The organism is Rhodovulum sp. HP10 (genome assembly GCF_047553435.1).
Taxonomy (GTDB): Bacteria; Pseudomonadota; Alphaproteobacteria; order Rhodobacterales; family Rhodobacteraceae; genus Rhodovulum.
Genome location: NZ_CP180201.1, coordinates 2,889,050 through 2,946,720 on the forward strand (window position 1 = coordinate 2,889,050; position 57,671 = coordinate 2,946,720).

A 57,671-nucleotide genomic window follows, 5' to 3' on the forward strand; every position below is an offset into this window, starting at 1 on the left:
CGCCTCGGTCGATGTCGTCACCTATGAATTCGAGAACATCCCCACCGCCGCGCTCGATGCGATCGAGGCCGTGGTGCCGATCCGTCCGGGCCGGAAGGCGCTGGCCGTCAGCCAGGACAGGCTGGTCGAGAAATCCTTCCTGAACGGTCTGGGGCTCGCGACTGCGCCCTTCGCCGCGGTCGATGACGAGGTCGATCTGGCCGAGGCGCTGGCCGAGATCGGGGCGCCCGCGATCCTCAAGACCCGGCGCTTCGGCTATGACGGCAAGGGCCAGGCCCGCATCATGGCGCCCGAGGACGGCCCCGAGGCGCTGGCCGGGATGACCGGCGCCCCCGCGATCCTCGAGGGGTTCGTGGAGTTTTCGTCCGAGATTTCGGTGATTGCGGCGCGCGGCGTCTCGGGCGAGGTCGCCTGTTTCGACCCGGGGGCCAATATCCATAGCGATGGCATCCTGCGGACGACGACCGTGCCCGCGCCGCTGAGCGTGGCGCAACGCACCGATGCGGTGCTGCTGGCAGGGCGGATCCTGAACGCGCTCGATTATGTCGGGGTGATGGGGGTCGAGCTTTTCGTGACGAAGGCCGGTCTGATCGTCAACGAGATCGCGCCCCGGGTGCATAATTCCGGTCACTGGACCCAGAACGGCTGTGTCATCGACCAGTTTGAGCAGCATATCCGTGCCGTGGCGGGTTGGCCCCTTGGCGACGGGGCGCGCCATTCCGATATCGTGATGGAGAACCTGATCGGCGAGGACATGGACCGTGTGCCCGATCTGGCCGCCGATCCGAAGGTGGCGCTGCATCTCTACGGCAAGTCCGAGACGCGCGCGGGCCGCAAGATGGGCCATGCGAACCGCTGGACCGGCCCGGCCGGCGCGTGACCGCCTGACCGGGTCCGGGTCCGGGTCCGGGGCCGGGGGCAAGCGGTCAGTCGCGCGCCCGGCCCTTTCTGCCGGGGCTGCGGGCGGCGCGCCCGGCCTCGAGCCCCGCGGCGAAGCCCTCGGCCATGTGGATGAAGGGGCCATAGGGATCGGCCGGCGCCTCGACCCGTCTGGGCTGGCGGGGGCGCAGGCTCAGGCCCCAGAGGATCAGCCCCGCCCCGAGATAGACCGCGCCGATCACGGTGGCGGCAAAGACCGCCCCGTGACCGGCGCTGAGCACGAGCCAGGCCGCCACCGTGAGGAAGGCGCATCCGACGCCCGCGCACAAGCTGCCTGCGGTGCCGAGCGCCAGCCGGTGCGAGAAGGCCCGCGCCCGGCGTTCGGCCTCGTCGAGCGGCAGCGAGAACATCAGCGGCGGCCCGTCATCAGCCCGACCAGAAAGCCCAGCCCGACGGCGATGCCCATCGCGGCGGCGGGCTGACGGCGCACCGCATCGGCCGCCTGTTCACCCAGCTCGGCGCCGCGGTCCTGGACCCCGGCGACCGTCGCTTCCCCGCGTTCGCGCAGCTCGGCGGCCCGGCGCTGCACCGTATCGCGCATGTCGTTCTTCTTGGCCTCGCTCAGATCGCCCAGGGTACGGGCGATCTGGGCGATGTCATCCTTCAGGGCCTCGATCTGGACCTCGAGATCCTGAACGCTGGCGTTGCTGTCGTTCCGTTTCTCTGCCGATTGTGCCATCACTGGCCTCCTTATTGCTGATGCGTCTGCTGCATCTCAGCGCAGGAAACGTCCGGCTGCGGGGCGGGGTTCCGTCCGCACCGGAATGATCGTGCCGCTCTCGGAACGATCACGGTTGCGAGAGGCCCCCTGCATCGGTCGGGAACCACTCTGCCCGTTCGACGTTGGGTCAACACAACCGGACATGAAAGGAACCAAGAGATGCTTTACTGGGCACTGGTATTTCTCGTCGTCGCGCTGATCGCCGCCGCCTTCGGGTTCGGGGGTATCGCCTCGGCCTCGGCCGGCATCGCGCAGATCCTGTTCTTCGTCTTCCTCGTCCTCTTCGTCGTCGCGCTGGTCGCGCGGGCACTCAGGGGCCGTACGCCGTAACATGAGAAGGACGAAGGCTGCACGCCGTCCGCAGGCTCGCGCGGACGGCACCAAAGACCCCGCCGGGGAACCCGGCGGGGTCGACTGTTTCAGAGCTGTCCGCTGACGCCCGCCCCAGGGGACGGCGTTCAGGCGCCGAGCGTCTCGGTACTCGAGAAGAACATCGCCTGGCTCACCGCCGAGCGCACCTGGTCCTCTGTATAGGGTTTCGAGATCAGGAAGGCGGGTTCCGGCCGTTCGCCGGTCAGCAGGCGTTCGGGGAAGGCGGTGATGAAGACCACCGGCCGGTCGCCGAGTTCGGCCAGAATGTCGTTGACTGCGTCGATCCCGGAGGATTTGTCGGCCAGCTGGATGTCGGCAAGGATCAGATCCGGCGGGGTCTTCTTCGCCAGATCGACGGCACCGCGCCGGGTGCGGCCGATCCCTGTCACTTCATGGCCCAGACCCTGGACGATGGCCGAGATGTCGATGGCGATGATCGCCTCGTCCTCGATGATCAGCACCCGCCCGGAAATGCTGCGGGCCATTTCGTCGCGGGCGATCCGGATCAGCTGTTCGGCCTCGCTGCCCGGCAGGCCCATGATCGCGCCGACCTCCTCGGTCGTGAACGCCTCGATCGAATGCAGGAGCAGGGCCTCGCGGGTGTTGCGGGTCAGGCCCGCAAGCCGGGACTGCGCCTGCGCCTCGATGCCCGAAGCGGGCTGCGACTCGCTCAGGGGCGCGCCCGACGACCCCCAGATGCGGTTGAATGCCTTGAACAGCGCGACCTTTGGCGGCAGCCCCTGTTCGAAGACCTCCCGATCTGAAAGGATCGCCTCGAGTGTTGCGATCGCATAGGCGTCGCCGCTGGTCTGGCTGCCGGTCAGCGCCCGCGCGTAGCGTCTGAGATAGGGCAGTTCCGACCCGATCACCCGGGAAAGATCGTCAGAATGTGGTGCATGCGTCATGCGCGACCTCGAAAAAACAATGTCTCATGGGAACCGAACGCAATCACCCGCGTTTGGTTCCGCAGTCTGAAAGTTAGGGCGGGCCGACCGGAATGGAACACAAGGACCGTAGGGGTCGCATGGAAGAGCAAATCGACGACAATTTGCGGCGCGTCTACGCGCAAGCCGTGGAGGAACAGGTCCCGGACCGCTTCCTCAAGCTGCTCGAGCAGCTGCGCGGCACTGGCAGCGAGGCGTCCAATGGCAGCAATGGCAAGGGTGGCGATACGTGAGCGTGGCTTCGGACCCCCGGGAAGACTTGGTGACGCATCTTCCGGCGATGCGGGCCTTTGCTCTAAGCCTGACGCGCAATTCGGCGACGGCCGATGACCTGGTGCAGGATGCGATCGTCAAGGCCTGGAGCAATTTCGACAAGTTCGAGCCCGGTACGAACCTGAGGGCCTGGCTGTTCACGATCCTGCGCAACACCTATTATTCGATGCATCGCAAGCGGCGTCGCGAGGTCGAAGACCCGGATGGCGCGCTTGCCGCGCATCTGTCGGAAAAACCGCATCACGACGGCCGGCTTGCGCTGGAGGACTTCAAGGTCGCCTTCGTCAAGCTGCCCGACGAGCAGCGCGAGGCGCTGATCCTGGTCGGCGCCGAAGGCTTCTCTTACGAGGAGGCCGCCGCGACCTGTGGCTGTGCCGTGGGCACCATCAAGAGCCGGGTCAACAGGGCCCGGGTGCGGCTGGCCGAGCTGATGCATCTGAACGATGACGATGATCTGGCGATGACCGATGCGGTGACGCTGGCCGGTCTTTCCTCCAAGCGACCTGCATGACCGATACTCTCAAGGCGCGCATTTCGACGCGCCGTCTGACCAAGAGCCTGGCGCTCTGGCTGATCGGTGCCCTGACCGTCGCCATGCTGCCGCTGGGGCTGATCTCGGTGTCGCAGACCTCGAAGGTCCTGCACGAGACAGAACGGCTTTCGGGCGTGGCGCTCATGGACCGGACCCAGCGCGCCGCGGTGCGGACCCAGGCGCTGATCCAGGAGGCCTTCGGCGCGGCCCGCTCGGTTGCCGCGGCCAATGTGGTGTTCGAAGGCGGCGGCATTTCCTGCGACGCGGTGATGGCGCGGCTGGTCAAGGACAACCCGACCTATCTCTTCGCCGGTTTCGTCGAGCCCGATGGCAGCATCACCTGCTCGTCGAGCGGCGAACGTCTCAGCATCGTCGATCAGGCCTACTTCCTCAATCTGCTGCGCGATCCGGAGCCCCGGGTCGATACCCGGTTCAGCGTCCCGCTGCAGGGCGCCCGGGTCGTGCGGGTGAGCGTGCCGGTCTACGAGGAGACGGTCCTGCAGGGCTTCGTGGTGATCTCGATGCCCTATGCCGCGGCCTATTACACGCTCGATGACGGCGGGGCCGAGGTCGATCTTCTGGTGTTCGACCGCGATGGCGAATTCCTCACCGCCGAGGCGGCCGCGCGCGAGGAGGGCGGGCCGCCCGACAATTTCGAAGAGGTGCTGCCGCGCCAGCATAGCCTCGAGGCGCTCGCCGAGGCGGGACGGCAGTCCTTCCGCGGCACCAACCGGCTTGGCGAGACCCGCGATTTCGCCGTGGTTCCGGTCATCGACGACCGCATTTTCGTGATGGGAAGCTGGGCGCCCGACCGCAACAACTCGATGCCGATGACAGGCCGGGCATTGGCGCTCTATTTTCCGATCCTGATGTGGGTGGCGGGTATCGTCGTTGCCTATTTCGCCGTGCACCGGCTGGTGATCCGTCACATCCAGCGGCTGCAGAGCTGGATGCGGCTCTATGCCAGCGGACATACCGATTTCGGTCAGGCCCGGCTCGATCACGCCCCGCATGAGCTCGAAGTCGTCGCCGAGGCCTTCCGCAGCATGACCCGGCGCCTGGCCGAACAGGACCGCGCGCTCGAGGAGGATCTGGCCGAGAAGACGATCCTGCTGAAAGAGGTTCATCACCGGGTCAAGAACAACCTCCAGCTTATCACCTCGCTGATGAACATGCAGATCCGCAATGCCCGCAGCGCCGAGGCGCGGCGCCTTCTGAAGCGGGTGCAGGACCGGGTGATGGCGCTTGCCGCGATCCACCGCTATCTCTACATGGCCCGTAAGCTGTCGATGGTTCGCGCCGACAGGCTGCTCGACGACATCATCCGCCAGCTGGTCGTGGTCAGCGATATCGGTGGCGCCGAGAAGAGCGTCAAGATCGCCACCCAGTTCAGCCCCGTCGAGGTCAATCCCGATCAGTCGGTCCCGCTGTCGCTTCTTGCGACCGAGGCCGCGATCAATGCCGTCAAGTATTGCGGGACGCCGCCCGACGGCGAGCCGGCATGGATCACCATGGCGCTGCAGACGCTCGAGGACGGGCGGATCTGCCTCAGCGTGGTCAATTCCCGCAGCGAGGAGTCCGATCCCGGCCCGGTGGATGGCAGCGTCGCGGACAGTTCGGGCATGGGCCGGCAGCTCATCTCCTCCTTCGCGGCTCAGCTCGATGCCGAATTCGAGGTGCATTCCGAACCCGACCGCTACGAGCTTCATGTGACCTTTGCCCCGATGGGGGCCTCGCCCGAGGAGGACGACGCCGAGGCGGAGGAAGAAGCCGCATCCGGCGGCGTTTCCGAGGGAACCTGAACGCGGCCGGGGCGTTGAGCTGCCATGATTGACACAGGAGGTTCCATGACCCGTATCGTTGTTTTCTGCCTGTCCGCCGCCGCCCTTCTCGGTGTTGCTGCCTGCGAGACCGTAGAGGGCGCAGGCAAGGATATCCAATCGGCCGGTGGCGCGATTTCGCAAGAGGCGCGCGAGGCTCAGAACTGACCGACGAAAGGCGGGCCCAGGCCCGCCTTTCGTTTCTGCCAGAGGCGTCCGGTCTGCTCCGGACGCCTTTTTACTGCGGGCAGGGCAGCCATCCCCGGTTCGGGGCGTCCGGTCCTCATCCCCATTCCAGCACCCCGACGATCACGGCGAGCGCGCTTGCGAACGGCGCCATGCCGATCAGGGCCAGAAGTCCGTCGCGTGCCAGCATCGCCACCGACAGGATGACCACGGCCATGCCCAGCAGCGACGAGCTGAACGGCACCAGTTCCAGAAACGGCATTGCCAGGCCGGCGAAGAGGCAAAGCAGCTGGAGCAGGACCACCAGCGGCGGCGTGACCAGAAATTTCAGCCGCGGCCGCGCCGCCCATTCCAGCCAGCCCGCCGGGCGGCGCAGCCAGCCGACGGCCGAACGGGCGCGGTCGGCACGGATCTCGCGCCGCATCAGCCAGCCGGGCGCCCAGAGATGGCGGCGCCGGACAAGCATCTGTCCGGCGATCAGCGCGATGCTGATCCCGCAGAGGCTCGAAAACCCGGGAATGCCGCTCAGCGGCGAGACCACGGCAAGCGCCGGGGCCAGCAGCAGCGGCAGGAACGAGACCGATCCCAGCGCTTCGAACATGCGCCTGACGGACAGCCGGTCGCCCTGCGCCGCCTGATCGACGGCGTCGAGAACCGCCGAAACCGGCGTCTCCTGCATCGCGCCTGCACTGTCTTGCGAAAACTCTTCGGGTTGGGCCATGGGGTCCTCTTGGCTGCCGCGGTGAAGGGGCGGTTTCCGGCCGGCGCTGCGTGCCCGGTCTTCCCCCGCCCTCAACGTGCGAGCCGCGGTTTCGTTCGCGCTCGCCGAAGCGGGGTGAGCCTGCCCGTCGCGGCGCGACAGATGTTTTCGATTCGTTCACGGTCATTCGATAGCTCTCTTTTGAACGAAAACCGCAATATTGGCCGGGCTTGGCCACAGGCAGGACACCGTTTCCCTTAAGGACGCTTTCAGTCCTGATGCCCAAATTCGAGCCGTTGTTGACCCTGCGTCAGGAAAGGGACGACATGTCTGGAGAGAGCGATGCCCAACCCCCTTCCGCCAGTCCCGATGCCCTTGCGACCGGTGCTGTCAGCCCTGTGCGCTCTGGGTCTGCTGCTCGGGGCGGTGCTGGCGCCCGGTCCGGCCGGGGCGCAGCCGACCGGCGCGGTGTCGGGCGACCTGCAAGGCGGCATGCCCGGGCCGGTGCATCTCCGGATCGGCTCGTTCTTTCCCGTCAACATGCCGGTGCTCGGCCGTACGGCGCTGGATCTGGCCGAACATGTCGAGAGGATGTCGGGGGATACATTGCTGCTGTCGATCACCTCGCCGAGTGCGGCCGCTCCGGCGCTCGATACCATCGCCGCGATGAACCGTGGTGCCCTGGACGGCGCCCTCGCGGCCGCCGAATGGTATACGGAACGCGACAGTGCCTTCGGTCTGCTCGCAAGCATGCCCTTCGGTCCCACGATCGACGAGTATCTGGCCTGGTATTTCTACGGTGGTGGGCGCGAAATCGCGCGCGAATTGTACCGCGCCTATGACGTTCACAACATCCTCTGCGGCGTCATTCCGTCCGAAGCATCGGGATGGTTCCCGCACGAGATGACGTCGGTGGACGATCTCGCCGGAATGCGGATGCGGTTCTTCGGTCTCGGGGCCAAGGTAATGCAGCGCTTCGGCGCCGAGGTTGTCGCTGTCGGACCCGAGCAGCTTTTCGAGGCGCTCGAAACCGGCAGGATAGATGCGGCGGAATTCTCGCTTCCGGCGATAGATGCGCGGCTCGGATTGCATAAACTTCTGAAATATTATTATTTTCCCGGCTGGCACCAGCCTCTGGCCACGGTCAATCTCTATATCCCGCAATCGGTCTGGTCCGAGCTTCCGGACCATCACAAGGCAATCCTTGAGGCGGGCTGCGGCGATATGGTCATGCAAAGCCTCGCCGAGGGGGAGGCGTTGCAGGCGCAGGCATTGCGGGCAATCGCGGCCGAAGGGGTCGAGCTGCGTCGCTGGCCGGCCGCGATGCTGGTGGCCTTCGAATCCGCCTGGTGGGCGGTCGTGGCCGAGGAATCCCGGCTCAATCCGAATTTTGCCCGGGTCTACGCGTCGCTCGCGAAGTTTCGCGCCGACCGCCGGACGTGGCGCCATCTGAGCTTCCTGCAATAGATGGAGAACGACCTGGAACAGTCCGCGACGCAGCGGTCACGCGACAGCGACGCAGGAGGCGGCGGGCCGGCATCCGTCCTGCGCGGCGGTGAAAGCAGCATCCTGAACGGGCTCGGGCTTGCTGCGGCCGCCTTCCTGACGCTGATCCTCGCGCTCGGGGCCCTCAGCCTCGGCCAGATCGGGGCGGTGACCGCGGTCTCGCTCAAGATGCGCGATGTGGCCCTTCCAGAACTGCTGGCGGTCAACGAGATAGAGATCGCGCTCGACGCCCATGCGCTTCTGGCGCGTCGTCGGGTGCAGGTCACGGATTTCAGGCAGGCCGCAGAGATCGACCGTGAAATGCGCCGCGCCGCCGCGCGGTTTCTGGCCGGCATCGAAGGGCTCGACCGGCTCCGGATCGGGCCGCGCGCCCAAGCGATCGAACAATCGCTGAAGGCGGCCTGGCTGGAATATCTGGCCGCACTCGACGGGGTCGGTCTGCTTTACGAACGCGGCGCCCTGGCCGAGGCCGAGGCCGCGATGCAGACCGGTGTCCGCGTGGCCGAGGCCGATGCCCGGCGCAGTGTGAACGACCTGATCGAGGTCGTCCGGGCGGAAGCGGCCGAGATCTCGGCCGCGGTCGAGCGCGGCTGGCAACGCGCCCGTGCCCTGACCCTCGGGGCGCTTCTGGCCGGGCTCGGGGCGGCGCTTCTGGCGATGCGCTGGGTGACGTGCAGGGTCAGTCGGCCACTCCTCGCGATCAGCGCGGCGATGCGGCGGCTGACCCGGGGAGAAGACACCGCCATTCTGCCGGTTCTGCCGGGCCGGACCGATGAAATCGGCATTCTCGCCGAGGCTGCTGCGGCGTTTCACGACAGTGTGCTGGCGACCCGCGCCCTTGCCGCCGATCTCGAATTGCAGCGTGAGATCCTCGCGGCATCGGTGCGCAACATGCCGCTCGGTCTGTGCATGATCGACAAGCTGGGCCGGGTCGCCGTCTCGAACCGGGCCCTGGCCGAGATCTTCGACCTCTCCCCCGGCGATTGCGTCCCCGGCATTGCCCAGCGCGATCTGCTCGACCGGCTGGCCGCACGGGTCGATACGGGGCGGCAGGGGGCCGGCGCGTTCGCCGCCGGCATCGCCGCCAAGGTGGCCCGGGGCGATCAGACGACCGGCACCTGGCAATTGCGGGCGGGCGGGAGCGTCTCGGTCATCATCCAACCCACGCCCGATGGCTGGATGATGATCGCCGAGGACATCACCGAACGGGTCAGCCACGAAGCCAATATCCGTCACCTGGCGCGCCATGACCCGTTGACCGGCTTGCCCAACCGGCGCGCCTTCAGCGAAGAGATCGATCGCGCGATCGCCGAGGCCGGGGCCGAGTGTCCGGCTGCGGTCCTGTTCATCGACCTCGACCGGTTCAAGAATGTCAACGACACGCTGGGCCACAGCATCGGTGACGCTTTGCTGCGGCAGGTGGCGGCGCGGCTCAGCTGGGCCGTGCGCGATGCCGATACCGTGGCCCGTTTCGGCGGCGACGAATTCGCGGTGATCCAGCGTGGCTGTGTGCAGCCGGAGGGCGCGCGCGGGCTTGGCGAGCGGATCATCGCGCTGCTGTCCTCGCCCTTCGAGATCGAGGGAAACACCGTGCGCATCGGTGGCAGCGTCGGCATTGCGCTTGCTCCGGGCGATGGCGCCTGCACTGCCGATGTCCTGAAAAGTGCCGATCTCGCGCTTTACGCGGTGAAGGCGGCGGGCCGGGGCCGGTGCCAGTTCTTCGATCCCGACATGAGCGAGCGGCAGCGCGCCTTGCACAAGCTCGAACAGGACCTGCGAAAGGCCGTGCTGAGCGACGCGTTCGTGATGGAATACCAGCCGCTCTTCGACATCGCCTCGGGCGAGCTGGTCGGGGCCGAGGCGCTGATGCGCTGGATCGATCCGGTGCGTGGCCGGGTGCCGCCCGCCGAATTCGTGCCGATGGCCGAAGAACTGGGCCTGATCGTTCCGCTCGGGGCCCGCGCGCTGGAAATGGCCTGCGCCGATGCCGCGACCTGGCCTTCCCATCTGAGGGTCGCGGTCAACCTTTCGCCGGTCCAGGTCCATCGTGTCGGGGTGATCGAGGATGTGCGTGCCGCGCTGGCGGCGTCGGGGCTCGACCCGCGCAGGCTTGAGGTCGAGATCACCGAGGGCGTGCTGCTCAATCAGGGGCCAGAGACGCTCGGGACCCTCGACGCGCTGCACAAGATGGGGGTGCGGATCGCGCTCGACGATTTCGGGACCGGCTATTCCTCGTTGCGCTACCTGCGGGTGCTGCCGCTGGACAAGGTCAAGATCGATGCCTCCTTCGTGCGCGAACTGGAGAACGATCCAAGCGCGGCGGCCATTGTGCGCGCGGTCTGTTCGCTTTGTGCGAGCCTTGATATCGGCGTCACGGCCGAGGGGATCGAAACGGCCGAACAGCTGGCTTCGGTCACGGCGGAGGGCTGCGTCGAGGCGCAGGGCTTCTATCTCGGCCGTCCGGGGCAGGCCGAGGTCATCGCCGGGCTGGCGAAAGCCAGTCTGCGACGCGGGCGGGGGGTGGCATGAGCCGACGCGCCCGGGGCAAGCCGAAGGAGGCGTCTGCGCCTTTCTCCGGTGATCTGGCTGATCTGGCCGATCTGGTCGCGCTGATGGCAGCCCCCGCCTGGGCAACCGCGCGCGACGGCACCGTGCTGGCGGCGAACGCTGCCGCTGCCGCGCTGCTCGAGCGCCCGGTCGGGGACTGGGCCGGGCTTGGCGACACGGCCTTGCTGGCCGCGCGCCAGGTCGGGCGGCTTCGTCGCGCCCGCGCCGGGATCGGGCGCGACGGCGCGGCCCGGCTCCGCTTCCGCGGCTGTTTCGTGACCGGAGGCGGAGCGCTGCGCCTGCTCGATTGCAGTCTCACCGCGCTGGCAGGAAAGCAGGGCGAGGCGGTGCTGGTGCAGGTCGACCCGGTCATGGCCTCGAAGCCCGGCGCCGCCTGGTCGGCTGACCTCGCAGGGCAGCGGCCCTGTCTGTCGCGCCACCGGGCGGTGTTGCAGCGCGCGGCCGAGGCTGCCGGCCTGGCCGAATGGTCTTTCGATCCGGATTGCGGCCGGTTCTGGGTCGCCGACGGCCTGCTGGCGATGCTGGGGCATACCCCTGACGGGGGCGAGATCTCTTCTGCCTGGCTTCGGGCGCGGGTTCATCCCGAGGACCGTCCGGCCATGCGCGCCGTGGTCACGCAGCTGATCCGGGGCCAGGAAGCGAGTATCCGGATCGACTGCCGTCTGCGGCACCGCGATGGCCGCTATCTCTGGGTGGAGGCGACCAGCAGCCGGGTCGAGCCGGGGCCGGGGCTGCGGCCGGTCTTCTGCGGCGTGCTCTCGGATGTGACCCATCACAAGGCCCATGAGGCGCAACTGCAGCACGCGCTTTTCGAGGCGCGGCTTGTCCGCACGGAGGCGGCGAAGACCGAAGGCATCATACGGATCGCCGCCGAAGGTGCGGGGTTCGGGCACTGGACTTTCGATCCGGTCGTCGGGACCTATTGGCTGGACGAGGCCTGCCTGAGGACGCTGGGATACGCGCCCGGCGCCCTCGATACCAGCCGCAGCGGGTTTCGCGATCTGGTCCATCCCGAGGATGCCGAGGCGGCCCGCCTTGCGATGGATGCGCTGGTCTCGGGCGCGTCCGAGCTGATGCATATCGATTGCCGCCTGCGCGCCGCAGACGGGACCTGGCGCTGGTTCGAGACCACCGCCCGGATGGTATCGATGACCGAGGTCGGCCTGCCGCCGCTGGTCTGCGGCATCAGCCGCGACATCACCCCCCGCAAGACCCATGAACAGGATCTTGCCCATGCCCTGGAGGTCGCGCGTCAGGCCCGCGACGAGGCCGAGGCGGCGCGGGTCAAGCAGCAGTTGCAGGCCACGATCCTCCGGGTGTCGACCGAATACAGCAATGTCGTTCCTTGGCACGCGGTTCCCTCGCACGGGCTGTTTCGGGCCGACGATCACCTGGCCGCGATGCTGGGCTATCCCCCCGGCCGCCGCTTCACCGCCGCCGAGTTCCGTGAATTGATCCATTCCGAGGACGCCCCCGAGGCGCTGGGCCGGGTCGATGCGCTTTACCGGCACCAGCTCGAGTCGATCTCGGTCGAGTTCAGGGTTCGGCGCGGCGACGGCGGATGGTGCTGGGTCTCCTCGAAGGCGCGCTGGCTCGACCGGGACGCTTCGGGGCTGCCCGCCATGATCTGCGGCACGCTGACCGAGGTTACCGCGCTCAAGGCGAACGAGGCGCGGCTGGCCGAGGCTCTGGCCGCCGCCGAAACGGCGCGGAACGAGGCGCGGGCGAGCGAGCAGATGCTGCGCACGGCCGCGATTTGCGGCGAGATGGGCGCCTGGTCGATCTGCGCCGCGCGGGGCGAGGCCTGGATGACAGACGAGGGGTTTCAGCTTCTCGGCTATGCGCCGGCCGAATTCGTGCCCGACGATGCCGGCTGGCGCGCGCTGTGCCATCCCGACGACCTTCCGGCGGCGACTGCGGCCATGCGGGCGGTGACGGAAGGCCGGGCCGAGGTCTATGACCGCGATCAGCGGCTTCGCCACAAGGACGGGTCGTATCACTGGTATCGCACCGTCGCCCGGATGATCGACCGGTCCGGCGAGGGATTGCCGCCGCTGGTCGCGGGCGCCCATACCTGCATCGACCGGCAGAAGCAGAACGAGACGCGGCTTTCCGAGGCGCTGGTTGCCGCCGAAACCGCCCGGATCGAGTCCCAGACCCGCGAGGAGATGCTGCGCACATCGGCGCTGTGCAGCGGGATTGCGCATTGGGTGGTCTGTCCGGCCACCGGCGAGGGCTGGATCCCCGATGGCACCTATGGCCTTCTGGGCTATGCGCCGGGGGCCTTTCCGCACCGGAACGGCTGCTGGCGCGGCCTCATCCACGCCGAGGACTGCGCCGAGGCGGTGGCCCTGATGCACGACCTGCTGGACGGGCGCTCCGAGACCTATGCCCATGAACACCGGCTTTTGCATGCGGATGGCTCGTATCACTGGTACCGCGCGGTTGCGCGGCGGGTCCGCCGGTCGGCTGCGGGGCAACCCGACCTGATCGCCGGCGCGCTGGTCAGCATCGACCACGTCAAGGAGAACGAACGCCGCCTGGCCGAGGCGGCCGAGGTCGCCCGGCTTGCCAGCGAGCGGCTGAACACCCTGGCCGACAACGCCCCCGGCGCCCTTTTCGTCTTTCGCATTTCGTCGGGCGGCCAGTTCGACCTGCCTTACTTCAGCGCCAAGCTTCCCGGCCTGATGGGGCTGAGCCGGGCGGACATTGAGACCGATGCCCGCGCGCTCATGACCCGGGTCGATCCCGAGCACATCCATGCCCTGCGTCAGGCGATCTCGACCTCGCGACGCGGGCTGACGCCCTTCGAGATGCGGCTGCGGGTCTGCCGGCCCGAGGGCGGCTTCCGCTGGCTGCTGGTCGCGTCTCTGCCCTTCTCGCGCGAGGACGGGGCCGTGGTCTGGTATGGCAATGTCTTCGACATCACCGACCGTCTGGAGGCCGAGCGCCGCGCCTCTGACGCGGCCGAGGAGGTGCGTCGTGCCCATGAGCGGCTGAGTTCGGTGGCAATGATCGCGCCGGTCGGGCTTTACGAATTCCGACGCCAGCCCGATGGCAGCATCGATTTCCCCTATACCACGCCCAAATTCGAGGACATCATGGGCCTCACCCGCGAAGAGTTAGACAGGCGCGGCGGCGATGTCCTGCTGCGGGTCGATCCCGAGGATCTGCCGCGTGTGCTCGACAGTATCGAGGACAGCGCCCGCGATCTCACGCTCTGGAGCCAGCGGTTCCGGATCCGCCATCCGGAGCGCGGGCTGATCTGGCTGTCGGGGGCCTCGGCGCCGCGTCGTCAGGAGGACGGCACCATCCTCTGGGCCGGAGCGCTGCATGACGTCACCGGCGATGTTCAGCGCGAGGCCGAGCTTCGTCAGGCCCATCAGCTGGCCGAGGAGATGCGGGCCGAGAACGAGCGGCAGGCGCTGCATGACGGACTGACCGGATTGCCCAACCGGCGGTTTTACGACCGGGTGCTGAACGCCCGGATCGAGGCGGCGCGGGCGGGGCAGGGGCCGCGCGACTGCGTGCTGATCCGGATCGACCTCGACCATTTCAAATATGTCAACGACACGCTGGGCCATGAGGCCGGGGACCGGGTGCTGATCCGGGTGGCCGAGGTGCTGCGCCGGGTGCTGCGCTCGGTCGATTTCGTCGCCCGCATCGGGGGCGACGAGTTCTCGATCCTGCTCGGTGCGGGGATGGATCAGGACAATGCGCGCGAGGTGGTCGAACGGGTGCAGAAGGTGCTGAGCCGGCCGCTGACCTATGAGGGGCGGCTTTGCCGGTTCGGCGCGAGCTTCGGCATCGCCCATACCGGGGATGTCAGCGAGATGGGGGCCGAGCTGCAGCTTTTCGCCGATGCCGCGCTGTACCGGGCCAAGGCCGGCGGGCGCAACCGGATGGAGTTTTTCACCGCCGATCTGCATCGGAACATCCTCAACGACCGCCGCATCGCCGTGGAACTGCACGAGGCGCTGGAGCGGGACGAATTCGTGCCCTTCTTCCAGCCCCAGATCGCGGCCGAGGACGGGCATCTGGTCGGAGCCGAGACGCTTCTGCGCTGGCGTCATCCCGAAAAGGGCCTGCTCTGCCCGAACGACTTCATGCATGTCGCCGAGCAGCTTCGGATCGTGCCCGAGATCGACCGGATCATGATGCGCAAGGCGCGTTCCGCGCTGGAGCGCTGGCAGAGCCAGGGGCTGGTTCTGCCCAAGATCAGCTTCAATGTCAGTTCGGGCCGGATGCATGATCCCGACGTGGTCTCGCTGGCGCGCTCGATGGGCGGCGGCGGCACCAGGGTCACCTTCGAATTGCTGGAATCGATCCTTGTCGAGGAGGAAAGCGATGCCTTCCGGTTCCATCTCGATCAGATCCGCGAGGCCGGGATCGACATCGAGATCGACGATTTCGGCTCGGGTCATGCCTCGATCATCGGAGTGATGGAGATCGCGCCCCAGGCGCTGAAGATCGATCGCCGGATCGTGCGCCCGGTGGCCTGCGACATGCGCTCACGCAATCTGGTGCGGGCCATCATCGAGATCGCCGAGACGCTGGGCATCGCCACCGTGGCCGAGGGGGTGGAAACCGAGGAACAGGCCCGGATCCTGCGCAGCATCGGCTGCAACGTCTTTCAGGGATATCTTTTCTCCTACCCGCTCTCGGAGGATGACTTCCTCGCTTTTGCGCGGGCCGATCTGAAGAAGCGCGCCTGAGCGGGCGACCGCAGGCCTGCCCTGGGGGGCGGTCCGTTCTGCGGTGGCGCTTCCCTTCCCGGCGGCTGGGCAGGGTCAGAGGATGAAGCGGCGGCGCATTTGCTCGATCGCGGCGGCGCGGCCATCGGCATTGTAGAACGAGCCCTTGATCTGGATCGTCGACAGCGCCCGTTCGAAGCTGTGGAAATAGTCCGCATCGACCGGCTCGGGCGCGGTCCAGAAGCGGTCGATGCCCTGGTGATGGGTCAGGCCCGGCAGGCCATAGACCGCCTGGCCCATGGCGCAGACCGGAATGCCCATCCGCAGCGCATGGATGCCGACCGTCGAATTGACCAGCACCACCCCCTTCGATCCCTTGAGCAGCGCCCCGAGATCGCCGCCGCGGATCACATGGACCCGTCCGTCAAGGCGATGGCGACGGGCCAGCTTCGGGATCCGCGAGAACCAGCGGCCGAGCCCGCTGTCGAGCGGATGGATCTTGACCGCCAGATGCCGGTCGGCCGGGGCATGGGCGGCGAAGGAGGCCAGCGTCTCGTCGAGAAAGGAGATCAGGTCGGGATAAGGCGACGAGGCGCGGATCTGGTAATCGACCTCGAGCTGCATCGCGATCAGGTTGAAGGGCGTGGCATCTCTGGCGAGCCTCGCTGTCAGCGTCCGGGCCGCCCGCTCGCGGCGACGCCGGCGCATCAGCTCTGGCAGCCAGCTCAGATATTCGATTGCGGGCCAGTTGGGGCGATCCGACACATGCAGCGGATAGAATGGCCGTCCGAAGCTTTGCAACAGCGCGAAGCTGACCTCGTTGAACGCCTCGATCCCGAAGCCGAAGGGATAGAGGTTGCGCATGTCGGGGGCCTCGACGCCCTCGGCCAGGGCCTCGATCTCGGGTCTGGTCCGGGGAAAGGTCGACAGCGCGCCCATGCCCTCGGGTTCGAGCGTCAGCCAGTCGGGGCGCAGATAGCCGAATTCGATCGCCCAGCAGCGGCGGCGCAGCCTGCGGCCTTCCTCCAGCGCGATGGCGTGATAGGGCAGGCGGTCGGCATAATAGAGGAGGTCGGTCACGCCCTCGCGTTCGATCAGACGGAACACGAAGCGGCGCCAGCGTTTCAGCCCGCCCTGGAAGTCGATGGCCGGGCGGAGGCCCCAGAAGATGCGGTCGGCAAGCCCGAAATTGACCTTGATCACGCGGTGCCCGTCGGCCTCGAGCCCGGCGGCGAGATCGCGCCAGAACCCGGAGGGATGGCCCTGCAGCATCAGGAACACGCGACCCTTGCATGCGGGGGGATCGAATGCCACAACCCGCGCGTGCTTTTGCGGCGTCAGGCTTCTGGGTGCGACGAACTGGCTTGGGAAATGCGTCAATGTCTCGGTCCCGTTTTCCGCTGACTGGCCGGAGGATCATCTTCCTTCAGGGACCCTCGTCGCCGTTTTTCGGTAAGCTTGCACAGGCCTGCCGCGCGCTTGGCGCCGAGGTCCTGCGTGTCGGGGTGGCGCCCGGCGACCGGCTGTACTGGCCGTCCGGATGCGGTCGCGACATTGCCTGCCGCGGGGCGGCAGACCGCTTCGCCGAGGCCTTCGCCGCCATTGTCGCAGAGGAAAGGCCGACGGACCTCGTGATGCTTGGGGACGGACGTAAATATCATGTTAACGCTGTTTCGGTGGCAAAGGCTGTCGGCGGAATCACGCCATGGGTGATCGAGCAGGGCTATCTGCGCCCCGGACTGATCTCGGTCGAAGCCTGGGGCACCGGCGGCCGCTCGGCGATCCCGGCCGCCTTTGCCGCCACGGCAGACACGCGGCCCGAATTGCCGCAGCCCGATCCCGCGCCGGGCTCGTTCCTGCGCTATGCCGCCTATGACATCGCCTATCACCTGGCCAATGTGCTGCTCGGCCCGATCTTCTATCCCCGCTACCGGCATTATGCGCTCGACAGCCCCTGGGCCGAATGGCGCGGCTGGACCCTCAAGGCGCTGCGGGCGCGGTCCCGGGCCCGGCAGACCGGAGCGGCGCTGGCGCGGATCGACGCCCATCCCGGGCCGGTCTTTCTGGTGCCGCTGCAGCTCGATACCGATTTCCAGCTCCGCGACCACGGCACCGGCCGCAGCCAGGAGGAGGAGCTGGCGGCGGTCATGGCCTCTTTCGCCGCCCATGCCCCGGCCGGGGCGTTGCTGGCGGTCAAGGAACATCCGCTCGATAACGGGCTCCGGCGCTGGGACCGTCGTGCCGAGCGGCTGGCCCGGGTGGCGGGGATCGGCGACCGCGTCGCGGTCTTTACGGGCGGGCGGGTCGAGGCGCTTTACCCGAAGCTTGCGGGCATCGTCACCATCAACAGCACGGTGGGGCTGTCGGCGCTGCTTGCCGGGGTGCCGGTCAAGGTTCTGGGCCGCGCCATCTATGACCTGCCGGGGCTGACCCACCGCGCCGGGCTTGACGCCTTCTGGACCGCGCCCGAAAGGCCCGATCCGGCCGAGGCTGACCGCTTTCGCCGCTTTCTGCGCTACGACTACCATGTGCCGGGCGCCTTCGACGGGCCCGACGCGCAGCGGGGCGCCCAGGCGCTGGCCCGCTTCATCGCCGGGGAGAGACCGCAATGACCGATCCGATCCGTTCCGTGGTGCTGACCGGCGCGAGCGGCGGGCTTGGCCGGGCGCTGGCGGCCGAACTGGCCGCCCCTGGCCGCCGGATGCTGCTGATGGGGCGCGACGCGGAGCGGCTGGCGGCGGCCGCCGGGGCCGCCCGCGCGCGTGGCGCCGAGGTTCAGATCGCCGCCGTGCCGCTGACCGGGACCGCCGCACTGACCCGCTGTCTGCAGGAGTTCGATGCAGCGCATCCGGTCGATCTGCTGATCGCCAATGCCGGGGTGAAGACCGGCAATCTCGGCGGCATCGAGCCCGCGGCCCAGGCCGAGCGGGTGATTGCCGTCAACCTGACCGCGACGATCCATGCGGTGCAGGCGCTGCTGCCCGCGATGTGCGCGCGGCGCCGGGGCCGGATCGCCATCGTCGGCTCGCTGGCCGCGCTCGCGCCGCATGGCGATCTCTTGTCCTACAGCGCCACCAAGGCGGGGTTGCAGGCCTATGCCACCGCCCTGAGGCGCAGCCTTGCGGGCAGCGGCGTCGGGGTCACGACCGTCATTCCGGGCTTCATGGACACGCCGATGACCGATCGCCAGAAGGGTCCCGCGCCTATGCTGATGTCGCCTGATCGCGCGGCGCGGATCGTCGCGCGCGGGCTCGGGCGCGGGCGAAGCACCATCGCCTTTCCGCTGCCGCTGATTATCGGCGCCTGGCTCGGCGAACGGTTGCCCGCACCGCTGGCCGACCGGATCATGGCCCGTTACCGGGCCGAGATCCTGCCCGATCCGGACGAGGCGGCGGACCGCTAGGGCGGGCTCAGAACCGGACACCGCCGACCTCCCGGATCCGGGCCGCGGCCGAGGCCACGGCGGCGTCGATTGCCTCTTCGGAATGGTCCGCATTGATGAAGAAGCGCAGCCGCGCCTTCTGGTTCGGCACCGCGGGCGCGATGATCGGAAAGGCCTGGAACCCGTCCTCGAAGACCTTGTTCGAGGCCAGCGTCGCCTTCAGGCTGTCGCCCACGATCAGCGGCACCACGGCAAAGCCCCGTCCGAGCCCGCAATCAAGGCCCGCCGCTTCGGCCGCCGCCTGAAACCTCTCCGAACGCGCCTTCAGCCGGGCCACCCGTTCGGGTTCGGCCTCGAGGATCTCGAGCGCGCTCAGTGCCGCGGCGGTGTTGGGCACGGACAGCCCCACCGAATAGACGAAACCCGGCGCGGTATGGCGCAGGATCTCGATCACCGCTTCCGATCCGGCAAGGAAGCCGCCGCAGGAACAGAAGGTCTTCGACAGCGTGCCCATCAGCAGGTCGACCCGGCCGGGTGCGATACCGGCCTCTTCGCAGAGGCCGCGGCCGGTCTCGCCCAGCACGCCCACCGAATGCGCTTCATCGACCATAAGCCAGGCTTCGAAGCGGTCCTTGATCCGGACCAGCGCGGCCAGATCGGGAATGTCGCCATCCATCGAGTAGAGCCCCTCGATCACGATCAGCACGCGGTCATAGCGCTCGCGGTTGCGCGACAGCCAGTCCTCAAGCCAGGCGCTGTCGTTATGGGGCAACGAGACATGATCGGCGCCAGAGGCGCGCAGCCCCTCGAAGACCGAGTTATGGGCAAAGCTGTCGACCAGAACCACATCGCCCGGGCCGGTCAGGGTGCGGATCGCGGCCAGGTTGGTGGCATGGCCCGAGACGGTGGCGACCGCCGCCTCGGTCCCGAGAAAGCGGGCCAGCCCGGTTTCCAGTCGCCGGTGCAGGCTGAGATCGCCGCCGACCAGTCGCGAGGCCCGCGCCGAGACCCCGAATTCGGCCACCGCCGTGCCAACGGCCGCGGCAAGCCGCGGATCGTCATTGATCGAAAGATAGTCATAGCCCGAGAAATTCTCGACCCAGCGCGCGCCGATCCGGACCCGCGTCCCCTCGAAGGCTTCCGTCTCGCGGAAGAACGGGTTCTCGATCTCGAGCGCGCGCGCCGCGCTTTGTGCCACGGCGACCTGGCGATAGGCCGGAAGGGTGGTGAAATCGGCCCGGCCCGATCCGGGTCCGGCCGGTTTCGGGGCCGTCACATTGCGCGGCGGGCCGACATGAAGGGCGCGCAGACGGTCGAGCGTGTCGCGTGTACCGGGCATCTCAGCGGCCTCCCGTGCCGTGCTGGGCGAGGGTGCGGATCTGCTCAAGGTGTTCTTCTCCCAGTGTGCCCTCGGCCAGGTGGCGACGGGCCATCTCTTCGACCACGGTGTCCCCGGCCGCAGTTCCGGGGGCAGTTCCGGGCGCGCCGCCCGTCTCGATGATCCGGTTGACGAGCCCGGCCAGCGTCAGCCCCTCGTCGATCGACATCACCGGCACCTGTGCGCCCAGCCGCTCCTCAATGGCCATGCGCAGATTGATCGCCATCAGGCTGTCGAAGCCCATCAGCTCCAGCGGCTGGCGCGGATCGATATCGCCCGGCGCCGCGCGCATCAGTTGTGCGGCCTCTTCGACCAGAAGCCGGGTCAAGACCTTGCGCGCCTCCTTGGGCCCCTTGCTGCGCAAGAGCTCGTCGAGGTCAAAGAGACCGGGGCCGGTGGCGCTGGCGCGGATGTCGATCAGCTCGAAGAGCGGCGTGTCCAGCACCGGCAGCGTACCCGCCATCCGCGACCACTCCATCGGCGCGACGGTCAGGGTCGGTCCACAGGCCCCGGCCGCCAGCGCCCGGCCCAGCCGGTCCAGCGCGGCCGCGGTGGTCATCGGCGGCAGGCGCCGGGCCAGGGCCTCGCGCAGCGCCGTTTCGCGCGCCAGATAGCCCGCATCGGCAATCGGTCCCCAGGCGATTGCAAGCCCCGGCAGCCCGGCCTCGCGCCGGGTCCGGGCAAGGCCTTCAAGTGCCCGGTTGGCGGCCACATAGGGTGCCTGTGCCGGGTTGCCGAAGCGTGCAGCGATGGAACTGAAGACCCAGAAATGATCGAGCGCATCGTCGCGCGTCAGCCGGTCGAGTCTTTGCCCCCCTATGAGCTTCGGCATCAGCACCGCCGAGAGCCGCGCCTCGTCGAGATCGGCCATGAGCGCGTCATCGAAGATCGCGGCGGCATGGACCACGCCGCGCAGGGGCTGCTCGGCCGCGCGGATCTGCGCCAGCGCCTCTTCGAGCGCGTCGGCATCGGTCACGTCGCAGGCCAGCGCCCCGGCCGGTACGCCGAGCCCGTCAAGCGTGCCGGGCGCGACCGTGCCGCTCTTGCTCATCAGCCACAGATGCTCGGCCCCCTGCGTCGCAAGCCAGCGTGCGGTTTCAAGCCCGAAGCCGCGGGTGCCGCCCACCACCAGCCAGCCGCCCCGGATCGGGGCGGCCGCCGGACGGGCTGCGCCATGCTCTTGCGGCGCGCGCAGCACGATCTTGCCGACATGGGCCGCGCGCTGCATCGAGCGGATCGCCTCGGCCACATCCTCGGCCGGGTAGACGGTCACCGGCAGCGGCTGATAGACGCCCTCGGCAAACGCGTCGCGCAGCCGCGCCAGCGTGCGCCGCGCCGCATCGGGCCGGTGCAGCAGCAACTGGTCGGCATCGACGGCGTGAAAGGCGATATTGTTGCGCATGGCGTGCAGCGCGATGGTGTTGTTCTCGTAAAGATCGCGCTTGCCCAGTTCGATGAAGCGGCCGAAGGGCGCCAGACAGGCCAGCGAGCGCTCCATAGCCTCGCCGGCCAGCGAGTTCAGGACCACATCGACCCCGCGCCCGCCGGTTGCGGCCATCACCGCATCCTCGAAGCCGAGGCTGCGGCTGTCGAACACGGCCTCGGCGCCCATCGCCGCGACCAGCCGCCGCTTGGCCGGGCTGCCTGCGGTTGCGAAGACCCGCGCGCCCAGCCGCCGGGCGACCTGCAGCGCGGCAAGCCCGACGCCGCCTGCGCCGCCATGCACCAGAACCGTTTCGCCGGGCGCGAGCCGTGCCACCTCGGTCAACGCGTAATCGGCGGTGACGAAGACCACAGGCAGCCCGGCCGCGGCCTCGGGATCGACCGTTTCGGGCAGGGGCATGGCCGCCTCGGCCCGGGTGATGACCCGGCTGGCCATCGCATGCGGTGCCATCGCGATCACCCGGTCGCCGGGCTTCAGCCCGGCCTGGACGCCCGCGCGCAGCACCGTGCCCGCGCATTCCATGCCGAGGCAGGGACCGGAGAACCCGGCCTCGAGCGCCTCGGGCGGCAGCAGGCCCTGGGCCCACATCACGTCGCGGAAATTGAGCCCCGAGGCCACTGCCTCGATCTCGATCTCGGTCGGCTGCAGGGCGCGCGCGGGCGGGGTCTGCCAGGTCAGCCCGTCAAGCGCCACGCCGCGGCGCCCGGCCACCAGCCGGCGCGGACCGGTCTCGGAAGAGAACGGACGCAGCGGCACCACCCGGGGGGCTGCGGCGCCGGTCGCGGTGAGCCGGATCTCGGTCTCGGGCGAGGTCGCGGCCAGGGCCGCGATGCGGTCGGCCCCGACGCCGGGGGCGGCGCAGATCAGGCGGATGTCGCGGCCGGTTTCGTTCGCCACCACCCGGCGCCAGCCGGTCAGCTCTTCCCAGCGCCCGGTGCCCGCGACCGCAAGCCAGAGCGTGCCGACGGTCTCGGGAAGCGCGCGAAAGAGCCGTGTCGCGGCCAGCGGATCGCCCTCATCGGGGGCCGCACAGTGAAGGGCGACCACCGCTTCGCTGCCCTGAGGCAGCGCGCGCAGCGCCTCGGCCAGAGGGCCGCTGCCGCTGATCCGAAGCTCGGGCCGGGGCGCGGCGCGGCGCGCGGGGCGGGTGGCACGGATCAGCCTCAGCGCCTCGGAGCCCTGGGCAGGGGCGCTGGCGGTATCGAGCCCCGCGGCATGCAGGGCATGTTCGAGCCTGCCAAGCGCGTCGGCATCGCGGTGGCGCCGCGTCATCAGCGCGAAGATGTCGGGTGTCTCCTCTGCCGCGATCAGCGCGCCGCCCGGTGCCACCAGCGCCGCGAGCCGCCCGGCGCTTTCGCGTTGCGCAAAGCCCTGCGACAGGCAGCAGCCCAGCACCAGATCGGCGGCATCGGCCTCGCCGGTTTCCGTAAGGGCCCGGAACCGGAGCGGCAGTCTCGTATCGATCCGCGCCCGCAGCCGGTCGAGCGCCTGGCCGTCCTCGGCCAGGACGGTGACATGACCGCCCGCCCGCAGCGCCGCAGCGACGAGGCCGAGATCCAACGCGCCCGCCAGCGCGATCCGGCCGAGCGGCGCGGCATCCTCCAGCAGGGTTTCCAGTGTCCGCGCGGCCTGCGGCAGCGGGTCGGCCGGACGATCCTCTCCGGCCGCGGCGGCGAGCGCCGATTTCAGCTCGGCCGAGGCGGTGGGCGCCACTTCGGGCCACATCGTCAGCAGCTCATCGGCGGCGGGCCAGGGGCAATCGGTCGGCAGGTAGGGCGGGCGCCCATCGCGGTTCTGGCCATGTCCGGCCGCGACCATCCATTGGCGGGCGGCCTTCTCGCGCGGGTCGGATGGGGCGGTGCCCCCGGCCAGCAGATCCCAGGCCAGGCGGCTGCCCAGAGCGGCGCGCAGCACGTCGGCATCGCTGGCGCTCCCGGCCGTGCCGCACAGCGCCTTGGCGGCCTGCAGGGCGGTTGCGGCGCCGTCGCCCGGCAGCGGGACCAGCCGTTCGTCCCAGAAGTCATGCGGAGCCGCGGCCCCGGCCGGCAGCGGCCGCAGCCGAATGCCCTCGAAAGACAGAAGCGCGGTGCCGGTCGCGTCGGCCAGAACGGTGTCGAAGGCGAGGCTCTCGTCCCAGCCGCCCGCCGCCGTCAGCCGGGCACAGACGATCCGGCCGCGACCGCAGAGGCGCACCTTGGCGATCCGGGCGGGCACCCTCAGCCGGCCGCCGCCATCCCGGTCGCCGAAAAGCAGCACGGCGCCATGCAGCCCGGCATCGGCCAGCGCCGGGTCGAAGCGGAAGCCGTCGCTCCCGTCGCGCGGGGCCAGTGCCGTCCGTACCGCCGTGCCGTCGCGGTCGAGAACTGTCACCCGGGCGAAATCGGGACCGTAATCGAGCCCGGCCTCCCGCAGCCCGGCATAAAGCGGCTCGGCCTCGCCCATCGCCTCGGGTGCGGTCACGGGCGCGGGCCGGGTGGCGGTCGCGCTGAACAGCCGGGCGACCGCCACCGGCGTCCAGTTGCGCGCGCCGCCGGCCTCGATCCGCATTCGGCGGGAGGTGGGTTCATGCACCAGCCGGACCTGCACGACACCCTTCTCGGGCAGCTCCAGCGGGCGCAGGAACTCGACATCGCGAAGCTCGATCTCCCCGGCCTTCAGAATCTCGCAACCGGCATGGGCGAACATCTCGACCATTGCGGTGGCGGGCAGCAGCACGCGCCCGCCGACCCGGTGATCGCCCAGCCAGGGACTGCGCGTCAGCGCGATTTCGCCCTGCCATTCGCTGCTGTCCGGCCGGAGCCGCGCGCCGAGAAACGGGTGTTGCGGGCGGCGGTGGAAGATGTCGGTCGCGACCGGGCTGTCGAGCCGATAGGTCTGGCGGTCGAAGGGGTAGTCGGGCAGTCCGTCGGCCACCGGCTGCTCGGGGCCGAGGATGCGGGCGCGATCGCCGGCGCCGCCTGCCGCCAGAACCGCGCGGGCGATTGTCCCGGCGTCGCGCGCCTCGGCGCGGGCGCTGTCGAGGCTTTCCAGAACCCGGGTCTCGCAATCGAGTTCGGCCAGCGTGTCGCGCAGATAGTTGCGCAGCACCGTGCGCGGCGAGATTTCCAGGAACACGCGGATGCCGTCATCGGCCATCGCCTGCACGCCGGCGCGGAAGGCGACCGGCAGGCGGGCATTGCGCCACCAGTAGACCCCGTCGAGCGGGGCGTCATAGCGGGTGCCGTCCCAGCCCGAATAGAACGGCACGTCGCCATCGCGGGGCGCGATCCGGGCCAGGCCCCGGGTCAGCGCGGGCCGCAGCGTCTCGACCGCGGCCGAATGATAGGGGTAGGAAATCGGCAGGATCCGGCCAGCGATGCGCTGCTTGCGGGCGATGCGGACCAGTGCCTTCAGCGCGTCGTCGCCGGCGCTGACGGTGACGCTGTCGGGGGCGTTCTCGGCCGAGATCTCGGCGGCCAGCTCCTCGGCCTTGATCAGCGCCTCGATCTGCTCACGGGAGGCGGCGAAAGCGGCCATGCCCCCCTTGCCGCGCAGGGGCTCGAAGGCGCGCGAACGTTGCGCGATGATGCGGATGCCGTCTTGGCGGTCGATCCGTCCGGCCGCGATCGCCGCCGCGACCTCTCCCATCGAATGGCCCAGCACCGCGCCGGGCCGGAGCCCGGCACATGCCAGCGCCTCGGTCAGGGCGACCTGGATCGCGAAGGTCAGCGGCTGCGCCACCTCGGCCTCGCCGAGCCGGGCCTCGAGCCCGGGATCGCTCAGCGCCTCGGTCAGTCCCGCAATCCCCTCTTCGGCAAAGGCGTCGGCGATGTCGCCGAAGGCGGCCCGGAAGGTGGGGTCCCGTTCGATCAGGGCCCGGGCGGCCCCGGCCCACATGGCGCCGTTTCCGGCATAGACGAAGGCCACGGGGGCGTCGCGCAGGGCGGTCTCTGCCACCGCCCCGGGCGGCGCCTGCCGGGGCTCTTCAAGCCAGTCGGCCAGCCCCTGGGCCAGCTCCTCCGCATGCCCGGCCGCGAGGCAGAGCCGGTGGCGGTGGCGGGCGCGGCGCCAGTTCGCGGTGGCGATGCGCGCGCCCAGATCGGCCGGCGCCGCCTCGGCCAGCGTCCGCCAGGATCGGGCAAGCTCGGCCAGCGCGTTCTCGCTGGCCGCCGAGAGCAGCAGTGCGGACGGCAGTTCGCCCGTGGCGGCAGGCACATTCTCGTCGGGCCGGGGCTGGCGGATCACCGCATGGGCATTCGCGCCGCCGAAGCCGAAGGAGTTGATCGCCGCCAGCCAGGGCCTGTCGGCGGCGGGCAGCGCCCGGGCCGAGCGCGCCACATCGAGGTTGAGCCCGGCGAAGTCGATCTCCGGGTTCGGCTCGTCGCAATGCAGCGTGGCGGGGATCATCTGCCGTTCCAGCGCGAGCTGTGCCTTCAGCAGGCCGACAAGTCCCGAGGCCGGTTCGAGATGGCCGAAATTGCTCTTGGCCGAGCCGATCGGCAGCGGCAGGGCGCGACGGCGCCCATAGACCCGGCCGATGGCGTCGGCCTCGCGCGGGTCGCCGACGGCGGTGCCGGTGCCATGCGCCTCGACGAAGGCCAGCGTCTCTGGGTCGTATCCGCCCTCGGTCAGCGCCGCCTCGATCAGCGCCGCCTGCCGGTCTGCCGAGGGGAGCGCGATGCCGGGGGTGCGCCCGGCGGAATTGACGGCGGTCGAGACCAGGACCGAGCGCACCCGGCGCCCGGCCGCCTGCGCGCTGTCCAGCCGCTCGAGCACGAAAGCGACCGCGCCTTCGCTGCGGACATAGCCGTCGGCGCCTTTGGCGAAGGCCCGGCAGAGCCCCTGCGGCGACAACATGCCCGCCTGCGAGAAGCCGACGAAGGGCATCGGCGACAGAAGCAGGTTGACGGCCCCGACGATGGCCATGTCGATCTGGCCCGAAGCGATGGCGCGGCGGGCGTGATCCAGCGCGAACAGCCCCGAGGAACAGGCGGTGTCGACGATGTAGCTGGGGCCTTGCAGGTTCCACAGATGCGCGATCCGGTTGGCGAGGATCGAGCCGGTATTGCCCAGCATGTATTGCGGGCCGGCCATTTCCGGGTCCTGCAGCATCACCGTGGAATGGTCGAGCGACGAGGCCCCGACAAAGACGCCCACGCGGTCGGGCGCGACCGTGGCCGGGTCGATGCCGGCGTGATCGAAGGCCCGCGCCGTCACCTCGATCAGCAGCCGCTGCTGCGGGTCCATCTGCTCGGCCTCGCGGGGCGTGATGCCGAAGCAGCCCGCGTCGAAATCGAAGGCGCCGGCGACGATACCGGCGCGGCGGGTATAGCTGTGCCCGGCCAGCCCCGGTTCCGGCGACAGCCAGCGCAACGCGTTCCAGCGATCTTCGGGCATGTCCGAGATCGTGCAGCGGCCGTCGCGCAGGATCTCCCAGACCGCGTCGAGCCCGTCGGCCCCGGGCAGGATCGCCGAATAGCCGGTCACGCAGGGTCCGGAGTCGACGACGATTTCAGATCCGGAAGCTTGACGGCTGATCATTGGGCACTGGTCCGGCGCAGGAGGGGATTGGGATAGCTGGTGGATTTTTCGGATAGCTTATTGCTATCCCGATGATATCGTTAATTCACAGTTGTGAGGTATCTTCAAGATTGCAAAGTCCCGTATGCGGCAATCTGGCGGGTATCTGCCGACGCGCGGCAATCGGCCGGCAGGAACGGGCCAACGGGGCCAGATCTGCAGGAAAAATGCGAAAATACAGCTGCCTGCCATATGGGCAAGCTTTGAGGTCTGGGGCATTTGGTCCCAGCGTTTCAACTATACGTGCGATGGGGTTGAGTGGAGTTGTATCCGTCCTGCTCTTTCGCTCGGATTTTACAGGTGAATTCGAATCGCTCGAGGCCCGTCAGCCGTCAGCGTCGTTGCGGGCGATGATCCGCGAATCGACGCGAGGTTGCAGGTCTGCGTGCGTGATATAAGGGGCTTCAGGGGCGCGGCTACTGTGGCCCCAGGGGGCAAGCCCTCGACGGGGTCGTCGGTCGCGAATCCGCCTTTGCCGTTGTTTTTAAAATGAAATATGTTGACCTCTCTGCATTTTCCGGCGCCCGATAGGGGGGCTCTGCAGGCTTTGCCGAAAATATGGGCCAGTGCCTGTCGGTCCTGCTGACGGCGCGTGCGCCGTTGACGGGCCTTGCCGCAGTCGCCCGGACCAATGGCGTGCCGATTGTCTGGTCAGTAAGGCCGGTATTGGCGCGGTACGGAGCCTCGCGGCGAGATTTCGGAGCAATTGCCCGTTGGATGTCTTTTCGGCCTTCCGGTGACGCTTGACGAAAGTGCATTGCCAGCTTCGATAATCGCCAGGAACAGATGGCTTTCCTTCTGCCGGGTGGCTTTCCGCGCCGACGATCTGAAAAAAAGCGGATCGGCAGGCCTTGAAGTTTCGCCTGGGCTTTTTGCCTTCAAGCGGGCAGGCCTGCTGCCTTTCTCAAACCCTGCCAGCGTTCAATGCCGGTGGTGCCTACGGGCGTCCGACCATTCTTGCCGAGACCGAGGCGAGAGGGGCAGGGCCCAGGGGGATAATCCACGATCTCTGAGCCGGTGCGGAGGGCATTCTGCCCGGCCCCTCGCTGCGAAGGCCCCGGACGGCTCGGCCATGGCCACCGGCGCCGCGAGAGAAGGGACGCGCCTCGCCCATCTACCGGGAGAGGGGTCTGTCTCTTGCGCTCAGCACCTGTTTCGTTTTGCTCATGAGCCAGCGCAATGCGGGATCGGAGCGGCGGCGCCTGGCATGGATCGCGGCGAAGCGGATGGTGGGCAGATCGACGGGCGTCGCGGCGACCTCGAGCCCGGGTGCCACCTCCGCCAGGCACCGGCGGGCGACGGTGAGGATCAGGTCGGTGCCGCGAATGACCTGCGGCGCCACGCTCCAATGCGGAAGCACCAGGGCGATCCGCCGGGCCTTGCGGTACGAACGCAGGTGGAGATCGAGCTCTGTCGCCGCCTCGCCATGGACCGCGGCAAGGACATGGGGCGCGGACCAATAAAGCGTTTCGGTCAGGCCAGGATAGGGCCGAGGCTGGGCAGAGGGATCGAGCAGGCAGGCATAGTCGTCCTCGAACAGCAGTTCCGCGACGCAGCGCGATGGCAGCTCGGGAAACACTCCGAAGGCCATGTCGATTTCACCATCTGCGACCGCACTGATCATGCTTTCGCGGCTTTGCTGGGTGACGACCAGATCGACGCCCGGCGCTTCCCTGCGCAAAGCCTCCATCAGCCCCGGAAGCACCAGCCCCGCGCCGAAATCCGACATTGCCAGCCGGAAGACATGACGTCCGGTCGGGTCGAATCCGTCCGGCGTGAGGACGGTCCGGATCTGGGCCAGCGCCTCTGCCAGCGGCCCCGACAGTTCGAGAGCGCGAAGCGTGGGCTCCATCTCGCGCCTGCGCCGATGAAACAGGGGGTCGTCCAGCAGGATCCGCAGCCGGGCCAGCGCATGGCTGACGGCGGGCTGGCTCATGTTCAGGCGTTCTGCCGCGCGCGACAGGTGGCGCTCGGCCAGAAGCGCGTCGAGCACGACAAGAAGGTTCAGATCCACGTTGCGCAAGTTATTCATGGACTGCATATCATTCCATCCGGATCGAATTTCAAATGCCTCGCGTGATGCGGCAGAGGAAGGGAAAATCAGAAAGGTGACCTCATGCCGTTATTCCTCCTCATCCTCCTCGCCGCTTTCGCCGGGGCTGCCGTTCCCTTTCAGGGGGGGGCCAATGCCGCGCTCGGTCGCGCGCTCGGCCATCCGCTCTGGGCGACACTGGCCTCGCTTGCGGTCAGTGTGCTTTGCATCCTGCCGATCCTGATGGCCTCGCGCGTGCCGCTGCCGACCCTGGGCGGGCTGGCCGGGCAACCGAAATGGATCTGGATCGGCGGTATTGCCGGCGCGGCCTATGTGACCGCCGCGATCCTTCTGATGCCGAAGCTGGGGGCGGCGAGTTTCATGATCGCCGTGATCGCCGGTCAGGTCGTCGCGGCCCTGTTGATCGACTGGGTCGGCGGCGTCGGACTGGCCTCGCGCCCCATCGATGTCTCGCGCCTGGCCGGAACGGCGCTGGTGCTGCTCGGAGCGGTTGTCGTGCAATGGCCCGCCTTGTCACGATGAGCGCCGGGGCAGGCCGCTGCGTCCCAATCCCTGTTTACTTTCGTGCAGGGATCCCCGATCTAAGCTGGCAGGACCTGTATCCTGAAGGGGATCCACGTGAAGTCTGCGGACCGAACCATCTGAATAGGGTCCCGAGCCTTGTCTCGGGACTTCAGCGCAGCGCCTCTCGCGACTGCGCTGCTTCTGCGCAAGCTTCATATCCCTTTCAGAGAACCGCAAATGCAAAACTTTTTCGAAAGCCCCTTTCGCGGGGTGACGCTCGACAAACAGGTCAGCAATCCGAACATCCTGGTCGGTCGCTACAGCTACTATTCGGGCTACTATCATGGCCACAGCTTCGATGACTGCGCCCGCTACCTTCCGCCCGACGAGGGCGTCGATCGCCTCGTGATCGGCAGCTTCTGCTCGATCGGATCGGGCGCGGCCTTCGTCATGGCGGGCAATCAGGGCCACAGATACGACTGGATCAGCAGCTTTCCCTTCTACTGGATGTCGGAGGTTACGGCATTCGAGGGGGCCGAGAACGGATACCGGCCTGCGGGCGATACGGTCATCGGCAATGACGTCTGGATCGGGTCCGAGGCGATCATCATGCCCGGGGTGACGATCGGCGACGGGGCGGTGATCGGCACCCGCGCCGTGGTGACGCGCGATGTCGAGCCCTATGCCATTGTCGGTGGAAACCCGGCCCGGATCATCCGGAAGAGGTTCGACGAGGACAGCATCGCGCGACTGCTAGAGCTGCGCTGGTGGGCGTGGTCGGACGATCAGCTGCGGGGCGCGATGCCGATCTTGACAAGCGGCAATGTCGAAAGGCTTCACGAGCACTGGGAAACCCATATCCGGTCCCGCTGAAGTGAAAGGCGCTCGCCACGGATAGTGGCGAGCCCAGTCATGATCCATAATTTGCTGGAAAAGAATGATTTTATGCCCGCCAGCGGTCTTCCGTTGGCGGGGGGACGCCGCCGCCAATGCTTTCCTTCCGCGTCTGTCGGCAGGCAGAGGATGTGGCCAGACCCCACCCCATCCATGTGGAACCGGAGCCCGCCGGGCAGGCCATCCTGCCGCTGGAACTTACCGCCGATCCGCGGGGAAGGCCCGGATCGCGCGACCTGAAACCTTAGGCGAAGATGGGGATGGCCGGGGACGGAAGCGCGTCGGTGGCGCCGGCCGGAAGGGTGCGGCCCCCACGGCGTGCCGAAGCGCCCGGTTCTCCCATTTCGGGTAACGGGTCAGGCCGTGGCCCCGACACGGTTTAGCGGCGCCGATAGCCCTTCCGCAGATCGTCGATGATGATCGAGAGCGAGGTCGGACCGGCGGCGGTGACATACCAGGCTTCGGGATCGACGAAGATCACCCGGTCATTTGCCCAGGCGGGGGTGCTTTCGAGCAGCGGGTTGGCGATCTGGTCGCGGTTCAGCACCGGCCGGTGTTCCATCACCGCGGTGCGGTCGATGATGAACAGGATGTCGGGATCGGCCGCCTCGATGAATTCGCTGGTGACGGGCCGGCCATGCAGTTCGGTTTCCGATACCTCTCCGGCCGGTGTCACGCCGAGATCGGAGAACACGAAGCCGTAGCGCGAGCGCTGGCCGAAGGACCTGAAGGCCCCGTTATTGTAAAGCAGGATCAGCGCCTTCTCGGGGCGCGCGGAGATCTCGTCGCGCAGCTCGGCGACCTGACGGTCCAGTGCGGCAACGCCTTCGCGGGCGGCCTCCTCCTTGCCGAAGATCTTGCCCAGCGTCAGGAAATGATCTTTCACCGCCTCGAGATGTCCGGTGGCGCTGTCGCGGTAGTCCACGTCGAAATAGAGCACGGGGGCGAAGCTCGAGATCTCCCGGTAATGCTCGGCCTGCAGCGGCGACATCAGCACCAGGTCGGGTTGCAGCGCGTAGATCTGTTCGACATCGGGCTTCACGATGAAGCCGAGATCGCGGATCTTCGGGTCTTGGCCATAGGCGGACAGGAAATGCGGCACGAAATCCTTCGGGATCCCCGCGACCGGCACGCCCAGCCTGTCCAGGAAATCCAGATCGTTCATGCCCAGCGCCGCCACGCGTTCGGGCCGGTGGTCGAGCACGGTCTCGCCCAGATCATGCGCAAGCGTCATCGGCGCGAAGGCGGTGGCCGTGTCGGCCTGCGCCGAAAGGGCGGCCCCGAAGACAAGCGCGGCAAGGGCGGAGGGCAGGCCGAGCCTGCGGGCAAGCGACGGGAGGGGCATGATCATCTCCTGATGGGGGGGGTGAAGTAGTTGCACAGCACGCTGTCGCCGTTGCGCAGCACCTGAAACTCGAGATCGTAAAGTGCGCGCAGGCGCTCCTCGGTCACGATCTCGGCGACCGGGCCGCAGCCCGCCAGCCGGCCATCCTTCAGGGCCAGGATATGGTCCGAATAATTGGCGGCGAAGTTGATGTCGTGAATGACCAGCACGACGGTGCGGCCAAGATCGTCGCAGAGCTGGCGCAGCGCGCGCATGATCTCGACCGCGTGATGCATGTCGAGATTGTTCAGGGGCTCGTCGAGCAGCAGGCATTCGGTTTCCTGTGCGATGGTCATCGCGAGATAGGCCAGTTGCCGCTGCCCGCCGCTGAGCTCGTCGATGTTCCGGTGCCGCAACTCGTCGAGCGACAGGAAGGCCAGCGCCCGGTCGATCGCCGCGCGATCCTCCCGGCTCAGCCGGCCCCGGCTGTAGGGAAACCGCCCGAAGGCCACCAGTTCCTCGACGCTGAGCCTGAGGTCGAGCCCGGGTGCCTGGCGGAGTGTCGCGACCTTGCGGGCATAGATGTGGGGGGCGATCCCGCCGACCGGGGTTCCGGCAAGCGCGATTTCTCCGCCGCTCGGGCGCAGAAGCCGGGCCATCAGCATCAGCAGCGTGCTCTTGCCGGCGGCGTTCGGCCCGATCAGCGAGGTCAGCCGACCGCGCGGGATTCCGGCGGTGACGCCGCTCAGGACGGGCTTGTCGCCATAGGCTTTCGACAGGTCGGTCACGGTGATCATGCGGGTCTCCCGGCGCGTCGCAGGATGAGGAACAGGAAATATCCGCCGCAGATCAGGTTGATCAGGATGCCGATCGTGGTGCCGAAGCGGAACAGATGCTGCACCGTCAGCTCGGCGATCAGCAGCATGGCGACCGCGACGAGGCAGCCCGCGGGCAGGGTCCGGCGATGGCGAAAGCCGCCGGTCAGCGCATAGGCGATATTGGCGATGAAGATGCCCATGAAGGCGGAGGGACCGATCAGGCTTGTGGTCGCGGCGGCGAAGACGGCGATCAGCGCCAGGCAGAGCCGGACCTCGCGCGGGTGATCGAGGCCGAGCGACAGCGCCTGATCCCGCCCCAGCGCCATGACATCCCAGATCGCGGCGCGGCGCAGGGCGATGGCCCCGGCCGCGACGACCGCGACGGCGGAGATGGCAAGCCGGTTCGGGGAAATCCCGTCGAGCGAGATCAGCGCGAAGCTTTGCAGCACCGCGAATTCGCCGGGACTGATCTGCAGCTGGACGAACTGGGTGATGCTGCTCAGCGTGAGCGTGAGTACCAGCCCGATCAGAAGCATCCGGTGCATGCTGTTGCGCTCGTCCCGGAACAGCAGGCCATGCAGCGCCAGCGACCAGCCCATCATGAGCGCCAGCGACAGGGCCATGTTGCCGAGATCGCCCAGGAGCCGCAGGCTGGCCGTGCCGAGCACCAGGATCAGCAGCGCCTGGAGCAGCAGATAGGCCGCCTCGTAGCCCATGATGGCGGGCGTCAGGATGCGGTTGCGGGCGACGGTCTGGAACAGGATCGAGGCCAGCGCGATGCCGGTGCCGCCGACCGCCATCGCGCCTAGCCGGATCAGGCGCCGGCTCAGCAGGAAGCCCGGGGCAAAGCCCGTGCCCCAGCCGAGATAGAGCAGCGCCAGGGCGACCAGCGCCCCGAGGACAAGGCCCTGCCTCATGCTGGCCGTCGCAGGATCAGGATCAGGAAGATGGCGCCCCCGATGGCGCCGACGGTCAGCCCGAGCGGCACCTCATAGGGGTAGATCACGATCCGGCCCAGGATATCGCAGAGCAGCAGCAGGCAGCCGCCGGTCAGGGCCACCGTGGGCAGCGTCTGCCGGAGATTGTCGCCGCGCCAGAGCGTGACCAGATTGGGCACGACCAGCCCGACGAAGGGCACGGCGCCGACGGTGACCACCGTGGCTGCGACCGTGGCGGAAACCAGCGTCAGGCCCAGGGCGACCATGCCGCGATAGCCCAGCCCGAGGCTCTCGGCCATGTCCTGCCCCATGGCCAGCACGGTGAAGCGGCGGGCAAAGACATAGGTCAGCGCGACCACCGGCAGGATCAGGTAGATCATCTCGTAATGGCCCTGCACGACGCGCGAGAAATCCCCCAGCATCCAGCCCTGCATGCTTTGCAGGATATTGCGGCTGAAGGCATAGAACTCGGCCAGCGCGCCCAGCACGGCGCCGAACATCAGCCCGATCACCGGCACCAGCACGGCATCGCGAAAGCGGATGCGTTGCAGGATCGCGACGAAGATCAGGTTGGCGGCGAGGCAGAACAGCATCGCGACCCCCATGCGCAGAAGCGGTGCTGCGGCCGGAAGCAGCGTCAGCGCCACCAGGATGCCGAGCTTGGCCGCCTCCAGGCTGCCGGTGGTGGCGGGTTCGGCAAAGCGGTTGCGCAGGATCTGCTGCAGGATCACGCCGCTGACCGCCAGTCCCATGCCGGTCAGCACAAGCGCGATCAGCCGGGGCAGGCGGCTGGCGGTCAGGACCAGCAGCGCCTCGGGCGACGGATCGAAAATCCAGCCGATCCCGATATCCTTCGCCCCGATCAGCAGCGAGACGAGGCTGAGCGCGGCGAAGGCGGCAGGCAGGGCCGCGCGAAGGGCCAAAGACGGTTTGGCAGGGGAAAGGCGCATCACGGCGTGCGCTTATCCGGGGGGGGCATGCGCCAGGCTTGCGCGGCCTCGCGCAGCCGGAGAAGCCGGGCATAGGGCCCGCCGCGCTGCGCCAGCGCCTCGGGCGGTCCCTGTTCGACGATCCGCCCGGCCTCCAGCACGGCGATCTGATCGGCCATGCGGATCGTGGAAAGCTGATGCGCGATCACGATCAGCGTCCGCTTGCCGCGCAGCCGGGCAAGCGTCCCGGTCACGAGCGCGCGGTTCTCCGCATCGAGCGCCGCGGTCGCCTCGTCGACCAGCAGGATCGGGGCGTCCTTGAGCAGGGCGCGCGCGATGGCGATGCGCTGGCGTTCTCCGCCCGAGAGCCGCACGCCGCCCTCGCCGGTCGCGCTGTCGAGCCCTTGCGGCAGCCGCCGGGCGATCTCGTCGACCCCGGCGAGCCGTGCCGCCTCGGCGATCTCTTCCGCGCGGGCGTCGGGCCGGCCCATGCGGATGTTCTCTGCGATCGTGCCCTCGAGCAGATAGGTGTCCTGGAAGATTTGGCTGATCTGCGCGGACAGGACCTCTTCGGACATGTCGCGCACATCGATACCGCCGATCAAGACGCGGCCGCGCTCGACGTCGAAGAAGCGGGCAACCAGCCGGACCACGGTGCTCTTGCCCGATCCGGAGGCTCCGACGAGCGCGGTCATGCTGCCTGGCGCGACCCGGAGCGACAGGCCCTCCAGCACCGGCGCGGTGTCGGGCGCATAGCGAAAGGTCACATCCTCCAGCGAGACCGAACTGTCGCGGGGGGGCTGGGGATGATCTGCTTGGGGCAGGGGACGGGCCTCGGCGATCTCGGTCAGTGCGGCAAGGTGGTTGCGCGCGCCGCGCAGCGCCTCGCCATATCCTGCCAGCTCGGTCATCGGTTCGATGAAGCGTTGCGCAAGGATCAGCGCCACGACCAGCGTCAGGCCCTGCGCGGGCGGCAGATCGGCGTCGAGCAGGCGAAGCGCGACGAGGAGCATGGCCGCGAAGACCGCCTGCAGCGCCCAGCCGTTCAGCACGACCGAGGCGGTCGACAGGCGGATCAGCCGCCGGACGGCCTGCCTCTGCCCGGCGAAGGCGTCCATGAGAAACCGCGCGCTGGCGCCGTCGCCGCTGAAGGCGCGCAGCACGGCCTGGGTGCGGGCGAATTCCACCGCGCGCGCGCCGGTGCGGGCGGCGGCCGCGTGATAGCCGCGATCGGCCTCGCGCCCCAGCCGCGCGGCAAGCGCGGAGATGGCGACCATGACGGGAAGCGCCGCCAGCGCGACCAGACCGATCTGCGGCTCGAGCCACAATAGCACCAGCGCAAGGCCCGGGGGCAGCACCAGCCCGGTCAGGACCGGTGTGAAGACATGGGCGGGCAGCTGCGCCACCTCCATCACCCCCTGGGTCAGCGCGTGGTTCAGCCGGCCTGTCGCGGCGCTGTCGAACCAGCCCATGGGCAGCCGCGCGACGTGGTTGCCAAGCCGTAGGCGGACGCCTTCGAGTACCGCGATCCCGACCTTGATGCCTGCCTGTTCGACCCGCCGGCGCAGGACCAGGCAGGCGAGTGCGCCCGCCAGCAGCGCGGCCAGCCAGGGAAGCGCGGCCGCCACATCGCCGCGCAGCAGGTGCAGCAGAACCGGAACGGTCAGCGCGATGGCAAGCGCGTTCAGCGCGCCCGAGACCAGCGCCATCGCGGCGTAGCGGCGAAAGATCCTCACATCGTCGCCCAGCAAATTCAGGAACATGCGCATCATCGGGCGATCTCCGGAGCTTGGGTCGGGGCCGGCAGTTGGGATCCGCTTTGCGCCCAGAGCGCGGCATAGCGCCCGTTTCGCGCCAGAAGCGCCTCATGGGTCCCGGTTTCCGCGATGCGGCCATCCTGCAGCACCAGGATGCGGTCGGCTCCGGTGACGGTGTCCAGCCGGTGCGCGATGACCAGCAGCGTGCGCCCCTGCGCCAGTTCTGCCAGCGCCTTCTGAAGCGCCAGCTCGCCTTCGGCATCCATCGCCGAGGTCACCTCGTCGAGCACCAGAAGCGGCGGGTCGAGTAGCAGTGCGCGGGCGATGCTGACACGTTGTGCCTCGCCGCCCGAAAGCACGGTGTCGCGCCCGACGATGCTGTCATAGCCCTGCGGCAGCGCCAGGATGCGGTCATGGATCTGGGCCGCCCTTGCCGCGGCCGTCACCTCTTCGCGGGTCGCATCGGGGCGGCCCAGGGCGATGTTGTCATGCAGGCTGGCATGGACCAGCTGCACATCCTGCAACACGAAGCCCACGCGTCGGTACAGCTCTGCCGGGGCGATGTCGCGCAGATCGGCCCCGCCCAGGGTGATCCGCCCCTCGGTGGGATCGAAGAACCGCAGCGCCAGCCGGGCGATGGTGGATTTTCCCGCGCCCGAGGCGCCGACAATGGCGGTCGTCGTGCCGGGCTCCAGCGCGAGATCTATGCCCGAAAGGGTTTCGGTCCCGTCCTCATAGGCATATCCGACCGCCTCGAAGCACAGCCGGTTTCCCTCGGGCGTGACGCCCTCGCCGGGGGCCCGAACGGGCAGGGTCGGGGTGTTCAGGACCGCGTCGATCCGGTCGGCGGCGGCGGTGGCATGGGCCAGCCCATGCGCCATGAAGCCCAGCAGCAGAAGCGGCGCCGAGACCCCCGGCGCGATCAGCAGGAAGGGAAGAAGATCGGCAGGGGCCATCCATCCGGCACCGATGAAGAGCGCGCCGGCGGCGAGCACGATGGCGACCACGGTGACCGGCGTGATCAGCGCGTTGGCGGTCGCAAGCGGGGCGACCAGCGGTTTCGTGAAGCGCAGGAACGCGTCCAGGAACCGGTGCACGGCATCCGAATAGGCCTCATGCGCCTCGCCGGTCTTGCCGAAGGTGCGCAGGACCGGCATCGCCCGGCCGAATTCGCCCACCGCGTCGCCGATCGCGGTCAGCGCCGAGACATAGCTTTCCATGCGGTCCGGACCGATGGATCTGCGGGTAGCGCCGAAGATGAGGTAATAGAGCGGAAAGGGCACGAGGCTGATGATCGCCATGCGCCAGTCGACAAGGGCAAGGAACAGGGCGGCGGCGGCGATGGCGGCGAAGCAGCGCGCCCGCGTGGTGAAATAATGCGCCGTCAGCTCGTGCAGCGTGTTCATGTCGTCCTGCAGCGCCCGCTTGACGCTGCCCGAGCTGCGCGAGGTGAACCAGCCCAGCGGAACCTGCGTGAGGCGCCCGGTCAGGCGGGTGCGCAGCGTGTCGGTCAGGGAATTGTCCGCGAGATGGGCCAGGTATTCCGCCAGTGTGAGCAGCGACAATCCGGCCACGAGCGCTGCGACGCAGATCGTCGCGACGCTCAGCACCGGCAGCGTTTCCGCAGCGTCGGGCAGGCCAAGCGCCTGGCGCCCGATCAGGGCGATCCCGGCCAGCGGCACGAGCGTCAGGATCTGTCCCGCGCCAGCCAGTGCGGCGGCCAGGTGCAGCCTCGTGCGAATCGGCGCCAGGAGGCGGGTGATCGGCGGGGCGGAGGGCTCGGCGGGGCCATTGGGTTGTGTTTTCATGTCACCAGGCAGTCATTCGATGGGCGCGCCGGGCAGAGGGCGTGCAGATTTTCTATAGGTCTGCTAAACTAAATGCGCAAGAAAGACCAAGCGAAACGCTCGGATATGGGCGCGCTGTTTGTCAGTCGGCCGCTCAGGCGTTAGCGTCCGGGTGATCGCGCCTGGCTGCTGAATGGAGGTGCCGCGATGACCGAGCCCAAACCCAGATCCGGCCGGGGCCGCCCGCGGACCATTACCCGCGAGCGGGTTGCAGATGCCGGCATCGGCTTGGGGCTGGCGCAGCTCTCCGTGGTCGGCGTTGCGGCGGCTCTGGGGGTCACGCAGATGGCGCTCTACAAGCGTGTCGGCGGCCTCGAGGAGCTGCGCAGCCTGGTTGCCGAGGAGGCCTTCCTGCGCTGGCCCCTGCCGGACCCCGAAGAGGACGTCGATCTCGGGGCCTATCTGCACCGCTTCAGCCTCAGCCTATGGCGGCTGGTGCACCGGCATGCGGGGATTGCGCCCTATCTTCTGCGCCGCGACCTGATCACAGATACCATGCTGCAGCACACGCAGGAGCATCAGGCGCAGGTGGCGCGGCGCTTCGGTCTGACGGTGGCGCAGTCCAGCCAGCTGGTCTTTACCGTTGCCTATCATTGCTGCGCCATTGCCGATACGTCCCGCTCGGAGGCGCCGGAGGGCGAGAGTATCGAGCCGTTGCACGAGTTCGGACTGAAGGCACTGATTGCCGGAGCGATTGCGCTGACCGGCGAGGACGGCTGAGCCCGCCCGGCAGATCTTTTTAGTTTACATAGACAAACTAATTGACAGGCCGGATGTCACGCGGCATCTAGGGCGCATCTGACGTGTGTGGATCAGTGCCGCAGGGCATCCATGCCGGCAGGTCGACGAAGGTCGCGTGTCAGACTGCAATACCCGAGAGCCATGGGCGCCGCGCCCGCCACCGATGCGTTGACGCCTCCCTTCGTCCGATAGCCAGCTTCCGATAGCCAGCTTCTGGTTGCCAAAGGGTGTGAACGGGGTTCTCGACAGGCCGGAAATCCAGCGAATATCGCATGATGCCGCGCGGCGCCGGAGCGGGTTTGCCCCGGTCGTGCCGGACATCGTGATCTGGCGGAAGGTATCGCGCGGCGCATCCGGCCGCGCGCCCGGCTGGCTTTGTGTGTCCCGGAGAGACCCGAAATCCCAAAGAACAGTCAACATTCGGAACGAACATGATGCAAATACGCCTTTCCAGCCGCGCGGCGCTCATGGCCAGCGCGCTTGTCGCTCCGGTCTGCATTGGCCCGAGGGCGGCGCTTGCCCAGGAGGGACTTGAGACCGGCTATTACCTCGGGGACATCATCATCCGCGGGACTATCGCCGAGCGGTCTCTGAAGGATACCGCCAGCTCGGTCACCGTTCTGGGCGAGGAAGAGATCGAGGAGAAGGCCGCCGCGGGAACGGTCAACGAGGTCATCGCCGACACGCCGAACGTGTTCATTCCCGGCACCACCAGCGCGCCCATCATCCGGGGCGTCGACAGCGACGGCCCGCTGGTCGGCGGCAATGCCTATCTGGCCAAGCCGCTGCCCCGCGCGACGATGAGCATCGACGGGCGTTATGTCTCGTCGGTCGAGCTGGGCGCCGGCGGCGGCACGACCTGGGATGTTGAATCGATCGAGGTCTTCCGCGGGCCGCAGACAACCTCGCAGGGGGCCAACGCGATCGCGGGCGCGGTGGTGGTGACCACCAAGGATCCGACCTTCGAGCCGGAATATTCCGCTCAGGCGGTCTATGGCAGCCGGAACAAGCGCAGGCTGTCCTTCGCGGCCTCCGGTCCGCTCAGCCCGGATTTCGCGGCGCGGCTTGCGCTGGATTACAGCGGTCGCGACACCTTCGTCGATTACACCCACCCGGATTTCGACTATGATTTCGCCTCGCTGAACGGCCGCCTGAAGCTTTTGTGGGAACCGGCGGATATGCCGGGGCTGCGGGTCAAGCTGACCTATTCGCATACCGATCTGCACCGTCCCAGCAACGAGCAGGTGACCAAGCCCTATCGCGACCTCGATAATACGAGTGAGTATCAGGACTACATGGATGTGATCGCGGACGGGGTGGTTCTGGATGCCCAGTACGACTTCGACAACGGGATCCGGCTGTCGAACCAGCTTCAGTATTCCGAAGCCGACTATGATTTTACCTTTGCCTTGCCCTATTCCGGCACCGCCGCGCGCGATTCCGCAACACTCAGCAACGAGCTGAAGCTGACCCTGGGCCAGGGCGAGGATATCTGGAGCGGTGTTCTGGGGGTCTATTTCTCCGATGAGGATGCCGATGCGGATTTCGCCAACAGCTATAAGGGGGCCCCGTTGGGCAGCGCCGATCTGTCCTACCGGACCCGCAGCCTCGCGCTGTTCGGCGAGGCGACCTGGCGCTTTGCCTCCGACTGGGCGTTGACCGGCGGCCTGCGCCTGCAACGGGACCGGATCGAGATCGCGGGCACCACGAGCTATGTCACAGACAGGCTCGATTATGACGAGACCTTTACCGAAATCCTGCCGGCGCTGACGCTTTCGCATGATCTCAATTCCGACTGGACGCTGGGCGCCACGGTCAGCAAGGGCTATCTGCCCGGCGGTTCGGGTACCAATTTCCGCGGTGGAGACTATTACGAGTTCGATCCCGAGACGGCCTGGAATTCCGAGCTCTTCCTGCGGGGCACCGCGCTGGACGGTGCGCTCGATCTGTCGGCCAACCTGTTTTACACCAGATACAAGGATATCCAGCGCTCGGTGACCAACTGCCTGAATGCCGATTGCAGCGTGACGCAGGGCTCGATGATCGTGAATGGCGAGCGCGCCCATGCCTATGGCTTCGAGCTGAGCGCCGATTATCAGGCGACTCCGACGCTGCGGCTGTCGGGCGATATCGGGGCGTTGCAGACCGAGGTGACCGAGTTCACCGATCATGACGGCACCAAATACGAAGGCAATGAATTCGCGCGCGCACCGGGCTATTCGGTCGGTCTTGGCGCGGCCTGGGACATCACGCGGGATGTGACGCTTCAGGGCGACATGCGCTATGTCGACGGCTATTACAGCAGCGATACCAATGAGCCCGATACCGAGGTCGACGGCTTTGCGCTGGCCAATATGCGCCTGAGCTACCGCCCGCGCGACGGGGTCGAGTATTTCGCCTATGTCAATAACGTCTTCGACAACCGCGCCGAGCTGTCGGTCAGCACGAACGACGCGGCGGAAATCGCCGAGCCGCGCGAATTCGGCATCGGTCTGCGGATGGCGTTCTGAGCCCGCGCGCGCAGGCCCTGTATCCTTTTCCGCGCGCTGAATTCGCTTTCCATCGCGGCGTCCGGTCCGGGCGTCGCGATGTTCATGTCGGCCAATCCGGGCCGCGATGTCCGGGTCGCCCTCGGGCCAGAGCCCGTAAGCAGGCCTTCGCTGCGCGTTTCATATGCCCGAACAATGGGGCATGAGGGGCGGGGCTTCCTGCCTGACCGAGGTCGGGATGATGCGGTCGCGGCCGATCTTCGGGAAAACGGTCTTCCGGACTGGTGTCCGATCCTCCAGATGCGTGGCAGCGATGAGCGAAAGGTGCCTGGCGAACTGATGGAAATCAAGAATAACGGGTTATGGTCCAAGGGCGTGCCCGTCATGTATGCGTCGCCGCAGAGGCCTTGCAATCGGTTCGCCCGCTGCTCCCGCATATGCCTGCAGGGGGATCAGCGAGTTGCCGGTGGATACGTCGCCGCTTCGAGCACCATTGGCGATGGTACGGACCTGGCATCGACTGCCATCCTGCGCCGACAGGAAGACCGCAAGGTCGAATGGCACGACATCGCCCCGGGCAGGCCCATGCGGAACGGCTTTGTCCAGAACTTCAACAGCCGCCTGCGCGATGAGTGCATGAATGAGCACCTGTTCGCCAACCGTCGTCCACTGGGCTCGAACCGATGGCGCCTTCACGGGACGACCATGCCCGAGGGCTGATCGCGGCCTGGTGCGACGGCTGCACCCCTCATCATTGTCTCCACACCAGCCGCGACGGGCTCACCCCTTGGGAATGTCGCCAGCGGTCAGCAGAGGGCAAAACCCTGAACAGAGCGAACCATGGAATGCGGTCTCCAGGGGGGCGCTCGCCGGGGCTCTCCTTTCCCGAATTGGCACGGAAGGAAACGCAACTGGACAGGTCAGGAACTCGTGCCATGATGCCTTCGCCGAAGACCTTGAGGCACCGCATGTCGGCCTCGCTCGGGCTGGGGGCGCGGCCTTCCGTCCATTGCCTGGAGCGTTCGGGCAAAGTGTCGGGGGGCGTGCAGGGGCGCGTCTCTGGCCCCGGGTGGCAGGGCCTGCGTTCTTCCATGGCCGGCCGTTCTTGCGGATCGGGGCGAGGAGGATCGCCTTCATCTGCACGTGAGGCTCGCGTCCATGCCGTCCTTCGCCCGACGCGTATACAGCATGGCGCCTGGCATGCCATCTTCGCGGCACTGATCGGCAGCAGGACCGCTGCTTTCCACCTGGTGCAGCAACCCCATGATCCGGGCCTCGGCGAAACAGGTCTTCGTGATCGGAACCCCCACGGTCATCCTGCCGGGGAAATTGTCCTTCCCTCTCGATGCTTCCCTCCCTGATATCGGGGTTTTCCCCCGCCAGACCTAAGGCACGTCGAGAAAACCCGGCGCCGTGCGAAGGGGCGGGGCGGCCGACAGGGCCGCGAGATCGGGCCCGCGTGGCGCGAGATCGGGCGTGCCCGCGATCACCGCCTCCAGTTCCGCGGCCATCGCAAGCAAGCCCAGATCGCCATGCCGCCGCCCGACCAGCTGCACCCCGAAAGGCAGTCCATCCTCGTCCCGCCCGCAGGGCAGGATGATCGCCGGATGTCCCGGAATGGTCGCCGCATAGGCCAGAGCGAGCCAGTGATAGTAGCTCTGCATCGGCTGGCCGTCGATCTCGGCCGGATAGGCCTCGTGCCAATCGCGCGGCTGCACCGTCACCGCGGGCGAAATCAGGATGTCGACATCGTCGAAGAAGCTCTGCCATCGGCGCGCATAGGCGCCCTGGCTCACCAGAGCCTGTGCCACGTCCGCCGCGCTGTAGCCGCGGCCCTCGCGCACATTCTCGGCCACCAGCGCGCCCACGAGATCGGGCGTCTCGTCCACGAACCGTGCATGCGTCGCCTGGAACATGACCGCCCGCAGGACCGAGAAGATGCGGTCGGCGCCGGTGCAATCGGGCGTTGCCTCCTCGCAGGTCCCGAGGAAGGGCAGAAGCGGGGCCAGAACGCGGCGGAATGTCTGCCGGGTGGCTGCCGAAACCGGGGCGAAGCCGAAATCCTCGGTCACGGCGACGCGCAGCGAGGACAGGTCGCGGCGGGGCAGGCGCGCGAAATCGGCTGCCTCCCAGGGCGTGCGTCCCGCAATCACCGTCGTGAACGGATCGCGGGCATCGGGACGCGCGAGGGCCGACAGCATCAGGGCGCAATCGGCGACGCTGCGCGCCATCGGCCCGGCGGTCGGTTGCGGCAGCAGTGCCGTGGCCCGGTCGGGGCCGGGAACGACGCCAAAGCCCGGGCGGAAACCCACGACACCGCAATAGGCTGCGGGGGTGCGCAGCGATCCGCCCAGATCCGAGCCCGAGGCCAGCGGCGCAAACCCGCAGGCCAGCGCCACCGCCGAGCCGCCCGAGGATCCGCCGCAATTGCGCGTCAGATCATGCGGGTTCGCGGTGGTGCCGTAGACACGGTTGCGCGTATTGGCGCCCGCGCTCCATTCCGGCACGTTGGTCTTGCAGAAGGGCAGTGCGCCTGCGCCGCGCAGCCCGGCGACCAGCGCATCATCCGCGGCCGGATTGTTGTCGCGGAAGATCTGGGAACCGTAGGTCGTGGGCAGGCCCGCGACATCGTTCATGTCCTTGATCGCCAACGGCAGCCCGTGCAGTGCGCCCAGCGGCCGTCCGCCCGCGCGCTCGGCATCGGCCTGCCGGGCACCCGCGAGAAGCCCGTCGAAATCGCGGGCGACGACCGCGTTCACCGCCGGATCGAGGGCCTCGATCCGGGCGATGCAGGCCTGCGCCAGCTCTTCTGCGGACAGCTTGCCGCGACCGATCAGGCGGCGGGCCTCGATGGCGCCCAGATCGGCGGGGTCGGTGGCATCGGACATGTCAGTCTCCCTTTATTGAGGGCCGTTCAGCCCGGCTCGGCAACGGCATCGCCCCAGGCGTTCGTGGGGTCGGTCATTCCCGACCGCATCGCGCCTTCCTGCAGGACGCCGGAGGGGCAGGCGAAGGGGTAGGGCAGGAACGACTTTCTGGTGACGGTGACGGGCGCGACCGCCCCGAGCGCATCGCGGGTCGGGCCCGGAAGACGGTCATCGGCGACGATCTGGTCGGGTCCGGAGACGTCGATCCGGGGCCGGGCGAAGGCGGTCTCGAGATCCATCCCGAAATCGGTGAGGAAGGAGGCAAGCTGGGTCACCGCGCCGACGATCTTGCGCCCGCCCGCCGCGCCCAGCGCGAAGCGGCGGCCGCCCGCATGGCCGAGCGCGGGGCAGACATTCATCAGGCAGGGTCTGTCCGGGCCCAGCGAGTTCGGGCGCCCCTGCACCGGGTCGAACCACATGATGCCGTTGTTCAGCAGGAAGCCGGTCGCGGGCGAGACCACGCGCGCGCCGAACAGCGACAGCAGCGTCTGGGTATGCGCCACCATGTTGCCTTCATGGTCGACGACGGAGAAATGCGTCGTCGAGCCGGGGGCGGCCGAGATCTCGCCATCGGCCCCCATCCCGCTCAGCCGGTCGCGATAGGCGGCGATCAGCGCCCGGGCATAGGCGGGACAGGCCTCGTCGGGGTCGGGCAGGGTCTCGCCTGCCAGACCCTCCATCGCGCGGGCGAAGGTCGGCCCCGCGGTCAGCCCCGGCATGACATGGAAGAGCGCATCGCGATAGCGCACCGCCAGCGGTGTCTCGAACCGGGCGCGGTTCCCGGCCAGATCGTCCAGGCCGAGATAGCCGCCCTTGTCCTGAACGTCCCGCGCCAGTGCCGCGCCGAGATCGCCGCCATGCAGGGCCTTCGCCCCTTCCCGCGCGAGGATGTCGAGGCTGTCGGCCATGCGCGACTGATCCAGCCGGTCGTCAGAGCCTGCGGCCCAGGAAAAGCTCCTGGGCCACTGGCCGTCGGTCAGGAACAGCGCCGCCGCGTCCGGGTCGCGGGCCAGATCGCGGGTGGCGCTGGCGATGATGAGGGCGGCGTACCAGTCGATGGCCAGACCGCGCCGCGCCTCTGCGATGGCCGGGGCGACAAGCTCGGCCCAGGGCAGCCGGCCCCAGCGGCCATGCGCGGCCTCGAGCCCGTCGACAAGGGCCGGAACCGCGACCGCCCTGGCGCCCAGCACGTTGCGATCCTCGACCACCCGGTTCCAGGGAAAGAGATCGCCCGCGATGCCCTCGCCCGAAAGCGGGAAATCCTCGATGCGCAGGGCGGCAGGTGCGCGCATGCCGAAATTCAGCGCATGCGCACGGCCGGTATCGGCGCGCCAGTGCAGCGCCGCGCCGCCCCCGGCGGGGCCGGACATCCAGGGCTCAAGCACCCCCAGCACGAAGCTGCAGGCGACGGCGGCATCCACCGCGTCGCCGCCCTCGCGCAGCGCCTCGGCGCCCGCCTCGGCCGCCTGGCGGTGCTGTGCCGCGACCACGCCGCGGTCGGTTTCGACCACATGCTTGCGGATCTCCATCGTCCGCGACAGGGCCTCTGACATCAGGCGCCGAGCCGGCAGTAGAGGGCTGCGGCAAGCTTCGCCCGCTCGACAAGGCTGTCGAGCAGGATGTGCTCGTTCAGCGTATGCAGATCCTTGCCGCAGACCCCGATGGAATCGAGCGTCGGAATGCCGAGCGCGCCGGTGAAGTTGCCGTCAGAGCCGCCGCCCGCCGAGGCCCCGGTGATCTCGAACCCGATCTCGCCCGCGATCTCCTGCGCCAGCGCCAGCATCGCCATGGTGCCGGGCTGGTCGGCCTCCCAGACCGGCCGCGTCACGCCGCGTCGGACCTCCATCACCACCTCGCCCGCGTCGGAGTTGAGCGCCATCATCCTGGCCACGCCCTCGTCCAGCAGCTCCTGGGTCTTGGCCATGGTCAGCACCTCGGCATCGCAGACCGAGGAGACGCAGTTGACCCACTGGCCGGCGCGGAAGACCCCCAGCGAGAAGGTGCAGTCATCGGTCGTCATGTTCTCGATCTCGGCCACCTTCCGCGCCATCGCGGCAATCGCCGAGCGGCCTTCGGACAGCTGCCAGCCCGCATGGCTGGGCTTGCCGCGGGTCTGAAGGTTGAAGCGCGCGATGGCATAGCGGCCGATCACCGCGCCGCCATCGGGACGCGCGGGTTCGGGCACGAGGATGAACTTGTGGCGCCGGGCCTCGGTCTCGATCAGCTCGCGGGTCGAGGGGGTGCCGATTTCCTCGTCGGGGGTGAACAGGACCGTGACCGGCAGCGGCGTCTCGACGCCCGCGGCCAGCAGCTTGCGCAGCGCGTCCAGATAGACGTAGTTGCCGCCCTTCATGTCCATCAGCCCGGGGCCGTAGCAGACGTCTCCCTCGACCCGGAACGGAAGCTTTTCGAGTGTGCCGATGGGGTGGACGGTGTCCATGTGGCCCAGGAGCAGGATCCCGCCCTCGCCCGCGCGCGGGTGGGGCATCGTCGCGCGCACGCTGTCGCCAAGGCCCATCCGTCCCGGGATGCGCTCGACCCGCGCGCCCAGCGCCGCAAGCTCGTGCTGGACCAGATCCATCATCCGGTTGACCGCCGCCGCGTCGAAGGTCGGGCTTTCGGTCTCGATCCAGGGCTTCAGGCCGGCCAGCATCTCGCCGGTATCGAAGGGCAGGGAGAGCGGATTGGTCATTGGGCAATACCTCTTGGTTCGGCGCCCGGAGCAGGGGCCGTTGGGAAGGCGGCGGGGGGGTGGCCCCGCCGGGAAGGGAAACGGGCCTTGTGTCTAGCCTGCGGGCGCCATCCGGGTTTCGACGATGCGCGCATAGACCGAGGCACCCACGGGCAGGATCGCATCGTCCAGCACGAAGGCCGGATTGTGCAGCGGAACCGACCCCGCATGGCCGACCCGGCAATAGGCGCCGGGCACGACTTTCAGCATGTCGGCGAAATCCTCCGAGCCGGTCATCTGGTCATCCGTCAGGGTCGCCATGCCCGCGCCCACGACATCTGCTGCCGCGGCGACATAGGCGTCGGACAGATCGGGATCGTTCATCAGCACGTCGAAGACATTGCGCAGCTCGACGCCGATCTCGACACCATAGGCCGCGCCGAGCCCTGCGCAGAGCGCACGGATCCGCTCATGCGCCATCTCGGCCACCTCGTCGTGGAAGTAGCGGATGGTGCCGGTGATCACGGCGGTGTCGGGCACGACGTTATAGGCCGATCCGGCATTGAAGGTGGTGACCGAGATCACCACCGGCTTCGTCGGCGGGGTGTTGCGGCTGACCACGCTCTGCAGCTGCTGGACCAGGGCGGTGCCGATCACGATCGGGTCCTTCGACTGGTGCGGCATGGCGGCATGGCTGCCGGTGCCCCTGACCGTGATGTCGAAGAAGCTGGCCCCGGCCATCGCGGGGCCGGGCGTGACGGTGACCGTGCCCGGCTCGGCGTTCGGGTCATTGTGCATGCCGTAGATCTCGTCGCAGGGAAAGCGCTCGAACAGTCCCTCGGCGATCATCCGGCGCGCGCCCCCCAGACCCTCCTCGGCGGGCTGGAAGATCAGAACGACGGTGCCGTCGAAATCGCGGGTCTCGGCCAGATAGCGCGCCGCCCCCAGCAGCATCGTCGTATGGCCGTCATGGCCGCAGGCATGCATCCGCCCGGCATTCCGCGAGGCATAGGGCAGCCCCGAGGCCTCGACGATGGGCAGCGCGTCCATGTCGGCGCGCAGCCCCACCCGGCGGTTGCCGCCGCCCTTGCCCTTGATCAGCCCGACGACGCCGGTGCCGCCGATGCCCTCATGCACCTCGTCGACGCCGAAGCTGCGCAGCTTGTCGGCGACGATGCCCGCGGTGCGGGTCTCCTCGAAGCCAAGCTCGGGATGGGTGTGGAAATCCTGGAAGATCGCCGTCAGCTCGGCGGCGAAATCCCGGATCTTCGGCAGGACGGTCATGCGGTCTCTCCTTTCGTGCCGGGGGCGGTCTCGAGCGCCCGGAAATTGGCAAAATCCCAATGCCGCCCTGGCGCTGCCTCGATCAGGCTGCGAGTATAGGCGTGGTGCGGATCGGACAGGACATTGGCGGCGGGCCCGTGTTCGACCACGCGGCCCTTCTGCATCACCAGCACCTCGTCGCAGATCTGCGCGGCGACCCGAAGATCGTGGGTGATGAACAGCATGGCGATGCCGAAGCGTTGCTGGACATCGTCCAGAAGCTCCAGCACCTGCGCCTGCACGCTGACATCGAGCGCCGAGACGGCCTCGTCGGCGACCAGCAGATCGGGTTTCATCGCCACCGCGCGGGCAATGGCGATGCGCTGGCGCTGCCCGCCCGAGAACTGGTGCGGATAGCGGTCGAGCGCGTCGCGCGGCAGTCCGACCAGCTCCATCAGCTCGGCGGCCTGCTTCAGCGCCTCGGCCCGGGGCGTGCCGTAATTGACCGGGCCCTCGCAGAGGCTCCGGGCCACGCTCCAGCGCGGGTTCAGCGACCGGTAGGGGTCCTGGAAGACGATCTGCAGATGCTTGCGGTGGGGGCGCAGCGCACGGCGGCTCAGCTGCGAGATCTCGGACCCCGCGACATGGACCTGACCGCCCGTCGGGTCGATCAGGCGCATGATGCAGCGCGCGACGGTCGACTTGCCCGACCCGCTTTCGCCGACGATGCCCAGCGTCCGGCCCGGGCCGATGCCGAAGCTGACATCGGTCGCGGCCTTGACGCCGACCGCGCCGCGAAAGAGCTTGCCGCCCCCGCCATAGGTCATCTCCAGCGCCTCGACCTTCAGCACGTCGGGTTCGGCACTGGCGGGCCGGGCCGGGCGCGGAGCGAGGTTCGGTACCGCGTTCAGAAGCTTGCGGGTGTAGTCTTCCCGTGGGTTGGTCAGCAGCTCGCGGATGGGCGCGCGTTCGACGATGCGGCCGTTCTGCATGACGCTGACGGTATCGGCGATCTCGGCCACGACGCCCATGTCATGGGTGATGAACAGAAGCGCCGTGCCCTTGCGCTCCTGCAACTCGGCGATCAGCTTGAGGATCTGCTGCTGGGTCGTGACGTCAAGCGCCGTGGTCGGTTCGTCCGCGATCAGCAGATGCGGGTCCAGCACCAGCGCCATGGCGATCATGATCCGCTGCCGCTGCCCGCCCGAAAGCTGATGCGGGAAGGACTGATAGATCCGCTCGACATCGGGCAGATGCACCTGATCCATGATGTCGAGCGTGCGTTGCCTGGCCTCGGCCGCCGACAGATCGGTGTGCATGTTCAGCACTTCCTCGATCTGCGCGCCGACCCGCAGCACCGGATTCAGGGCCGTCATCGGCTCCTGAAAGATCATCGAAAGCCGCATCGCCCGCAGCTCGCGCATCTGCGCGCCCGAGGCCTGGGTGATCTCGAACCCCTCGAGATCGATCGAGCCGCCTTGCAGCTCCAGCGCGCCCTTCGGCAACAGCCCCATGGTCGCGAGCGAGGTGACCGACTTGCCCGACCCGCTTTCGCCCACAAGGCAATGGGTCTCGCCCGCGCGGATGTCGAGATCGATGCCGTTCAGCACGGGCCTGGCGTCGGGGCGCCCGGTCAGGCCGACCTTGAGGCCGCGGATCTTCAGCACCCGCGGGGCCTCCGAGAAATCCCTGGACTTGAATTCCATCTCAGCCCTCCCGTTTTTTCAGGCGCGGATCGAGAAGATCGCGCGCGGTGTCGCCCAGAAGGTTGATCGCGAGGATGCACATGGACAGCAGCAGGCCGGGCCAGAAGATCATGCCGGGCTTGATCTGGAAGAAGGTGCGCCCCTCGGCCATGATGTTGCCCCAGGTCGGGATCTCGGTCGAGACGCCCGCGCCAAGGAAGCTGAGGATCGCCTCGATCAGGATCGCCGAGGCACAGATATAGGTGCCCTGCACGATCAGGGGCGCCAGCGTGTTGGGCATCAGGTGCTGGATCAGGATCCTGGGCATCGACGAGCCCAGCGCGATCGCGGCCTCGACATAGGGCTCCTCGCGGGCGCCGAGCACGACCGAGCGCACCAGCCGCACCACGCGTGGCACTTCGGGGACGGTGATCGCGATGATGACGGACCCGAGGCTCGGGCCGTTCAGCGCCACCAGCGCGATGGCCAGAAGGATCGCGGGGATCGCCATCAGGCTGTCCATGATCCGCATGATGATGCCGTCGGCAGAGCGGAAGAAGCCCGCGACAAGCCCGATCAGAAGGCCGGTCAGCACGCTGACGCAGGCCGCGCCGACCCCGATCAGAAGCGACACACGCCCGCCGGTCATCACCCGGCTGAAGATGTCGCGGCCATACTGGTCGGTGCCCAGAAGATGCGCATCCGAAGGAGGTTTCAGCCGGGCCAGCGAATTCATGTCGAGCGGGTCGTAGGGCACGTAGAGCGGCGCGCAGATCGAGGCCAGCACGATGGCCAGCAGGAGCGCCGCGGCGATCATCGGGCCGGGACCGATGCGGGCGCCCGCGGGCAGCGAGAAAAGGCCCGTCAGCACATGGAAGGCGCTTGGGCGGGAGGAGATGTCCTTGGCCATGTCAGTACCGGATCCTGGGGTCGAAGAGGGAATAGGAAATGTCGACGAGCAGGTTCACGAAGACATAGATCCCGGCGGTCAGCAGGATCATGGCCTGGATCACCGGATAGTCGCGCGCGAGGATCGCATCGACGGTCAGCCGCCCGATGCCGGGGATGTTGAACACGCTCTCGGTCACCACCACGCCCGAGATCAGAAGCGCAAAGCCGGTCCCGATGATCGTCAAGATCGGGACAGCGGCGTTTCTCAGGGCATGGCGGAACAGCACGACATTCTCGCGCACGCCCTTGGCGCGGGCGGTGCGGATATAGTCCTCGCCCAGCACTTCCAGCATCGAGGCGCGGGTCATCCGCGCGATCAGCGCCACATAGATCGTGGCCAGGGTCAGCGAGGGCAGGATCGCGCGTACGAAGAAGGGGCCGAGCCCGTCCGAGAGCGGCTTGTAGCCCTGCACCGGCACCCAGCGCAGGTCGATCGCGAAGATATGGATCAGGATATAGCCGATCACGAAGACCGGCACCGAAAAGCCCAGAACCGAAAAGGACATCACAAGGAAATCGACCCAGGTCCGGTGGCGCCAGGCGGCGATCACGCCCATCGGCACGGCCAGCAGGACCGAGATCACGATGGTCATCACCGCGATGTTGATGGTGGGGCCGAGCCGGCTTGCGATCATGCCCGAAACAGGGGTGTTCGAGATCAGCGAGGTTCCGAAATCGCCGCGCAGGGTCTGGCCCGCCCAGGTGAGGAACTGGACATAGAGAGGGTCGTTCAGACCGAGCCGGTCGCGGATGCGTTCAAGCTGGGCCGGGGTGGCGGCATCTCCCGCGAGGATCGCGGCCGGGTCGCCCGGGGTCAGCCGAAGCAGGAGAAAGACGAAGATCGCGACGATGATCATCACGGGGATCGTGGCAAGCACGCGTCGCAGGATATAGCCGAACATGGCCAGCACTCCTTGCGGGAGGTTGGGTCGGCTCCGGCGCGGGAAAAAGCGCGCAGGAGAGGGCGAGTGGCGGGGAGGGGGGCCGGAGGCGCGGCAGATGCGCCCCCGGCACCGGGATTACTCGCCGTCCTTGGTGACGTTCCAGAACACCGGCACCGGCGACTGGATCATGTTGTCGACGACATCGCGGCGGGCCTGGGGCATCGCGTATTCGCCGAGGTGGATGTAGTTGACGTTGTCCATGACATGGGCCTGGATCTTCGAGGCTGCGGCCTTGCGCGCGGCATCGTCGGGCGCCTGGGCATAATCGTTGCGCAGGGCCTCGATCTCGGGATCGTCGGGCCAGCCGAACCAGGCATCGTCGCCGCGGCCATTGACCATGACGTTGATCAGCGGATCCGAGATCTCGGGGATCATCCAGTTGGTGAAGAACAGGTTCCAGCCGCCCTCATCGGGCGCATTCTGCTGGGCGCGGCGCTGCACCACGGATTGCCAGTCCATCGCCTGCATGTCGACGTTGAAGCCCGCATTGCGCAGCGCCTGGGCCGCCACGACCGGCTGGTTGGTCAGGCTCACCACGTCGGTGGGCTGCATCAGGACGACCGGCGTGCCGTCATAGCCCGCCTCTTCCAGCAGCGCGCGCGCCTCTTCGGGATGGGCGCCCGAGGTGATCGGTTCGGCGCCCGTCTCGTCGGCCAGCGGGGTGCCGCAGCCGAAGATCGCGCCGCAGACCGTGTAATAGTCCGGCGAACCCATCATCGTGGCCAGCACGTCCTCCTGGCTCAGCGCCAGCAGCGCGGCCTGGCGCACCTTCTTGTTGTCGAAGGGAGGGTGCAGGAAGTTCGGCCGGCCGATGGTCACATATCCCAGCGGGTCCCGCATCTCGACGGTGACGCCGGGCGAGGCGTCGAGGATCGGTTTGAGGTCGATCTGGATCTGCTCGATATAGTCGATCTCTCCATTGGCCAGCGCGTTGATGGCGGTCAGGTTGTCGGGCATCGTGGTCCAGACCACATGATCGACATTGACGACCTTGCCGCCCGCCATCCACGAGGGCGGCTCGTCGCGCGGCACGTAATCCTCGAACTTGTCATAGGTGGCCGAGACGCCGGGCTCGTAGGCGTCGGTGTTGAAGACGAAGGGGCCCGAGCCGACATATTCGGTGATCGTCTCGTCGGGCGAGGTGGCGGCGATGCGCGCGGGCATGATGAAGGGCGGCAGCGCCGATTGCTTGGAGATGACGTTCAGAAGCGGCGGGAAGGGCGAGGCCAGCGTCCAGACGATGGTCTTGTCGTCGGCGGCCGTCAGGCTGGCAGTGACGTCGAAGATCATCTGCCCGCCGGAATCGCGCTTGCCCCAGCGTTCCAGCGAGGCCACGACATCGTCGGCGGTGACGGGCGCGCCGTCATGGAATTTCAGCCCGTCGCGCAGCGTGAATGTATAGGTCAGCTTGTCGTCCGACACGGTCCAGTCGGCCATCTGCGGCTGCGGCTGGAAATTCTCGTCCACCGCGGTCAGCACGTCATAGATCATGTAGGCGTGGTCGCGGGTGATATGCGCGGTGGTGATCACCGGATCGAGCACGCGCAGCGACGAATGCATGACGGCGGTCACCGTGGTGTCGGCGAAGGAGGCTGCGGGGGCCAGCAGCGCCCCCCCGGCCAGAAGCGCGGCCGCAAGGCGGCGCGTTCCGGGGATAGTGGGTCTCAGGGTCAGCATGGGATCCTCTCTGTTGGTCTTCGCGTTATTGGCGGGCGGTGGCGGTGGCCGGTTCTGCGTGGCCTTGAGCCGCCCCCGCGCTTTTGCCTTCCGGGTCGAAGGCAGGGCCGTTGGGGGAAAGTCTCAGTCCCTTCCGCAGCCGCGTAAAGGGCAGATCGGCAGGGTTGAAGGGCATCGGGCCTGGCGCGCAGGCGACAAGGATATGCGCGGCAATGGGCGCGAAGTCGGCCCGGAAATGGGTCGAGCTCTTGACCACCAGGATGGCTTGCTCCTCGGGCACGATCCCGACGAAACGGAACATCTCGCGATCGGCCATCTGCGCTATGTGGCTTGTCACGGCGACACGAACGCCGCCGATGCGCAGGCAGGCCGAGGGCCCCAGATCCAGCCGGGTGCCGCCGTAATAGGGGCCGGTGGCCTGAAGGGAGCCGTCGCAAAGCGCTTCGACCACGGCCTCGACCTCGACGGGCCGGTCGTTTGGCAGACCGGGATGGCCGCCGATCCGGAACCGTGCCGTCGCGCCGAGACCTGCCGCATGGGCCGCCGTCGCCGCGGCCGGGTCCACCATCAGCCCGATGGCGGCGTTCTGCGCGTCCGCCGCGATCAGCGCCTGCAAGAGCCCGGTGGTCGCGGACACGCCCCCGGCCCCCGGGTTGTCCTGGGTATCGGCGATCACCACCGGGCCGGTGGCCTGTGCCGCCAGCCGCGCCGCCTCGGCGACGGCGGCCCCGGCCGGGAAGGTGCGGTTGTCGAAGCGCGCCTCTGCCGCCTCGTAGGCGGCGGCGATACGGTCTGCGGCCCGGTCGGCCTCGGCCTGGGTCGCGGCATAGGCAATCGCGCTCGGCCCGCAATCGGGGATGTCGGCTGCCGGAAAACCCATGAAAAGCGAGGCGGACCAGATGCCCGCAGCATCCTCTGCGTCGAGCCCGGCATAAAGCGCATCGGCAGGCGCCATCATGGTCGTCTGGAACGGGATCGGCACCAGATAGGACATCTGCCGGAACGCCTTTGCGGGCCGCGTGCCGGTGCGCATCATCCTGTCGAGCAGACGCGCCGCCGCCGCTCCGGTCGCCGCCATGTCCACATGCGGATAGGTGCGGAAGCCGACGCAGGCGTCGAGGGTGTCCACGAAGGGGGCCGAGATATTGCCATGCAGGTCCAGCGCCGCCACGACCGGGACATCCGGCCCGACCAGATCGCGCACCCGGCGCGCGATTTCTGCTTCGCCGTCCTCCAGATGCTCGGCCACCATCGCGCCGTGCAGGTCGAGGAACACGCCATCGAGCGCGCCCGCTCCGGCGATGCCCGCAATGATCTCGTCGGCGATGCTCTCGAAGGCCTCGCGCGTGACATGGGCCGAGGGGATTGCGGCCGTCCAGAGGATGGGCAGGGCGACCCAGCCAAGCTCTTCGGCGACGGCAAGCGCCCCCGATATTCCGAGATTCACGCCACGCGCTGCCTTCGCCATATCAGCCCCCCTCGACATGGGGATATATCCGCCTCCCTGCCGAAAGGCCGCAAGATCTGCCGGGCTCGGCGCGAAGGTGTTGGTCTCGTGAAGAAAGCCGGCCAGGGCAACCCGCATCTTGTCTCTCCGCTGTTGGCAGGCCTCGCCGGTCTTGGCGCCGGCCTTGGCTTGTGTATCGTCTGTCGATACGTTAGTATTGTAAGGCGAGCCTAGTGGCCCGTTTTTGGATTCGTCAAGTCGGTGATTTCAATGGCGAGCATTCTTCGCGCCGAACCGGCGCAAATGACTGATTTTGAGGCGGCAGAGGAAGACAAGCTCTTCGTGCGCGCGGTCGGCCGGACGATGCGGGTCCTGAGCGCGTTTCATCATGCCAGCGGGCCTCTCAGCCTGTCGGAGATCGCGGCCCGGTCAAAGCTCGATCGCTCGGCGGTCCAGCGGATGGTCCATACGCTCGTCACGCTGGGCTACATGCGGCGCAGCCACGACGACCGGGGCTATCTGCCGGGGATCCGGCTGCTGGATCACACGCTCGACGTGCTTCGGCTCGATCCGGTGGTGCAGAAGGCGACGCCGGTCCTGCTGGAGCTGCGCAAGACGGTGCGCGAGCGCGTCGATTTCAGCCTCTATGACGAAACCCGGCTGGTCTATGCGCTGCGCATGCAGAGCAAGCGCGAGACCTTCTATGCGACCCTCGTGGGCCACAGCGTGCCGACATTTTGCACCGCCGGGGGGCGTGCGGTGCTGTCGGCCTTGTCCGATGACGCCGCCCGCGCGGTCGTGATGCGGTCGCAGCTGCTCAAGTTCACCTCGAAGACCGTCAATGATCCCGACAGCATCCTCGCGCTGATCGCCCAGGCCCGATCAGAGGGCTATGCGGTCGTGGTCGACGAGTTCGTTCAGGGCGAGGTTGCCATAGGTGTCGCCATCGCGGATCGCGACGGGGTGCCGCTTGGCGCGATCCATGTCGCCGGGTCGCTTTCGGAATGGACACGGGATGCATTCGTGCGCCATGCCGCACCGGTAGCGACAGAAGCCGCCCGGGCCGTCAATGCCAGTCTCTAGGCTGCGGCCCCATTGATTTCAGGCATTTGGCATGATTCAGGCTCCGCAAGGAGGCCTGATCGATGAGCAATCTTTACTGGCTGAGCGATGCACAATCTCGGTGATCAGGCTGGTCTTGCCCGCACCGGGGCCGCCCGTCACGACGAAGAAATGGGCGCCCATGGGCCATCCTCGGGTTTGACAGGGGGGGAGGGCTGCGAAACGATCTGTCCACTTAACCTTCTTGACTAACGAATGACATGACGGTTTCGATGGGACGTCGCCCCATGTTTCGGTAACCCAGATGCGGGCGCTCGGTGTTGTAGTGGACGAGCCAGGCGTTGAGATCTGCCTGGAGGGCCTCGACAGTCTCGTAGAAGGTCTCGCGCATCTTCACGCGGAAGAACTCCTCCAGCACCGTGCCATTGAACCGCTCGACGAAGCCGTTGGTCTTCGGCGTGCGGACCTTGGTGCGGCGATGCTCTATTGCGTTGAGGTCGAGATAGAGCTCGTAGGGGTGACGCTCGGTGCCGCAGAATTCGCGGCCGCTCGCCATTGGGCTCGAACCAATGGCGCCTTCAATGGCTCGCTCGGTCAGCACCGCTTTCACCGGCAGGTCCAGGGCGCGGTAGAAGGGCAGGACGTCGTTGTGCAGGACCGCGACCGCCGCCTCGGGCTGCTTGGAAACGTGCAGGAAGCCGAAGGCGTAGCTGCCGAAGGTGTCGACGACCGCGTGCAGATAGACCTTGCCGATCCCCTTCAGCATGCCGACGAAGAACGTGTCGGCCGAGAGCAGCTCGCCGGGAGTGCCTGATTCCACGTGTCGTTCCCGGAAGCACGGGTTCTGCTTCTCGAGGAAGGCGGCCTGTTCGGCAGTGATCTCGATGGTCTGGCCCGCATGGGCGTCCTCGAGCGCCAGCCAGCGGTCGTAGCGCGTGCCCAGGCCGTCGCCAGCGGGCTCGAACCGGTGGCGCCACGCTGGCGATCGTTCAGGATCTTCTGGATGGTGATCGAGGAGACCCGCACGCCCTCGAGCGCCAGCATCGCCTCGAAGCGGTTGCAGCCATAGGCCGGATGTTCGAGCGCCAGCGCCTTGATCCGCTCGACCGTCTCGGGCGGGGTCGTTTGAGGGTGGGTCTTGTGGATCGGCGGCAGGTCCTTGAGCCCCTCGAAGCCCGTTCTCGGGCTTACGCGGCGCCACCGGCGCCACGGTCCCTCAAACCCAAAACCGACGTTTCCACTCGTAGAAGCTGGTGCGGTCCATGCCGCGCTGGCGACAGGCCTCGGCCACGTTGCCGAGTTCTTTCGCCAGTTCCAGAACGCTCATGCGGGTTTGCGCGATCTTGGTCTTCGCGTCACGAGCCTTGGGTTTCGTCGCTTTCGGTGTTCCATCCATGGCGGGGTCCTCCGTTCCCAAAATAGCATGGGAAGAAGGTTAAGTGGGCGCATTATTTCTTCGCCGGCATTCTCAAATCAATGCTCGCGCCTCCGAAAAGCCGTTCCTGAGAGTGGCGGACATGTGCCGTCATGCGGTTGGCGGCGACCTCGCCGTCTGACGCCAGGATAGCATCGAATATGCTTTGATGTTCGTGCAGCACCCGCTCCAGGCCCGCCCCACCCTCACGCAAGAGCGACTGTCCGTGCATTTTCATCCCTGCCGAGATTTGCTCGTGCAGCGCTCGCAGGGTCGCCTCGAAGAAGGTGTTGTTTGCGGCGTGAGCGACGGCGATGT

At 67.9% G+C, this 57,671-nt stretch carries 40 protein-coding genes and 2 pseudogenes (2 of these 42 running past the window's edge); 17 read left to right on the plus strand and 25 right to left on the minus strand.

Annotation, left to right across the window (positions count from 1 at the left end; all coding sequences use genetic code 11):
* Positions 1-880, plus strand: the 3' portion of a protein-coding gene (locus ACK8CO_RS13630; protein WP_414896961.1) for a 5-(carboxyamino)imidazole ribonucleotide synthase. It extends 215 nt beyond the left edge of the window; only the last 880 of its 1,095 coding nucleotides appear in the window; the start codon falls outside the window, past its left edge; the stop codon is at positions 878-880.
* A gap of 46 nt (positions 881-926) precedes the next feature.
* Here ACK8CO_RS13630 and ACK8CO_RS13635 read toward each other — a convergent pair whose 3' ends face one another.
* Together ACK8CO_RS13635 and ACK8CO_RS13640 are read right to left on the minus strand one after the other, a co-directional pair.
* On the minus strand, positions 927-1,289 hold the full coding sequence (locus tag ACK8CO_RS13635; RefSeq protein ID WP_414896962.1) for a hypothetical protein: 363 nt from the start codon (positions 1,287-1,289) through the stop codon (positions 927-929).
* Positions 1,289-1,618: a DUF883 family protein gene (locus tag ACK8CO_RS13640; RefSeq protein ID WP_080617348.1), complete on the minus strand. Its 330-nt coding sequence runs from the start codon at positions 1,616-1,618 to the stop codon at positions 1,289-1,291. The genes ACK8CO_RS13635 and ACK8CO_RS13640 overlap by 1 nt, the downstream gene beginning before the upstream one ends.
* Before the next feature lie 201 nt (positions 1,619-1,819).
* Here ACK8CO_RS13640 and ACK8CO_RS13645 point away from each other — a divergent pair, with 201 nt between their 5' ends.
* On the plus strand, positions 1,820-1,990 hold the full coding sequence (locus ACK8CO_RS13645) for a DUF1328 domain-containing protein (RefSeq protein ID WP_080617347.1): 171 nt from the start codon (positions 1,820-1,822) through the stop codon (positions 1,988-1,990).
* A gap of 128 nt (positions 1,991-2,118) precedes the next feature.
* Here the strand turns inward: ACK8CO_RS13645 and ACK8CO_RS13650 are convergent, their stop codons facing one another.
* Positions 2,119-2,937, minus strand: coding sequence for a response regulator (locus ACK8CO_RS13650; protein ID WP_080617346.1), 819 nt, complete (start codon positions 2,935-2,937; stop codon positions 2,119-2,121).
* 119 nt (positions 2,938-3,056) lie between these two features.
* On the opposite strand from ACK8CO_RS13650, the gene ACK8CO_RS13655 reads away from it, so the two are divergent.
* From ACK8CO_RS13655 to ACK8CO_RS13670, 4 genes are read left to right on the plus strand one after another with little or no spacing between them, the layout of a single operon-like run.
* Complete coding sequence (locus ACK8CO_RS13655) at positions 3,057-3,209, plus strand: NepR family anti-sigma factor (protein ID WP_231119141.1); 153 nt, start codon at positions 3,057-3,059, stop codon at positions 3,207-3,209.
* Positions 3,210-3,211: 2 nt separating this feature from the next.
* Entirely contained in the window at positions 3,212-3,760 is a 549-nt protein-coding gene (locus ACK8CO_RS13660) for an RNA polymerase sigma factor (protein WP_080618078.1), read from the plus strand.
* Positions 3,757-5,583, plus strand: a complete 1,827-nt coding sequence (locus tag ACK8CO_RS13665) for a sensor histidine kinase (RefSeq protein WP_414896963.1) — start codon at positions 3,757-3,759, stop codon at positions 5,581-5,583. The genes ACK8CO_RS13660 and ACK8CO_RS13665 overlap by 4 nt, the downstream gene beginning before the upstream one ends.
* Positions 5,584-5,628: 45 nt before the next feature.
* Positions 5,629-5,769, plus strand: coding sequence for an entericidin A/B family lipoprotein (locus ACK8CO_RS13670; protein ID WP_075783052.1), 141 nt, complete (start codon positions 5,629-5,631; stop codon positions 5,767-5,769).
* A gap of 115 nt (positions 5,770-5,884) precedes the next feature.
* Here ACK8CO_RS13670 and ACK8CO_RS13675 read toward each other — a convergent pair whose 3' ends face one another.
* A complete protein-coding gene (locus tag ACK8CO_RS13675; RefSeq protein WP_414896964.1) occupies positions 5,885-6,508 on the minus strand; it encodes an exopolysaccharide biosynthesis protein in 624 nt (207 codons plus the stop codon).
* Between the two features lie 321 nt (positions 6,509-6,829).
* On the opposite strand from ACK8CO_RS13675, the gene ACK8CO_RS13680 reads away from it, so the two are divergent.
* Genes ACK8CO_RS13680 through ACK8CO_RS13690 form a run of 3 tightly spaced genes read left to right on the plus strand, consistent with a single transcriptional unit; the run spans position 6,830 to position 15,276 of the window.
* On the plus strand, positions 6,830-7,954 hold the full coding sequence (locus tag ACK8CO_RS13680; RefSeq protein WP_414896965.1) for a TRAP transporter substrate-binding protein: 1,125 nt from the start codon (positions 6,830-6,832) through the stop codon (positions 7,952-7,954).
* Positions 7,955-10,522, plus strand: coding sequence for an EAL domain-containing protein (locus tag ACK8CO_RS13685; RefSeq protein WP_414896966.1), 2,568 nt, complete (start codon positions 7,955-7,957; stop codon positions 10,520-10,522).
* A complete protein-coding gene (locus tag ACK8CO_RS13690) occupies positions 10,519-15,276 on the plus strand; it encodes a PAS domain-containing protein (RefSeq protein ID WP_414896967.1) in 4,758 nt (1,585 codons plus the stop codon). The genes ACK8CO_RS13685 and ACK8CO_RS13690 overlap by 4 nt, the downstream gene beginning before the upstream one ends.
* 75 nt (positions 15,277-15,351) lie before the next feature.
* Here the strand turns inward: ACK8CO_RS13690 and ACK8CO_RS13695 are convergent, their stop codons facing one another.
* Positions 15,352-16,527, minus strand: coding sequence for a capsule biosynthesis protein (locus tag ACK8CO_RS13695; RefSeq protein ID WP_414899026.1), 1,176 nt, complete (start codon positions 16,525-16,527; stop codon positions 15,352-15,354).
* A gap of 362 nt (positions 16,528-16,889) precedes the next feature.
* On the opposite strand from ACK8CO_RS13695, the gene ACK8CO_RS13700 reads away from it, so the two are divergent.
* Positions 16,890-17,867 (plus strand): hypothetical protein, encoded by a 978-nt coding sequence (locus ACK8CO_RS13700; RefSeq protein ID WP_414896968.1) that lies wholly within the window; start codon positions 16,890-16,892, stop codon positions 17,865-17,867.
* On the plus strand, positions 17,864-18,658 hold the full coding sequence (locus tag ACK8CO_RS13705; RefSeq protein WP_414896969.1) for an SDR family NAD(P)-dependent oxidoreductase: 795 nt from the start codon (positions 17,864-17,866) through the stop codon (positions 18,656-18,658). Before ACK8CO_RS13700 ends, ACK8CO_RS13705 begins: the two co-directional genes overlap by 4 nt.
* Before the next feature lie 7 nt (positions 18,659-18,665).
* On the opposite strand, the gene ACK8CO_RS13710 is transcribed toward ACK8CO_RS13705, so the two are convergent.
* From ACK8CO_RS13710 to ACK8CO_RS13720, 3 genes are all read right to left on the minus strand, one after another.
* Entirely contained in the window at positions 18,666-19,976 is a 1,311-nt protein-coding gene (locus tag ACK8CO_RS13710; RefSeq protein WP_080617337.1) for an aminotransferase class I/II-fold pyridoxal phosphate-dependent enzyme, read from the minus strand.
* Between the two features lies 1 nt (position 19,977).
* Positions 19,978-26,925: an SDR family NAD(P)-dependent oxidoreductase gene (locus ACK8CO_RS13715; RefSeq protein WP_414896970.1), complete on the minus strand. Its 6,948-nt coding sequence runs from the start codon at positions 26,923-26,925 to the stop codon at positions 19,978-19,980.
* Positions 26,926-28,132: 1,207 nt separating this feature from the next.
* Positions 28,133-29,050: a LysR substrate-binding domain-containing protein gene (locus ACK8CO_RS13720; RefSeq protein ID WP_414896971.1), complete on the minus strand. Its 918-nt coding sequence runs from the start codon at positions 29,048-29,050 to the stop codon at positions 28,133-28,135.
* Between the two features lie 84 nt (positions 29,051-29,134).
* Here ACK8CO_RS13720 and ACK8CO_RS13725 point away from each other — a divergent pair, with 84 nt between their 5' ends.
* Positions 29,135-29,593 (plus strand): DMT family transporter, encoded by a 459-nt coding sequence (locus ACK8CO_RS13725; protein ID WP_414896972.1) that lies wholly within the window; start codon positions 29,135-29,137, stop codon positions 29,591-29,593.
* Between the two features lie 219 nt (positions 29,594-29,812).
* Positions 29,813-30,448 carry a type B chloramphenicol O-acetyltransferase gene (gene catB, locus ACK8CO_RS13730; protein ID WP_414896973.1) on the plus strand — a complete coding sequence of 212 codons (636 nt, stop codon included), beginning with the start codon at positions 29,813-29,815 and terminating at the stop codon, positions 30,446-30,448.
* Between the two features lie 400 nt (positions 30,449-30,848).
* Here the strand turns inward: catB and ACK8CO_RS13735 are convergent, their stop codons facing one another.
* The 6 genes from ACK8CO_RS13735 to ACK8CO_RS13760 are packed head-to-tail and all read right to left on the minus strand — an operon-like array spanning position 30,849 to position 38,043.
* Positions 30,849-31,814, minus strand: coding sequence for a siderophore ABC transporter substrate-binding protein (locus ACK8CO_RS13735; protein WP_414896974.1), 966 nt, complete (start codon positions 31,812-31,814; stop codon positions 30,849-30,851).
* Positions 31,815-31,816: 2 nt separating this feature from the next.
* The gene (locus ACK8CO_RS13740; protein WP_414896975.1) at positions 31,817-32,590 is read right to left on the minus strand and encodes an ABC transporter ATP-binding protein; all 774 of its coding nucleotides are present in this window, start codon (positions 32,588-32,590) and stop codon (positions 31,817-31,819) included.
* Positions 32,587-33,528 carry an iron chelate uptake ABC transporter family permease subunit gene (locus ACK8CO_RS13745; protein WP_414896976.1) on the minus strand — a complete coding sequence of 314 codons (942 nt, stop codon included), beginning with the start codon at positions 33,526-33,528 and terminating at the stop codon, positions 32,587-32,589. Before ACK8CO_RS13745 ends, ACK8CO_RS13740 begins: the two co-directional genes overlap by 4 nt.
* Positions 33,525-34,499 carry an ABC transporter permease gene (locus ACK8CO_RS13750; protein WP_414896977.1) on the minus strand — a complete coding sequence of 325 codons (975 nt, stop codon included), beginning with the start codon at positions 34,497-34,499 and terminating at the stop codon, positions 33,525-33,527. The genes ACK8CO_RS13745 and ACK8CO_RS13750 overlap by 4 nt, the downstream gene beginning before the upstream one ends.
* A complete protein-coding gene (locus ACK8CO_RS13755; protein ID WP_414896978.1) occupies positions 34,499-36,250 on the minus strand; it encodes an ABC transporter ATP-binding protein in 1,752 nt (583 codons plus the stop codon). Before ACK8CO_RS13755 ends, ACK8CO_RS13750 begins: the two co-directional genes overlap by 1 nt.
* Positions 36,247-38,043, minus strand: coding sequence for an ABC transporter ATP-binding protein (locus ACK8CO_RS13760; RefSeq protein WP_414896979.1), 1,797 nt, complete (start codon positions 38,041-38,043; stop codon positions 36,247-36,249). Before ACK8CO_RS13760 ends, ACK8CO_RS13755 begins: the two co-directional genes overlap by 4 nt.
* Positions 38,044-38,229: 186 nt before the next feature.
* On the opposite strand from ACK8CO_RS13760, the gene ACK8CO_RS13765 reads away from it, so the two are divergent.
* From ACK8CO_RS13765 to ACK8CO_RS13775, 3 genes and pseudogenes are all read left to right on the plus strand, one after another.
* On the plus strand, positions 38,230-38,802 hold the full coding sequence (locus tag ACK8CO_RS13765; RefSeq protein WP_414896980.1) for a TetR/AcrR family transcriptional regulator: 573 nt from the start codon (positions 38,230-38,232) through the stop codon (positions 38,800-38,802).
* Between the two features lie 452 nt (positions 38,803-39,254).
* Complete coding sequence (locus tag ACK8CO_RS13770; protein WP_414896981.1) at positions 39,255-41,333, plus strand: TonB-dependent receptor; 2,079 nt, start codon at positions 39,255-39,257, stop codon at positions 41,331-41,333.
* 477 nt (positions 41,334-41,810) lie between these two features.
* Positions 41,811-41,972 (plus strand): annotated as a pseudogene (locus tag ACK8CO_RS13775) (integrase core domain-containing protein); the annotation flags it as partial.
* Between the two features lie 725 nt (positions 41,973-42,697).
* Here ACK8CO_RS13775 and ACK8CO_RS13780 read toward each other — a convergent pair.
* From ACK8CO_RS13780 to ACK8CO_RS13820, 9 genes are all read right to left on the minus strand, one after another.
* The gene (locus tag ACK8CO_RS13780; protein ID WP_414896982.1) at positions 42,698-44,200 is read right to left on the minus strand and encodes an amidase; all 1,503 of its coding nucleotides are present in this window, start codon (positions 44,198-44,200) and stop codon (positions 42,698-42,700) included.
* A gap of 26 nt (positions 44,201-44,226) precedes the next feature.
* Positions 44,227-45,792, minus strand: coding sequence for a gamma-glutamyltransferase (locus ACK8CO_RS13785; protein ID WP_414896983.1), 1,566 nt, complete (start codon positions 45,790-45,792; stop codon positions 44,227-44,229).
* Positions 45,792-46,931: a M20/M25/M40 family metallo-hydrolase gene (locus ACK8CO_RS13790; protein ID WP_414896984.1), complete on the minus strand. Its 1,140-nt coding sequence runs from the start codon at positions 46,929-46,931 to the stop codon at positions 45,792-45,794. Before ACK8CO_RS13790 ends, ACK8CO_RS13785 begins: the two co-directional genes overlap by 1 nt.
* A 93-nt stretch (positions 46,932-47,024) precedes the next feature.
* Entirely contained in the window at positions 47,025-48,194 is a 1,170-nt protein-coding gene (locus ACK8CO_RS13795) for a M20 aminoacylase family protein (RefSeq protein ID WP_414896985.1), read from the minus strand.
* Positions 48,191-49,879 carry an ABC transporter ATP-binding protein gene (locus ACK8CO_RS13800; protein ID WP_414896986.1) on the minus strand — a complete coding sequence of 563 codons (1,689 nt, stop codon included), beginning with the start codon at positions 49,877-49,879 and terminating at the stop codon, positions 48,191-48,193. The genes ACK8CO_RS13795 and ACK8CO_RS13800 overlap by 4 nt, the downstream gene beginning before the upstream one ends.
* Before the next feature lies 1 nt (position 49,880).
* Positions 49,881-50,768, minus strand: a complete 888-nt coding sequence (locus ACK8CO_RS13805; RefSeq protein ID WP_080617317.1) for an ABC transporter permease — start codon at positions 50,766-50,768, stop codon at positions 49,881-49,883.
* A gap of 1 nt (position 50,769) precedes the next feature.
* Complete coding sequence (locus ACK8CO_RS13810; protein WP_080617316.1) at positions 50,770-51,711, minus strand: ABC transporter permease; 942 nt, start codon at positions 51,709-51,711, stop codon at positions 50,770-50,772.
* Positions 51,712-51,828: 117 nt separating this feature from the next.
* On the minus strand, positions 51,829-53,430 hold the full coding sequence (locus ACK8CO_RS13815; RefSeq protein ID WP_414896987.1) for an ABC transporter substrate-binding protein: 1,602 nt from the start codon (positions 53,428-53,430) through the stop codon (positions 51,829-51,831).
* A 25-nt stretch (positions 53,431-53,455) separates the two neighbouring features.
* Entirely contained in the window at positions 53,456-55,015 is a 1,560-nt protein-coding gene (locus ACK8CO_RS13820) for a M81 family metallopeptidase (protein ID WP_414896988.1), read from the minus strand.
* Between the two features lie 165 nt (positions 55,016-55,180).
* Here ACK8CO_RS13820 and ACK8CO_RS13825 point away from each other — a divergent pair, with 165 nt between their 5' ends.
* Positions 55,181-55,960, plus strand: coding sequence for an IclR family transcriptional regulator (locus ACK8CO_RS13825; protein WP_231119138.1), 780 nt, complete (start codon positions 55,181-55,183; stop codon positions 55,958-55,960).
* Between the two features lie 214 nt (positions 55,961-56,174).
* Here ACK8CO_RS13825 and ACK8CO_RS13830 read toward each other — a convergent pair.
* Both ACK8CO_RS13830 and ACK8CO_RS13835 read right to left on the minus strand, forming a co-directional pair.
* Positions 56,175-57,335: pseudogene (locus ACK8CO_RS13830) on the minus strand (integrase core domain-containing protein).
* Positions 57,336-57,387: 52 nt separating this feature from the next.
* Positions 57,388-57,671 carry the final stretch of a FadR/GntR family transcriptional regulator gene (locus tag ACK8CO_RS13835; protein ID WP_202253957.1) on the minus strand. The gene runs 445 nt beyond the window's last position, so the window shows 284 of its 729 coding nt (coding positions 446-729); its start codon lies beyond the right edge, outside the window; the stop codon is at positions 57,388-57,390.

What these genes read in the sequence shown, in the direction of transcription:
- ACK8CO_RS13725 (WP_414896972.1), top strand. Translation starts at nt 29,135, where the DNA reads ATGCCGTTATTCCTCCTCATCCTCCTCGCCGCTTTCGCCGGGGCTGCC.
- ACK8CO_RS13640 (WP_080617348.1), bottom strand. Translation starts at nt 1,618, where the DNA reads ATGGCACAATCGGCAGAGAAACGGAACGACAGCAACGCCAGCGTTCAG.
- ACK8CO_RS13735 (WP_414896974.1), bottom strand. Translation starts at nt 31,814, where the DNA reads ATGCCCCTCCCGTCGCTTGCCCGCAGGCTCGGCCTGCCCTCCGCCCTT.
- ACK8CO_RS13665 (WP_414896963.1), top strand. Translation starts at nt 3,757, where the DNA reads ATGACCGATACTCTCAAGGCGCGCATTTCGACGCGCCGTCTGACCAAG.
- ACK8CO_RS13810 (WP_080617316.1), bottom strand. Translation starts at nt 51,711, where the DNA reads ATGTTCGGCTATATCCTGCGACGCGTGCTTGCCACGATCCCCGTGATG.
- ACK8CO_RS13695 (WP_414899026.1), bottom strand. Translation starts at nt 16,527, where the DNA reads ATGCTGCAGGGCCATCCCTCCGGGTTCTGGCGCGATCTCGCCGCCGGG.
- ACK8CO_RS13635 (WP_414896962.1), bottom strand. Translation starts at nt 1,289, where the DNA reads ATGTTCTCGCTGCCGCTCGACGAGGCCGAACGCCGGGCGCGGGCCTTC.
- ACK8CO_RS13655 (WP_231119141.1), top strand. Translation starts at nt 3,057, where the DNA reads ATGGAAGAGCAAATCGACGACAATTTGCGGCGCGTCTACGCGCAAGCC.
- ACK8CO_RS13705 (WP_414896969.1), top strand. Translation starts at nt 17,864, where the DNA reads ATGACCGATCCGATCCGTTCCGTGGTGCTGACCGGCGCGAGCGGCGGG.
- ACK8CO_RS13780 (WP_414896982.1), bottom strand. Translation starts at nt 44,200, where the DNA reads ATGTCCGATGCCACCGACCCCGCCGATCTGGGCGCCATCGAGGCCCGC.
- ACK8CO_RS13760 (WP_414896979.1), bottom strand. Translation starts at nt 38,043, where the DNA reads ATGAAAACACAACCCAATGGCCCCGCCGAGCCCTCCGCCCCGCCGATC.
- ACK8CO_RS13820 (WP_414896988.1), bottom strand. Translation starts at nt 55,015, where the DNA reads ATGCGGGTTGCCCTGGCCGGCTTTCTTCACGAGACCAACACCTTCGCG.
- ACK8CO_RS13685 (WP_414896966.1), top strand. Translation starts at nt 7,955, where the DNA reads ATGGAGAACGACCTGGAACAGTCCGCGACGCAGCGGTCACGCGACAGC.
- ACK8CO_RS13750 (WP_414896977.1), bottom strand. Translation starts at nt 34,499, where the DNA reads ATGCGCCTTTCCCCTGCCAAACCGTCTTTGGCCCTTCGCGCGGCCCTG.
- ACK8CO_RS13720 (WP_414896971.1), bottom strand. Translation starts at nt 29,050, where the DNA reads ATGAATAACTTGCGCAACGTGGATCTGAACCTTCTTGTCGTGCTCGAC.
- ACK8CO_RS13825 (WP_231119138.1), top strand. Translation starts at nt 55,181, where the DNA reads ATGACTGATTTTGAGGCGGCAGAGGAAGACAAGCTCTTCGTGCGCGCG.
- ACK8CO_RS13755 (WP_414896978.1), bottom strand. Translation starts at nt 36,250, where the DNA reads ATGATGCGCATGTTCCTGAATTTGCTGGGCGACGATGTGAGGATCTTT.
- ACK8CO_RS13770 (WP_414896981.1), top strand. Translation starts at nt 39,255, where the DNA reads ATGATGCAAATACGCCTTTCCAGCCGCGCGGCGCTCATGGCCAGCGCG.
- ACK8CO_RS13700 (WP_414896968.1), top strand. Translation starts at nt 16,890, where the DNA reads ATGCTTGGGGACGGACGTAAATATCATGTTAACGCTGTTTCGGTGGCA.
- ACK8CO_RS13670 (WP_075783052.1), top strand. Translation starts at nt 5,629, where the DNA reads ATGACCCGTATCGTTGTTTTCTGCCTGTCCGCCGCCGCCCTTCTCGGT.
- ACK8CO_RS13645 (WP_080617347.1), top strand. Translation starts at nt 1,820, where the DNA reads ATGCTTTACTGGGCACTGGTATTTCTCGTCGTCGCGCTGATCGCCGCC.
- ACK8CO_RS13805 (WP_080617317.1), bottom strand. Translation starts at nt 50,768, where the DNA reads ATGGCCAAGGACATCTCCTCCCGCCCAAGCGCCTTCCATGTGCTGACG.
- ACK8CO_RS13765 (WP_414896980.1), top strand. Translation starts at nt 38,230, where the DNA reads ATGACCGAGCCCAAACCCAGATCCGGCCGGGGCCGCCCGCGGACCATT.
- catB (WP_414896973.1), top strand. Translation starts at nt 29,813, where the DNA reads ATGCAAAACTTTTTCGAAAGCCCCTTTCGCGGGGTGACGCTCGACAAA.
- ACK8CO_RS13740 (WP_414896975.1), bottom strand. Translation starts at nt 32,590, where the DNA reads ATGATCACCGTGACCGACCTGTCGAAAGCCTATGGCGACAAGCCCGTC.
- ACK8CO_RS13745 (WP_414896976.1), bottom strand. Translation starts at nt 33,528, where the DNA reads ATGAGGCAGGGCCTTGTCCTCGGGGCGCTGGTCGCCCTGGCGCTGCTC.
- ACK8CO_RS13785 (WP_414896983.1), bottom strand. Translation starts at nt 45,792, where the DNA reads ATGTCAGAGGCCCTGTCGCGGACGATGGAGATCCGCAAGCATGTGGTC.
- ACK8CO_RS13795 (WP_414896985.1), bottom strand. Translation starts at nt 48,194, where the DNA reads ATGACCGTCCTGCCGAAGATCCGGGATTTCGCCGCCGAGCTGACGGCG.
- ACK8CO_RS13710 (WP_080617337.1), bottom strand. Translation starts at nt 19,976, where the DNA reads ATGCCCGGTACACGCGACACGCTCGACCGTCTGCGCGCCCTTCATGTC.
- ACK8CO_RS13815 (WP_414896987.1), bottom strand. Translation starts at nt 53,430, where the DNA reads ATGCTGACCCTGAGACCCACTATCCCCGGAACGCGCCGCCTTGCGGCC.
- ACK8CO_RS13680 (WP_414896965.1), top strand. Translation starts at nt 6,830, where the DNA reads ATGCCCAACCCCCTTCCGCCAGTCCCGATGCCCTTGCGACCGGTGCTG.
- ACK8CO_RS13790 (WP_414896984.1), bottom strand. Translation starts at nt 46,931, where the DNA reads ATGACCAATCCGCTCTCCCTGCCCTTCGATACCGGCGAGATGCTGGCC.
- ACK8CO_RS13800 (WP_414896986.1), bottom strand. Translation starts at nt 49,879, where the DNA reads ATGGAATTCAAGTCCAGGGATTTCTCGGAGGCCCCGCGGGTGCTGAAG.
- ACK8CO_RS13675 (WP_414896964.1), bottom strand. Translation starts at nt 6,508, where the DNA reads ATGGCCCAACCCGAAGAGTTTTCGCAAGACAGTGCAGGCGCGATGCAG.
- ACK8CO_RS13650 (WP_080617346.1), bottom strand. Translation starts at nt 2,937, where the DNA reads ATGACGCATGCACCACATTCTGACGATCTTTCCCGGGTGATCGGGTCG.
- ACK8CO_RS13690 (WP_414896967.1), top strand. Translation starts at nt 10,519, where the DNA reads ATGAGCCGACGCGCCCGGGGCAAGCCGAAGGAGGCGTCTGCGCCTTTC.